Here is a 56326-nt window from a genome sequence, read left to right on the forward strand (position 1 = left end):
CGCGGAAGCCCATCTTCTTGCGGTCTTCCATGTGCGGCTCGGCAGCCCATGTCAGGAAGGCAGCCACGTCGCGGGAATACTGGTCGATGGTCTGCGGCGAACCGTCGTCATAGGTGACCTGGCCGTCGGAGAGCGGCTTGGGCATCTTCAGCGACACGCCGGACATGAAGTACGGGTTGTAGTGCGTGCCTTCGGGGATGACCATGCCGGCGGGCGGCGTCTGGTCGTAGCCGGTCAAGAGCGAATGGATGTAGTCGGGACCACCCGCATCATACTGGGTGAAGATATCGAAAACGAACTGCGGGAAGCCGCGCTCGACGCCGCGCGCCTTGGCCAGCAACGACATATCCGGCGGCGCCGCACCACCATTGGAGGCAGCGGCGGCTTCCTCATTGGCGAATGGTGCCGGGAAATGGTCGGACGGCTTGCCGGGACGGTCGAACATGTCGCCGGCATCGTTGGGGCCGTCATGGATCGTGTATTCGGCTGACAGCGTCTTGATCTGCGCGTCGCTGTAGCCGAGGTCCGAAAGCGTGCGGAACGCCACCAGGTTCATCGAATGGCAGGCCGAGCAGACTTCCTTGTAGACCTTCAGCCCGCGCTGCAGCTGCGCCTTGTCATAGGTGCCGAACGGGCCGGTGAAGCTCCAGCTCATTTCCTTCGGCTCGTTGATCGGGAAATGCGTCGGCGCCGCCGCGTTGTGCGCCTCTTCGGCCGCGAACGCCCAGGTGCCTGCAACTCCGGTGCAGGCGGCCACGAGGCCGATCAGCGCAAGCGAGGTGAGAATCTTTTTCATGCCAAATCCCCTTAGATTCTCTACCGCTCAGCCCTTGGTCTCAGGTGCTGCCGTGGCGCCCGCCGGATGCCCGCTGCCACCCTTGTTCATTTCGAGCACCGCCTCGGTGATCGAGTTCGGCAGCCTGCGGGGTGTCTCGATCAAGCCGAGCACCGGCAGCGCGATCAGGAAGAAGGCGAAGTAGAACAGCGTCGCCATCTGCGCCATGAACACATAGCTGCCTTCCGCCGGCTGCGAGCCCAGCCAGCCCAGCAGGATGGCATCGGCCACGAACAGCCAGAAAAACAGCTTGTACCAGGGCCGGTAGACCGCCGAGCGCACCTTGGAGGTGTCGAGCCACGGCACCAGGAACAGCATGACGATGGCGCCGAACATGCACAGCACGCCGCCGAGCTTGGAATTGATCGGCCCGATGTTGAAGGTGATGGCGCGCAGGATCGCGTAGAACGGCAGGAAGTACCATTCCGGGACGATATGGGCCGGCGTCTTAAGCGGGTTGGCGACCGTGTAGTTGTCCGGATGGCCGAGATAGTTCGGCAGGTAGAAGACGAAGTAGGCGAAGACGAACAGGAATACGATCATGCCGAACGCGTCCTTGATGGTCGCGTAGGGCGTGAAGGCCACGGTATCTGTCTTCGACTTGACCTCGATGCCGGTAGGGTTCGACTGGCCGACGACGTGCAGCGCCCAGACATGCAGCACGACGACGCCTGCAATCATGAACGGCAGCAGGTAATGCAGCGCGAAGAAGCGGTTCAGCGTCGGATTGTCGACGGCGAAGCCGCCGAGCAGGAGCTGCTGGATCCAGTCGCCAACCAGCGGAATGGCGCTGAAGAAGCCGGTGATGACAGTGGCGCCCCAGAAGCTCATCTGCCCCCATGGCAGCACATAGCCCATGAAACCGGTCGCCATCATCAGCAGGTAGATGATGCAGCCGAGGATCCACAGCAGCTCGCGCGGCGCCTTGTAGGAGCCGTAATAAAGACCGCGGAAGATGTGCAGGTAGACGGCGATGAAGAAGAACGAGGCGCCGTTGGCGTGCATGTAGCGCAGCAGCCATCCGGAATTCACGTCGCGCATGATCTTTTCGACCGAACCGAAGGCGAGATTGGTGTCGGCCGTATAGTGCATGGCCAGCACGATGCCGGTCAGGATCTGCGCCACCAGCATGATCGCCAGGATGCCGCCGAAGGTCCACATATAGTTCAGGTTGCGCGGCACCGGATAGGCGATGAAGCTGTCATAGACCATCCTGGGCAGCGGCATGCGGGCGTCGAACCAGCGTTCGATACCGGTCTTCGGCGTGTAGGTCGAGTGTCCCTCGCTCATCGAAATATCCCCTGCCTCAACCGATAAGGAGTTTGGTGTCGGAAATGAATTTGAATACCGGAATCGCCATGTTCTCGGGCGCCGGGCCTTTGCGGATGCGGCCGGCCGTGTCGTATTGCGAGCCGTGGCACGGGCAGAACCAGCCGCCGAAATCGCCTTCCTGGCCGAGCGGGATGCAGCCCAGATGGGTGCAGACCTGAACCATGACCATCCAGGCCTCCTTGCCGGGCGTGGTGCGGTTGGCGTCGGTCGCCGGCGCATCGGACGCCAAATTGGCGTTGCGGGCGATCGGATCCTTGAGATCGGAGAGGCTGACGGCCTCGCCGTCCTTCATTTCCTTCTCGGTGCGGTTGCGCACCACGACCGGCTTGCCGCGCCACTTGACGATCAGCGAGCTTCCAGGCGTCAGCGAGGAGACGTCGACCTCGACCGAAGCGAGCGCCAGCGTCGAGGCGTCGGGGCGCATCTGGTCGATGAACGGCCAGGCCACGGCACCGGCGCCGACCACCGCGGCCATGCCGGTGGCGACATAGAGAAAATCTCGACGATTGGGATCGTGGATGTCGGTTGCGCTCACGGGTGCCTGATCCTTTCGCCTCTTCCGCGCCGGGGGCCGAGCCTTGTTCCCCGCTCAATCACGCCAACCCGACAGCGCATGGCGAACAGGCTAGCGAATTCCTCCGGCATTTGGACTTCGGTTTATGCGTGAAGCCCGTTTTTGTCCAGACGGGTGAAGGCACAAGGGCAGATTGTCGCGGGGACAAAATCCCCTAGTATCCGGCGGGACGGCGAATGGCTGCAACAGGCGGCTAAACAACCGGGAAATATCAGCAAAATCCCAGGCTCCAGCTTGCCTCGACACAGGGCGCCGGTGTGATCTATCCTCCTTCGCATGGCGCACGTCATCGATCGCGAGCAATGGGCTGTTCGTTCCGACCACTGGAAGGGCGAACTGCAGTGCGGTGCCTACGGCTCAAACTCCTGCCTGATCTTCAATCACTTGCCCGACGTCGGCGGCGGCCCGCGGCTGCACGCCCATCCCTATGCGGAGATCTTCATCATCCGCCAGGGAACCGGCCTCTTCACGGTCGGCGACCAGGAAATCGAGGCTTCGGCGGGACAGATCCTGATCGTGCCGCCAAACACGCCGCACAAATTCACCAATCTCGGTCCGGGTCCGCTGGAAACGACCGATATTCACGAAAACGGCAGCTTCATCACCGAGTGGCTGGAGTGATTCCTAAAAACTGAATTACGCGGCGCCGAGCCTGACCAGCACGGCTTTCGGAATATTGTATTCGCGGATGACGGCGTCGTGCTTGCGAAGGCCGCACAGTTCGCGCTGGATGAAATAGGCGTGAACGGCCACGGCAGCATCCTTGAGCAGACGGTGGCGCAACTCATCGTCCCCGTTGTCGCGCAACCGGGCCAAGGTTTCTTCCACGCGCTGTCCGGCGCGGCCGAGCGCCGCCGCCTTCTCGGCCAGTATTTCATGGCCGAGTGCGTCGAAGGCCGCGTCGGCAGCCGACGTGCCGGCAAGATGGGATGGCGGACGCAAGGACATTTCAGTTCCCTTTCCCGAACACCATGCGATGGGTGACGAATTCTTCGTCCTCCACGCGCTGAAAACCAAGCCGTTCATAGAAACCGAAAGCTTCCGGCGGCGCGCGGGTGTTCAACACGGTGAAATACCGGCGGGCTCGGTCGATCACGGTCTCGACCAGCGTTCGGCCAAGGCCGGCGCGACGGTGACGCCCGCTGACGAACAGGTGGCGGACCCGGCCGTGGTCCCTGCCCTCGAAATAGGGATCGATATTCAACCCGCAGACACCGGCGAGCTCCGCGCCGTGCCATGCTCCGAACAGCGCCTCGCCCCGCTTCAGGAACTTGTTGCGGCCGCTTGCCCAGCCATCGCCCAGGCGCACCAGCATCCAGTAACCTTCCAGCCGGCTCTCGTCCTTCAGCATGTCGAAAGCCGGCGTGACTGGCCGGAGCCGCTTGATCCCATAGTCGATCTTTGCCGATCCACCCATGCGCCTACTCCGCCGGCCGCGTCTCTTCCAGCACGCTCTCTTCGTGATAGAGGAAGCCGCCGGATTGGCGCTTCCACAGCCGGGCATAGAGCCCGTCTAGCGCCACCAGTTCGTCATGCGTGCCTTGCTCGACGATGCGGCCGCCGTCGAGCACCACTAGGCGGTCAAGTGCCGCGATCGTCGACAGCCGGTGCGCTATCGCGATCACGGTCTTGTTCTCCATTAGCCGCGTCAGATTCTCCTGGATCGCCGCCTCAATGTCGGAATCGAGCGCCGACGTCGCTTCGTCGAGGATCAGGATAGGCGCGTCCTTGAGGAAGACGCGGGCGATCGCCACGCGCTGGCGCTGGCCGCCCGACAGTTTCACGCCGCGCTCGCCGACGAAGGCTTCGTAGCCCTGGCGGTCCCTATTGTCGCGCAAGGTCAAGATGAATTCGTGGGCCTCGGCTTTTTTCGCCGCCGCGATGACCTGCGCGTTGGTTGCGTCGGGCATGCCGAGCTTGATGTTGTCGCGCAGCGAACGGTGGAACAGGGCCGTGTCCTGGCTGACGACGCCGATATTGGCGCGCAGCGAATCCTGCGTTACACCTGAGACGTCCTGACCGTCGATGGTGATCTGGCCGCTTTCGAGATCGTAGAGGCGCAGGATAAGGTTGGCCAGCGTCGTCTTGCCGGCGCCCGAAGGCCCGACCAGCCCGACCTTCTCGCCCGGCTTGACGACAAGGTTGATGCCGTTCAGCACCCCAAACCCCTTGCCGTAGTGGAACTCGACATTTTTTACGTCGATGCGCCCGCCCGCCACGACCAGTTCCTTTGCGTCCGGTGCATCCGTCAGGCCGAGCGGCTGCGAGATCAGCGCCTTGGAGTTCTCCAGCACGCCGAGATTCCGCAAGATACTGTTCATCTGCATCATCAGCCGGCCGAGCAGCATGTTGAGCCGCAGCACCAGGCTGAGCGTGAAGGCGACCGCCCCGACCGTGATCGAGCCCTCGACCCACAGATAAACTGCAAAGCAGCCGATCGCCGAGATCATGATGCCCGACAGCGTCGTCAGCGCCATGCGCACGCCGGTCAGTCTTCGCGTGAAGGGCCGCAATGCGTCGAGATAGATGTCGAAGCCGTTCCTGATGTAACGATCGTCGCCGTCAGCCGCGAACAGTTTCAGCGTCTGCACGTTGGAGTAGGAATCGACAATGCGGCCATTGATCATGGAGCCCGCCTCCGCCGTCGCTTCGGCGTGCTTGCGGATTGCCGGCAAATAGAGTTTCGCCAGAAAGCCGAAGGCGGTGATCCAGACCACCACGAGTGCCGCCAGCCTGAGGTCAAGCCCGGCGACCAGCGCCAGCGTCGTCACGGTATAGACGACCATGAACCAGACGACCTCGATGAAGCTTTCCATCAGGTCGCCCGTCGCCTGCCCGGCCTGCCAGACTTTCGTCGCGATGCGGCCGGCAAAATCGTTCTGGAAGAAGGCGTAGGACTGGCGCGAGACGTGCCGGTGCGCCTGCCAGCGCACCAGATTGTAGAAGCCGGGCGTGATCGTCTGTTCGTCGACCAGCGCCGACAAGGCGACGACCACGGTGCGGATGACCAGCACCACCGCGACCATGAACACCAGTTCGGGTCCGGCGGCGGTCCACAGCGCGTGCCAGCTCCGTTCGCCGGGCAATTGGTCGAGAATATCGACCAGCCGACCGACGAAATAGAACAGGCCGGCCTCGACCAGCGGCGCGATGCCGCCGATGACCAGCATGGCGAAGAAGGCGAACTTCGCTTGCCCAACATAGTGCCAGAGGAAGCCCGTGACGCTGGCCGGTGGCCGAAGATTCGCCGGCTCCCTGAACGGGTAGACCCAGGTCTCGAACCAGCGGTAGACGGCTGTCATCATGCGGCGGCCATCATTCTGCGGCTTGCCCCTTACCTATTGCGTCATTGGCGGCTTCGACTGGGACGTCATCGAGCAGGAACCCACCCGACTGGCGCTGCCAGAGCTGCGCGTAGAGTCCGCCTCTGGCGACCAGTTCCTCGTGCGAGCCCTCCTCGATGACGCGACCCTGGTCCATCACGACGAGCCTGTCCATCGCCGCGATGGTCGACAGCCGGTGCGCGATGGCGATGACGGTCTTGCCTTGCATGAGCTTGTAGAGGTTCTCCTGGATGGCGGCTTCCGCCTCGGAATCGAGCGCCGACGTCGCCTCGTCAAGGATAAGTATGGGCGCGTCCTTCAACATAACGCGAGCAATGGCGATGCGTTGCCGTTGACCGCCGGACAGTTTGACGCCGCGGTCGCCCACATAGGCGTCGAACCCCTTGCGTCCATGATGGTCCGAAAGTCCTGATATGAAATCCATCGCCTCGGCCCGCCGCGCCGCCTCGAGCAGCATCTCGTCGGTGGCATCGGGCCGGCCATAGAGAATATTTTCGCGCACCGAACGATGCAGCAGCGAGGTATCCTGCGTGACCATCCCGATCTGCGCGCGCAGCGAATCCTGTTTCACGCCGGCGATCTCCTGGCCGTCGATCAGGATCCGGCCGCTTTCCAGGTCGTAGAAGCGCAGGAGGAGATTGACCAGCGTCGACTTGCCGGCGCCCGAACGGCCGACAATGCCGACCTTCTCGCCCGGCTTGACCACCAGCGACAGGTTTTCGATGACGCCCTTCTGCTTGCCGTAATGGAAGCGGATATCCTCGAAGCGGATATCGCCTTTGGAAACGATGATCTCCTTGGCATCCGGCCTGTCCTCGACAAGGCGCGGCAACGAAATCGAGGCAATGCCGTCCTGCACCGTGCCGATATTCTCGAACAGGCTCGACATTTCCCACATGATCCACTGCGACATGCCCCACATCCGGAGCACCAGACCGATGACCACGGCGACCGCACCGATCGTCACCACTTGCCCCATCCACAGCCACAACGAGATGGCGGTGACCGAGAACAGCAGCAGCGCGTTCAGTATGTAGAGCGAGCCGAACAGCAACGTCACCAGCCGCATCGACCGGTAGACCGTATCGAGGAAGCCCATCATGCCTTCCCTGGCGAAGGCGGCCTCGCGGCGTGAATGGGAAAACAGCTTGACCGTCTGGATGTTGGTGTAGCTGTCGACGACGCGGCCGGTCATGGTCGAGCGCGCATTCGCCTGCTCCTCCCCGACCTTGCCCAGTCGCGGGATGAAGAAGCGCAGCAACAGGATATATCCGACCATCCAGACGCCAAGCGGCGCCGCCAGCCGCCAGTCGGCCGAACCGACAATCAACAGCATCCCGAGGAAATAGACGACGACGTAGTTCAGGACGTCGATCACCTTGATGACGCATTCGCGCACGGCAAGCGCGGTCTGCATCAGCTTGGTGGCGATGCGGCCGGCGAACTCGTCCTGGTAGAAGCTCATCGATTGCTTGAGCAGGTAGCGGTGCACCTGCCAGCGGATGCGCATGGGGTAATTGCCCATCAGCGTCTGCTGGTTGAGCAGCGAATGCAGCCAAACCGTGCCGGGCAGCGCAAACAATACGATGAAGGCCATGCCGGCGAGCTTCCAGCCTTCCGTCTGCAGGAAGGTCTCGCGGTTCTGCCCCGACAGCCAGTCGACGATGCGGCCGAGGAAGCCGAACATCCACACTTCCGCGATGGCGATGGCCGCGACCAGCACCGCATCGACAAGAATATAGGGCCATGCCCCGCGCGTATAATGCAGGCAGAAGGCAACCAGCGTCCTGGGCGGCTCGACCGGTTCCGCTACCGGAAACGGATCGAGCCTTCTTTCAAACCAACTAAACAACAACATAGGTCATGCCTGTGAAATCTGTTTTCCGCTTACGCGGCTTGGCGGTGTACGAAGTCCTCGGACCGCATGGCATCGAGGGCCGACGCTCCGGAATCATCCGGAGCGTCGGCCCTGCTTCGCGCTATATAGGAGTTCGCCGGCTTTTCGCCGACAGGCATCTTTGTCGATCCTGACGACACGACGCCACCGGTCCGGTTTTTCGCGCCCGGCCGGATCAGCCGGATGATCCGGCGCACCAGCGACGGACGGCTCGGATCGGGTACCGCGCGCGAGAAATCGACGTCCGGCAGCATGCCGCGATGTGGACGCCGGCGTACTTCGGCATGAACCGCCGACGAATAGGTGTCGCCGATCAACAGCGCCCAGGTCGGCAGCCGGTGAATATGCAGGCTCCTCGATCCGGGTATTCTATAGGGATCGAACATCGGTCGGTCCTCCGTGTTGAAATAGAGATAAAAAGGATGATCGACATCGTGCCGCGGGATCGGCGGCGGATCAGTCGGAACGCGTTGGGACGGGGCCATCGGCCCCTTCGGCAGCTTGAAAAACATCGCAGGATTCCTTCGAAGACCCGGGTAAGGTTTCGGCGGAAAATCGGTGCGGAAGTGTCTAAAAGATCAGGAGAAACGTCGTACCGAAACCGCCAGGGCGCAAATAAGCCCACAGGTGGGGCGCTGGATGTACATGGCCATCATGAATTACCCCTCCATCGGTTCGGGTTGACAATGTTGTTCGTATACCCGACTTCCAAAAAAATGGCCACCCGCAGGTCCAGGAATTTCCAAAACCAGGAAGCTGCTGTGGCCGATCTGCCACTTATTAGAAGGACGCGGAAGTGAACCCTGGTCTCCGCATCGCGCTCTACCAACCTGACATTGCCGGCAATACCGGGACAATCCTGCGCTTCGCCGCTTGCCTCGGTCTCGGCGTCGACATCATCGAGCCGGCCGGCTTTCCGCTCTCCGACAAAGCGCTCAAGCGCGCGGGCATGGACTACCTCGAAATGGCTGCCCTGACCCGGCATGTCGACTGGCACGCCTTCGAGGAGTGGCGCAAGGCCCGCGCGGATCGGCTGGTGCTGCTGTCGACCAAGGCTGCGACCCCCTACACCGACTTCAGCTTCACCAGCCGCGACATCCTCCTGTTCGGCCGCGAATCCGCGGGCGTGCCGGATCCAGTCCATCAAGCGGCGGATGCGCGCCTGACCATCCCGATGCAGCCCGGCGCGCGCAGCATCAACGTCGCCCTTTCCGTGGCCATGGTGGCGGGCGAAGCCGTCCGGCAACTCCGATAGGGGATCGCCGGCAGCGCCGTCCGCGGTGATTTTTTCCCAGGCGCACATCCGCCTTCTCCTTGGTTTGCACAGTCAGGCTTTCTTGGCTACAAGCTCAACTTAACTTGAGGTCAAGCGGAAAGTTCAAAAATGCCGCCGGTAACGGAATTGACGGTCGGCCAGGTGGCCGCGCGCAGCGGCGTGGCTGTGTCGGCACTGCATTTCTACGAGGCCCGCGGTCTGATCCGCAGCCATCGCACGGCAGGCAACCAGCGGCGCTACGGCCGTGACGTGCTGCGCCGGGTGGCCATAATCCGGATTGCGCAGGAGGTCGGCATCTCGCTCGCGGAAATCGGTGCCGCGCTTGAATCATTACCTGAAGGCCGCACGCCGACGCGCGAGGATTGGAATCTGCTTTCAACGGCTTGGCGCGATAGCCTCGATCAGAAAATCAGCCAGCTAAAGAAGCTGCGCGACGGCCTGACCGACTGCATAGGCTGCGGCTGCATGTCGATCGACAAATGCCCGCTTCGCAATAAGGGGGATCGGCTGGCAAGGGAGGGAACGGGCGCGAGGCGCCTGTTGGTCGAGCGCTAATCCGCAGCCGGCAGCCGCCTTATCGTGAACTCGATCAGATCGCCCGGGCGTTCGAACCAGCTCTCGATCTCGGTCCAGTAGGCTTGCTTGGGGAAGCGCTCGAACCATTCCTTGGCCTTGAGACGGGCGTCCGAGCGCGGCAGGACGAAGGTCTCGCGCAAAAAGCCGTCGCGCGGCATGCGTGCGCGCTCGGCCCGGCTTTGATCGAGCCTTTTCTTCAGGCCATCCAGCGGCGGTCTTGCCGGGGTGCGCACGAACCAACTCCTTGCACCTGGCGCATGACCCCGAAATCGGAATCGGGTTTCAGAAAGGATCATGCGCGAAACCAAAGTGACTTGACCCTGTCCCTTAAGAGATTAGGGATCGCGCCCGGAAAAGACGAGTCTTTTGTCGACTCACCGCCCCGCAACCGGAGACGGCACTTGGAACGACCTGAAATACCGGCGGGGCTGCCCGCCGACATCGAAGAAAAGAAGATGAAGGCCCGGCTTTGGTTCGAGGCGCTGCGCGAGCGCATCTGCGGCGCTTTCGAGCATATCGAGCAGGATCTCGGCGGGCCGCTGGCTTCGTGGTCACCGGGCCGTTTCGAAAAGACTCCCTGGGAGCGCGATCACGGCAAGGGCGGCGGCGGCACCATGTCGATGATGCACGGCCGCGTCTTCGAGAAGGTCGGCGTCCACACTTCGACCGTTTATGGCGAGTTCTCACCCGAATTCAGGAAGCAGATGCCCGGCGCCGAGGAAGACCCGCGCTTCTGGGCATCGGGCATTTCACTGATCGCGCATCCATGGAACCCCAACGTTCCGGCCGTGCATATGAACACCCGCATGGTGGTGACCTCGCGCCAGTGGTTCGGCGGCGGCGCCGACCTGACGCCGGTGCTCGACCGCCGCCGCACGCAGGACGATCCCGACACGATAGCCTTCCAGCGTGCCATGCAATTCGCTTGCGAAAAGAATGCCGCCGTCGCCGACTATCCGAAATTCAAGGCCTGGTGCGACGAGTACTTCTTCCTGCCGCACCGCAACGAGCCGCGCGGCACAGGCGGCATCTTCTTCGACTACCTGCATCCGGAAGAAGAGAAGGGTGGCTGGAATGCCAATTTCAACTTCGTCCAGGATGTCGGGCGTTCTTTTCTCGTGGTCTACGGTCACCTGGTGCGCGCCAACTTCAACGAGAACTGGACCGATGGCGACCGCGACGAACAGCTCGTTCGCCGCGGCCGCTATGTCGAATTCAACCTTCTTCACGATCGCGGCACCATCTTCGGGCTCAAGACCGGCGGCAATGTCGCCTCGATCCTGTCCAGCCTGCCGCCCGAGGTGCGTTGGCCATAAAAAAATTGTGAGCGCGATGTGAGGCCGCATTGATGTCCGATTGTTCGAATCTGGGCGCGGAATGTGACACAATGAATATCTTTTTCGTCTAATATCCATCTGAAAAAACTGGGTTATTTGTCGCATTCGGGTCGGGAAGCGCCGGTGGTTTGCCTGAGGGCAATTCCAGGAAAATGCGGTTTTCCCTTCGGAATTGCGTCGGAACAGGCGAACCGCGACTCGACGCGACCGGACGGCCCGAAGACGATGCGGATCATCTTCGTCAAAGGATGGCCGCTTTCCCAGGAGTATATCAGCATGAGAAAGATCATTGTTTCCGCTGCCGCGGCTGCCCTTCTTGCTTCCGGTTCGGTGGCGTTCGCCGCCGTCAAGCACACCACCGGAACGGTCAAGAGCTTCGATGCGACGGCCAAGAGCCTGGTTCTCGACAATGGATCGTCTTTTACGCTTCCCCAAACCTTCAAGGATCCTGGCCTGAAGGTCGGCGAGAAGGTCAGAATTTCTTGGGACATGAGCGGCAAGGACAAAGTTGCCGAGGCAGTCAAGATCGTGAAGTGACGGCCTGCCCGCTGGGCTAGCGTAAGAGGGCGGAGCAGTGCTGCTCCGCCTTTTCACCGTTGACCGCAACCAATATCCCGCCATCTGTGTTATGGTTTTCACCCCGCGCATGATCGGAAAAGTTGGATCATGGGCCAAAAAAGTACCGGGGCCTCGCAGGCTCCACGGAGGAAAAGGAGAAATCCGATGAAGGAATTTCACTGCGGGTCGCTGGTTCCCGGCTGTGAGTGGCATACCCGTGCCGGTGAGGAGGCCGAAGTGATGCGCCGTGCCGTCGAGCATATGCGCGAGACACATGGCGAAACGACCATCCGCGAGACGATGATCGAGGCTATCCGCTCCCGAATTGAGAAGGCCCGCGACGCGGCGTAGGGCGCGCGCGCGGGCTGTCGATATCAGCAAAAGAACCGCGGTGGCACGCGGGTAACGCGCGTCGTACCTGGCTTATTTCGACACATGCGGCCCGCGCCTCAAAAAATCATATTTGCTTCAGCTAAATAAACTGTGCGGTAACCGAACCCGTGCGATCGTCAGATTGATATCCAGACTACAGGGGCTGCCAGAGAAGCCCGTCGCCGTCAGGCACTGGTCCGGAATCGATAGGGCGAGGTGTTTCGCGGATGCGCGAAAAGTCCGGCAATCGCGCGAGTTTGTGCGCAACGGCGCTCCTGCCGTGGGCGCTCCTCGGCGCGCCACAGGCGGTTGCCCAGGAAATGACGACATCGTTCATCGACATCCACCAAGGCTCGCCGCTCAGCGACAAGGCAAGAGGCCTGAGTGACGGCGGATATGAGTTGCAGTCCGGAAGCCGGGTATCGTTCAACCGGTGGTATCAGACAAACTGGGTCGACACGCATGTGGACCTAATGACGCAGATCACGGAGGACACCGGTATCCTTTGGGGGTTCGGCACCGGGGAACAAGGCGAGAAGTATCGGATCGAGCCCAGCCTCAAGCTTGGTTTCCTCACACAGATACATCCGAGTGCGAACAGCATACTGTCCCTGTCGTTCACCACTACTTTCGGCGGTAAGCTCACCGAAAAGCCCTGCCAGGCCGATTATGGCGATCTGGGCACCTACGGCGTCAATTGCCGGCTCGCCGCCGGCGAGATGGCGCCCGAGGAAACCTTGAAATTTCTGGTTAACGCTAAACCGGAGAGCCAGCATCTCTGGCTGAATTACCGTGTTACTTTCTGATCGCGAGGGCGAGGCACGAGATGTGGCGTTGCCTTCGGAGACTCGCGGTCGTCCATCGTAGCTTCTGTTTGAACCGGGGTAAGATCATGTCAAATGCACGTTGGAAGTTCGGTATCGCCACGGCCCTCGCCATTCTGCCGGCTTCCATGGCGGCGGCTCAAGAAGCTGGCGGTCCGGATCCGCTATCCGCGCTCTGCAGGGGCGGTCAGTCGAACGCTTCCATATGCTTGAGCGCAACCTTGCCGGCGGCCACATTGCAGACCTTGCAGAGTTGGATGAGCCCGGATGTCGGAGCCGCATGGCGTGCGGGCTACAAAGGCCAAGGCGTCACAATCACGATCGTGGACGATTTCTCCAGCACATCGAAGTTCAGCGGCAATTTCGGCATCGGCACGCAGACCCAGCGCCACGGCGAATGGACCCGCGAAGAAGCCAGCATGGTTGCGCCCTCGGCAACCATCAGATCGAAAGACTTTTCCACCAGTTCATCGGTCGCGCTGTCGCCGGGCCTGAACGTGCTCAATCTGAGCTATGGCATGTACGCCAACGCGGGTTATAGCCCCAACCAGATCGGATGGAGCGCCGAGGAAGCCTCCATCATCTCCTATGCCACCAGGGGAACGGCCGTGGTTTCGAAGGCTGCCGGCAACGACGCGGTTGCCGTGGGCGGCGTCACCAGCGGCCAGCAGGATTACCTTGACCTTGCCCTGGTCGGAAAGGCATCCGCGATTTTCGTCGGCGCGCTCAACAGCAACGGCACGCCGTCGAACAAGGCCAGCATGGCCTGGTACTCCAACGTCGCCGGCTCCAACCAGGCTGTGCAGAGCCATTTCCTGGTCGTGGGTGTCACCGGGGACAAGACCGGCCTTTACGGCACCTCTTTCGCCGCGCCGATCGTTGCCGGCTACGCTGCCATCGTGGGCAGCAAGTTCACCAAGGCAACGCCGACTCAGATCACCAACCAGTTGCTGAATACGGCCCGTACCGACACGCTGGCCAACTATAGCGCCTCCGTCTATGGCAAGGGCGAGGCAAGCCTTTCGCGTGCCCTCGCTCCGCTGTCGATCAAGTAGCGGCACGGCCCGCCGGGCAACACCGGCGACGAAGACCAGCAGTTCTGGCCTACGTTTCAAGTGCCTCCGCGGCGCGCTTGATCAGTGCGTCGCGATCGGGCGTAAAACTCGCATCGACCCATTCCGCTTCCAGGTTCTTGAGGATTTCGCCGAGCTTCGGCCCTGGCGTTGCGCCGAGCGCGGTCAGATCGGCGCCTCGCAAGGGAAATTCGGGCTTTTTCCATTTGAGCACAAAGGAAAGCAGGCGCGAAAAACCGCCAGCTTCGAGCAGCGCTTCATTGTCCTCGACGGCCCGCACCCGCGCCGCGGCAAGCGCAAGCCGCAGGCGGTCGACAAATCCTTGGCGGTCACCGCGATAGAGCCTCTTCGCCAATTCGCCCTCGGTCGTCTTCGGCTCGACTGCCGTTGCCGTCGACCAATGGCGCAGGCGATCCGCTTCAGCGGTCGAGAATTTCAGCCGCTCCGCAAGCGCCTTCATGCGGGCCGTATCCGGCGGCACCATCGCCTCCAGCCGCAGCATCGGATCCACTACCCAGCCGAGGTCCTTCTCGGCCCTGGTCAATCCGTGGATCGCATCGATGCCCCATTTCTCGCTTTCCGACAGCGCGGCGGTCAAGACACCAGCCTGCCGCATCCAGAGCAGCGCCCGCGAGGGATCGGGTGCGGACAAAAGCTTTTTCAGTTCGGACCAGATGCGCTCCGCCGAGAGTTGGGCGAGGCCTTCCTTCAGCCGGGCGCAGGCCTTCAGCCCCTCGGCGTCGGGCCGGCCTTGGCCATACCAGGCGAAGAAGCGGAAAAAGCGCAGGATGCGCAGATAATCCTCGCGGATGCGCGCCTCCGGGTCGCCGATGAAGCGCAGCCGGTGTGCCTCGATGTCGGCGATGCCGCCGACAAGGTCGACAACGCGGCCATCGGCCTCAGCATAAAGCGCGTTGATGGTGAAGTCGCGCCGCTCGGCGTCGAGCTTCCAGTCGCGCCCGAACGACACCTTGGCGCGACGGCCATCGGTCTCGACATCGGCGCGCAAGGTGGTGATTTCATAGGGTTTACCATCGGCAACCACGGTGATGGTGCCATGCTCGATACCGGTCGGCACCGCCTTGAACCCTTCCGCCTCGGCGCGGCGGATGGTTTCCCGCGGCAGGCAAGAGGTTGCTATGTCGATGTCGGTGACAGGCTGGCCCATCAGCACGTTGCGTACGGCGCCGCCGGCGATGCGCGCCTCTTCACCGCCTTCGGTGAGCGCGCCAAGCAGGCGCTGCAGATGCTTGTCGAAGAGCCAGTCCGCCCTGCCCGCGATCGAAACACTCACGCATAGAGCCTTTCATAAAGCGTACGAATGATCCCGGCGGTGACACCCCAGATGCGCTGGTCGCCATAGGGCATGTCATAGAAGAACCATTCGAGATCGTTCCACATGCGGCTGTCGCGCTTGTGGTTGGCCGCGTCCATCAGGAAGCGCAGCGGCACTTCAAAGGCGGCGTCGACCTCATCGGCGTTCAGGGTCAGCTGGAAATGTGGCCGCACGATGCCAAGCACCGGCGCGATGCGATAGCCGCTGCCGGCGACGTAATCGGGCATCCGGCCGATGATCTCGATGCGATCCTTGCCAAGGCCGATCTCCTCGAAGGTCTCGCGCAGCGCCGCCGCCTCCGGGCTTGCGTCGGTCGCATCGATCGTGCCGCCCGGGAAAGCCACTTGCCCGGAATGATTGCGGAGTTTTTCGGCTCGTTTGGTCAGCAGAACCGTCGCCTCGCCGTCATGGTCGACCACCGGAACCAGCACGGCAGCGTTGCGCAGCGGCTTGCCAGGGTTAAGGCGCGGATGGCCGGGATTGAAGCGGTGATCGCCATAGTCGCCCCCGGCATGCGCCTCCGGCTGCGCGGCAAAGCGCGCGCGAAAATCCGCCGACGAAAACGGCGCCGGAGAGACCTGGTCCATCATGCGCTCAACCGCTTCAACTGATCGGCCGGCATGATCGGAAACACGGCGTTCTTGGAGCGCACCGAAAACATCGTCCTGCCGTCGATTTCGATCTCCTCGCCATGCCCGACCAACTCGTACATGACCGGCCGCGCCACAAGCGCCTCCAGCCTGCCGCGCACCAGCACATAGGGCTTCAAACCGCCGGTCCCGTTCTCGTCGACGAAGCGCAGCGGCCGCTCCGGTCCGGCCTCGATCACGTCGCCGACATTGGTGCGGAAGGTGATGACCTGATCCTCGCCTTCGCCCGAAACATCGATCTCGACGGCGACGAAAGGCGCATCGGCGACGCGGATGCCGACTTTTTCTACCGGCGTCACCAGATAGGTCCTGCCGTCGGCGTCCTTGCGCAGCACGGAGGAGAAAAGCTGCACCAGCGGCATCCGGCCGATCGGCGTGCCCAGGTAGAACCAGGTGCCGTCGGCCTTGATTTCCATGTCGAGATCGCCGCAAAAGTCGGGATTCCAGCGCTCGACCGGCGCCGCGCCCTTGCCTGCGCGGGCCGCGCGCGAGATCAACGCCTCGAGGCCCCGAGCCTCGGTGGCCTGCGTAAGGCTTTGTTGGCGATGTTCGTGGTGTTCGCTCATCGTCACGAAATAGTCACTGTTGTTCCGCTTGTCAGCCTAAGTCTGTGATTTAAGTTCAACCATAGGCGCCCCGCGAGGCCGAATCGCGGCAGCCTATGGTATGGTGCGGGCCAGCATTTCCAAACCATGGCATTTCCAACCGAAGGGATCGATGCGGCATGAGCGTGATGGTCAAGGAAAGCCCGATCAGCGAAACGGACATGGTCGCCGAGGCCGAGAAGGCGCTTGCCGACATCTCCAGGATCCGCGACGGGGTTGGCCGGGTGATCTTTGGCCAGGAGAACGTCGTCGAGCGTACGCTGGTGGCGCTGCTGGCCGGCGGCCATGCGCTTCTGGTCGGTGTGCCGGGCCTCGCCAAGACCAAGCTGGTGGAGACGCTGGGCGTCGTGCTCGGGCTCGATTCGCGCCGCATCCAGTTCACGCCCGACCTGATGCCGTCCGACATCCTCGGCTCCGAGGTCATGGAGCAGGACGAGACCGGCAAGCGCTCGTTCCGCTTCATTTCCGGGCCGATCTTCGCCCAGCTGCTGATGGCGGACGAGATCAACCGCGCCTCGCCCCGCACGCAGTCGGCGCTGCTGCAGGCGATGCAGGAATATCATGTCACCATTGCCGGCGCGCGCTACGACCTGCCTTCCCCCTTCCATGTGCTTGCGACGCAGAACCCGCTGGAGCAGGAAGGCACCTACCCGCTGCCCGAAGCCCAGCTCGACCGCTTCCTGATGCAGGTCGACATCCTCTACCCCGAAATCGAGGCGGAGCGCCGTATCCTGCTGGAAACCACCGGCGTCGAGGACGCGAAAGCCCAGAACGTGCTGCAGCCAGCGCGGCTGAAGGAGATCCAGACGCTGATCCGCCGCATGCCGGTACCCGAAAGCGTCGTCGAGGCGATCCTTACCCTGGTGCGCTCGGCGCGTCCGGGCCAGGGCAATGCCGACACAGACAAGCATGTCGCCTGGGGCCCGGGCCCGCGCGCCAGCCAGGCCCTGATGCTGTGCACCAGGGCCCGCGCGCTCTACGACGGACGACTGGCCCCCTCGGTCGACGATGTCAGGGCGCTGGCCGAACCGGTGCTGCAGCATCGCATGGCGCTGACCTTCGCCGCCCGCGCGGAGGGCACCAGCGTGCGCGACGTGGTGGCAAAGCTTGTGAAAGGCATTTGATGGCGCCTATCGGCGAAGTCCAGGCCCCGGCAGCGACGCGCGATGCGCTCGCCCGAGGCCGGTTGCGGGCTTCGCTGGTTCCCGACCTGCTGGTCGAGGCACGCCGTATCGTCAACACCGTGATCGCCGGCTGGCATGGCCGCCGCAAGCGCGGCATCGGCGAGAATTTCTGGCAGTTCCGGCCCTATGTCGAAGGCGACGCCTCGCGCATCGACTGGCGCCGCTCGGCCCGCGACGACCACACCTATGTGCGCGACCGCGAATGGGAAGCCGCCCACACCGTCTGGCTGTGGGCCGACCCCTCGCCGTCCATGCTCTACAAATCGACGGGAGCCGGCGTTTCCAAGCAATCGCGCGCGCTGGTGCTGGCCTTGGCCATGGCCGAGCTTTTGTCACGCAGCGGCGAACGCATCGCCTGGCCTGATCTGACCGATCCATTCACCGCCCGCAACGGCGCCGAGCGCATCGCCGCCCAGCTCATGCATGCCGGCGAACTGCCGGCAAAACCCGATCTCTCCGACATCAGGCGCTTCTGCGACATCGTCATCGTCAGCGATTTCCTCGACCCTGTCGAGGAAACCATGGCCTGGCTCGACGTGCTCGCCCGCCATGGCGTGCGCGCCCATCTGATCGAAGTCGCCGACCCTGCCGAGGAAACCTTCCCCTATGCCGGCCGCACCGAGTTCACCGATCCCGAGACCGGCGACAAGCTGACCGCCGGCCGCGCCGAGATGTTGGCCGATGAATACCGCCTGCTCTATACCGCTCGCCGCCAGGAGCTGGCCGGCTGGTGCAAGCGGCTTGGCTGGAGCTTTACCGTCAACCACACCGACCGACTCGCGTCCGACGCGTTGGTGCGCCTGCACATGGCGATGACCGCCGATGGCGGGCATACCGGGATGATTGCCGGCGATCAGCCCAGGCTGATCGCCAAGGGCGATCAGCCTGGAAAGGCGGTCGCATGAGCTGGCTGCCGCTCTCCTTCGGCGCCCCCATGGTGCTGTGGGGGCTGCTGGCGCTGCCGGTGATCTGGTGGCTGCTGAGGCTCACCCCGCCAAAGCCGCGGACCGAGGTGTTCCCGCCGCTCAAGATCCTGGCCCGTGTGCTCAGGCGTGAGGAAACCCTGCGGCGCAGCCCCTGGTGGCTGACGCTGCTCAGGCTGCTGATGGCCGCCCTCGTCGTCGCGGCATTGGCCGAACCGGTGTTCAACCCGCGCGAAAAGCTGCCGGCCGAGGGTGCCGCCCTTGCCCTGGTCATCGACAATGATTGGGCAAGCGCCGCCGACTGGAACAAGCGCGTCGCCACCGCCGAGCGGCTGATCAACGACGCCGGCTCGAACGGCGTGCCTGTTGTCGTCGCCTTCACCGCCGAAAAGCCCAATGCCGAGATCGGCCCCTTCGATGCCGCCGCCGCGCTCGACCGGCTGCGCGCCGCCAAGCCGCGGCCGATCCCCACCGACCGGCCCGCCGTCTATGCCCGCGTCGCCGGCATGCTGGAAACCTTGCCCGGCGCCAGCGTCGCCGTGCTGGCCGATGGCCTAGCGGCAAAGGGCGACGAGGCCGCCTTCAACACGCTGTTGTCGAAGAATGCCGCCCGCATCGTCTGGGCGGTGGCCGACCGGCTGTCGCTGACTGGCCTGACATTAGCCGAAAACCAGGTTGATGGCTTTGGTTTGACCGCTATCCGCGCGCCCGGCGACCCCGCCCCGGCGCAGGTCACCGCCGGCGCATTCGACAACAAGGGCCGCCGCATCGCCGATGCGACCCTGACCTTCGCGCCGGGCGAAGCCACGGCCACCGGCACCATGGCGGTGCCGTTCGAATTGCGCAACGACTTCGCCTCGATCGCGCTCGATGGCGAACGGCATGCGGGTGCCGTGCGCGTGCTCGACGAAAGCTCCAAACGCCGCCGCGTCGGGCTGTTGTCGCAAGCCGAAGCCGACCAGGCGCAGCCGCTTCTGTCGCCGCTCTACTACATCAGGCGCGCGCTGCAGCCCTTCGCCGATCTGGTCGAGCCCTCCAGCGCCGATCTCGCCGACGCCATCCCGCAGATCCTCGACCAGAAGCCGGCGATGATCGTCATGGCCGATATCGGCACCATTCCCGCACAGGTCCGGCAAAGACTGGTCGACTGGGTCGACAATGGCGGCACGCTCGTGCGTTTCGCCGGCTCGCGGCTGGCCGCCGCCGGCAATGACGACGATTTGCTGCCGGTCCGCCTGCGCACCGGCGAGCGTTCGCTCGGCGGCGCGCTGTCATGGACCTCGCCGCAGCCAGTCACCGAATTTCCCAAGGCCGGCCCCTTCGCCGACCTGGCGCCGCCGACCGAGGTCACGGTGACCAGGCAGGTGCTGGCCGAACCGACACCCGACATCGTTGAGCGCACCTGGGCGGCCCTTGCCGACGGCACGCCACTGGTGACCGGGCTGAAGAAGGGCAAGGGCACGCTGGTGCTGTTCCATGTCACGCCCGAGGCGACGTGGTCGAACCTGCCGATCTCGGGCAGCTTCGTGGAGATGCTGCGCCGCATCGTGCAATTGTCGCGCAACCAGGGCGCGGCGATCGCCAATGCCGAAGCCGCCGCGACGTCGCTGGCACCCTATCGGATGATCGCGGCCGACGGCTCGCTGGTGCCGCCGACACCGGATGCAAGGCCGCTGGTGCCGGGCGCGGGACCACTGCCGGTCACCTTCGAGAACCCGCCTGGCCTCTATGGCTCGGAGACCGGCGTCTTCGCCCACAATCTGCTCGACGCCTCAAGCACCTTCGCCCCGCTGGCGCGCCCGCAAGTGACGGTGCCTGTTACCACCGTCCAGTACGCCTTCGATGAATCGCGCAACCTGAAGGGCGCGCTGGTCGCGGCGGCTCTGTTGCTGATGCTGCTCGACACGCTGGCGGTGTTGTGGATGGGCGGCCTGTTTTCGCGCCGGCCGCGCCGTGCCGGTGCGGCCGCGACCACGGCCGCCGTGCTGATCGCGCTTGGCGCATTGTTCGGCCATGCCGATATCGCGCGCGCCGATGATGCCAAGCCGGGCGATCAGGTTGCTATCGAGGCGATTTCAAAAACCCGCATCGCCTATGTGCTGACCGGCGTCCCGGGTGTCGATTCGATCAGCCGCGCCGGGCTCGAGGGTCTGACCCGCTTCCTTATCGAGAAGACGGCACTCGAACCGGGCGCACCGGCCGGCGTCGACATTTCGAAGGACGAACTGTCCTTCTATCCCCTGATCTATTGGCCGGTCGATCCGGCGGCACCGATGCCGAGCCCGGCCGCGATCGCCCGCATCGACGCCTATATGCAGCAGGGCGGCACCGTGCTGTTCGACACCCGCGACCAGTTCGCCAACGGCATCGGCGCCGATTCCACCAGCCCGGCGACCGAGCGGCTGCGCGACATCCTCGGCAACCTCAACGTGCCGCCACTGGAGCCGGTGCCGTCGGACCATGTGCTGACCAAATCCTTCTTCATCCTGCCCGAGTTTCCCGGCCGCTTCGCCGGCAGCCCGCTCTGGGTCGAGGCATCGCTCGATGCCAGCAATGCCGACAACCGGCCGGTGCGCACCGGCGACGGCGTATCGCCGATCATGATCACCGCCAATGATTTCGCCGGTGCCTGGGCGGTCGACGAGAATGGCGACCCGCTGCTGCCGACCATACCGAACGATCCGATGCAGCGGGTCTACGCGCTGCGCGCCGGCGTCAACATCATGATGTACATGCTGACCGGCAACTACAAATCCGACCAGGTGCATGTTCCCATCCTGCTCGAACGGCTGGGGCAGTAGGATGACGTTCTTGCCCCCCACGGCGGTCAACTCTCTCCACAACGGAGGGGATGAAGCATGAACTGGTCGATCTCCTTCGAACCGCTTCTATCCTGGCCGCTGCTGGCCCTGGTGCTGGTACCCTTGGCGCTGCTGGCGCTCGTCGGCCTGTGGTTTCGCCAGCGCGGCGCGGTCCTGCGCCTGGTTGCCCTGCTGGCGCTCGCCGCCGCCCTCTTCAACCCCGTATTCCTCAACGAGGAGCGCGAGCCGCTGAGAAGCGTCGTCGCGCTGGTCGTCGACCGCAGCCAGAGCCAGGACATTGGCGACCGCACCAGGCAGACCGACGAGGCCGTGGCCGGGCTGCAGCAGCGTCTTGGCCGCTTCAAGCAGTTCGACGTCCGTGTCGTCGAGGCCGGCAAATCCGACGCCGCCGAGGAGCGCACGGAAACGCGGCTGTTCGGCGCGCTGGAAGGCGCCTTCCGCGACGTGCCGCCCTCGCGCATTGGCGGCGCTATCATGATCACCGACGGCGAGGTGCATGACACGCCGTCGGGCACGCCCGAGTTCAACGCCCCGCTGCATGCCCTGATCACCGGCAACGACCATGAGAAGGACCGCCGCATACGTTTCGAGAACGCGCCGCGTTTCGGCCTTGTCGGCAAGCCGCTCGACATGAGCTATCGCGTCATCTCGACCGAAAACGAGACCGGACCGGTCGATGTGCGCGTCTCGGTCAATGGCGAGCAGGTTTCGGTCGAGCATGCCACGGTCGGCCAGGCCATGCCGCTGCAGGTGACCATCCCGGGTGCTGGGCGCAATATCGTCGAACTGGCCATCGACCGCGAACCGGGCGAACTGACCGACACCAACAACCGCGCCATCGCGCTGGTCGACGGCATCCGCGAGAACCTGCGCGTTCTGCTCGTTTCGGGCGAACCGCACGCGGGCGAGCGCACCTGGCGCAATCTGTTGAAATCCGACGCCTCGGTCGATCTCGTCCATTTCACCATCCTGCGGCCGCCGGAGAAGCAGGACGGCACGCCGATCAACGAATTGTCGCTGATTGCCTTCCCGACCCGCGAGCTGTTCGTCGAAAAGATCAAGGATTTCGACCTGATTATCTTCGACCGCTACCAGCACCGCGACGTGCTGCCGATCCTCTATTACGACTACATCTCCGAATATGTCGAAAAGGGCGGCGCGCTGCTGATCGCCGCCGGTCCCGAATATGCCGGCGAGGCTTCGATCGCACGCACGCCGCTAATGTCGGCGCTGCCGGCCATGCCGACCGGCGAGGTTGTCGACAAGGCCTTTTATCCCCGCCTCACCGAACTCGGTCAGCGTCACCCGGTGACGCGTGGCCTCGACGGTTCGGCCACCGAGCCGCCGCACTGGAGCCGCTGGTTCCGCACCATCGGCGTGCAGAATCCGCAGGGCGAAGTGGTGATGAAGGGCGCCGATAACCGGCCGCTGCTTTTGCTCGACCGCAAGGGTGAAGGCCGCGTCGGCATGCTTCTGTCCGACCAGGGCTGGCTGTGGGCGCGCGGCTTCGAGGGCGGTGGCCCGCATGTCCAGCTCTACCGGCGCATCGCCCACTGGCTGATGAAGGAGCCCGAGCTCGAAGAAGAGCGGCTGACCGCCGAAGGACGCGGCATGGTGCTGGAGATCCGCCGCCAAACCATGGCCGACGATCCGGGCCCGGCGCAGATCATCACCCCCTCCGGCAAGACGCTCACCGTCAAGCTCGACAAGTCCGAGCCCGGCGTCTTCCTCGGCAGCGTCCAGACCAGCGAGATCGGCCTCTTCCAGGTTGCCAATGGCGATCTCACCGCGCTTGCCCATGTCGGACCGGTCAACGCTCCGGAATTCGCCGACGTCGTCTCCACGCAGGAGCGGCTGAAGGCGCCGGCGGAAGCCACCGGCGGCAGCGTGCGCCGGCTGGCGTCTGCCACGGCCAGCGACGTGACGCTGCCTTCCATCGTGCCGGTGCGCTCGGCCGGCGAGGCGTCGGGCAGCGACTGGATCGGCCTGCGCACCACCGACGACAGTGTGCTCAAGGCCGTGTCGCGCGTGCCGCTGTTCGGCGGCTTCCTCGGCCTCGGCCTGTTGCTCCTAGCGATGGGTTCGATGTGGTACCGCGAGGGACGGTAGAGCGGTGCGCTCTTTCTTTCTCCCCGTATACGGGGAGAAAGACGCTGTCGCGAATGGTTCGCCAATTGTCGAAACCAAGACTATGACGAGCCCCTCCTCACTCCTCCGGTTCCGTCGTGAACAGCAGTGGGTAGCCCTTGGCCTTGCCGGCGTCGGTGGCCCGCGTCGCCTTGGTCTCGGCGACATCCCTGGTGAAGACCGCGACCACGCAGACGCCACGCTGGTGCGCGGTGATCATGACCCGGTGCGCCTGGTCCTCTGAGAGCTTGAACTCGCCTTTCAGCACCGTCACCACGAATTCGCGCGGCGTGAAATCGTCATTGACGAGAATGACCTTGTAGAGCTTCGGCCGCTCTGTCCGTGGCTTGACCTTGGTGCGCGGTTTTGTGGTGATTTCAGGCATTCGAACCGACTGTTTTCGCGATCAGCTTAAGTCCGCATTTTGCCGCAGGCGGCAGTGATCGTCCATTTACGGACCGTCGGCGGGCGGGCCCGGTCCTTCAGGATCATGTGGAGAATTATCGGTCGCGGTTCAACGGCCCTGACGGCGGAAGACGCGGCGCGTTTCGTCCGCATCGGCCCGGCGTTCCAGCCATGCCGCGATCGGCCATCCGGCAACACAGATCAGCGTCACGCCGGCGAGCACGATCAAAAGCCAGGCCTGCACCGGCGTGATGTAATCCCAGTTGCTGGAAATCGCCGGTGCGAACAGCGAAGGCTCGGTGCGCCCGCTTGCAGGGTCCGGCACGGGGCTGGCGGTGAGCAGAATCAGCACCCTGGCGGCGCCGGTGGCAACCAGGCCGCCGATCACCATGGAGCGAAAAATGGACGAAAGCCGCTTCTTCATGCGGATTGGTCCTACAGGGCCGGCATTGCAAACGGGTTAAGCACGATCGAGATACGTGGCTGGAAGCCGCCGGCGTCAGCTCATCGACCGACAGTGCCCTTGGCAGAAGGCCGCCCCAGCCGGTTTGCGGCTGGGGCGGCCTTGCTAGAACTAACCTCGAAGCTGATCAGGGCTTCTTGGCAGCAGCCTTCGCGGGGGCCGCCTTCGCGGGAGCCGCCATCGCGGGGGCCTTCTTGACCGGGCACTTGTGCTTCTTGGTCACCTTGCAGACGGTCTTCTTGGCGTCCTTCTTCGGAGCAGCCATGGCCGGAGCGGTGGTCGTCGCGGCAGCAGCCGGAGCGGTGGTCGTGGTGGCAGCGGCCGGGGCAGCGGTCGTGGTCGCGGCAGCGTTGCCGAGAACGGGCATCGAGAAGGCGAGAGCGACGGCGAGACCAAGGGCGGACAGGAGGGATTTCTTCATGGCTTCGTTTTCCTTTTTTGTACGGGTCGTTTTGAGTGTCACTGGACCGGGTCGTTCGGTGTCACTCCAAGCAGCTTCAAAGCATTGGCGAGCATCCGGATGCCCTGCGCCTGTTTCTTGGCGGCGCAGTACCGGTTACCCTTTCTCTGAAGTGCCTTTGCCGCGGTGACCTGCGTTGCCGTGGCATGGGTTTCGAGGGCTTCATCAAATTGGTGGCTGAGATTGGCGCACCGTTCGCTCCGGGTCAGCGGCGCCTTTGCATCGGATTGGCCGACAGCGGCAGTGAGCAGGCCAAGGCCCAGCAAAACTCCCAACGAACTGATCGACAATCTTGGCATCGGTTTATCCGTTAACCCGGAGACTAGCGTCGCAGCCGATGACCTGACCGCCACGGCACCGTTATGCCGGCCTACCTTTTCAGGAGTTTTTCCGGATTGTAGAATTTTGTTTCTGGATTGTGTCTGGCCAAGCCACGCCAATCTGGCCGTTGCTTCATGTGGAGAAGGCGGTATTCATTTTTCCTTGAAAAGCAAGGCACTGGCCAACATACGGCCCGAATTCTATCGTGTGGCTCACCAGCCAAGAATGGCGTGGCCGGCAAACCAGACAGGGCAGCTGTGAAATCCGAGACACACATACTCATCGTCGACGACGACAAGGGCATCCGCGACCTGCTTCAGGAGTTCTTCCAGAAGCGGGGCCTGCACACCTCGGTTGCCGCCGACGGCACCGAGATGGAAACCATCCTGCGCCGCACGCAGGTGGATCTGATCGTGCTCGACGTGATGCTGCCCGGCAGGAGCGGGCTGGAACTGTGCCGCGACATCCGCGCCCAGTATTCGACGCCGATCATCATGCTGACCGCCGTCACCGAGACGACTGACCGCGTCGTCGGGCTCGAGATGGGCGCCGACGACTATGTGCCCAAACCCTTCGACCCGCGCGAATTGCTGGCCCGCATCCGCGCCGTGCTGCGGCGCAATGGCGCCGCCGAGCCCAAGCGCGCCACCACCAAGCAGATTTACCACTTCGCCGGCTGGACGATGGACTGCTCGCGGCGGCGGCTGACCGCGCCTGACGACGTCAGGGTCGAACTGACCATGGCTGAGTTCAACCTCCTGCAGACCTTCGTCAAGAGCGCCCAGCGCGTGCTGACCCGCGATCAGCTCATTGAACTCTCCGGCGGCGACAGTGACTATTCCTTCGATCGCAGCATCGACATCCTTGTCTCCAGGCTGCGGCGCAAGATGGAAGATGATCCCAAGACGCCCAAACTGATCCTCACCGTGCGCAGCGGCGGCTATCAGTTCCTGCCCGAGACGACCTCCGAATGAGACGTTTCCTGCCGCAGACCTTGCCTGTCTGGGTGCTGCTGATCGTCATTGCCGGCCTGCTGATCAGTCAGGTCGCGACGCTGTATATCGTATCGCGCGACCGCGCCGCCGCCAATGACGTGGTCGACCTTTACCGCCTCAACGACCGCGCCTTCTCGCTCGTGCAGCTGATGCACGACGCCACGCCGGACGAGCGCAAGGCGACGGCGACCGGGCTTTTCAACTCCACCTACGCGCTCACCGTCTCGGACACGCCCGCCGTCACCTCCTCGATCGCCGGCGACGACGAACTGGCCGAACTCGAAGACATCCTCGTCGGCCGACTGTCCAAGTTCGGCATCACCGACGCGCGCGTGCGGCGCGATCCGGCGACGCGCGAAGCCGACGATGCCGGCGGCGCGGCACCGGGACCCGAGATCGGCCAGGTCGAGCGAGATCTTCTGGTGCTGGCCGCCGATTTCGCCCAGAGCGACAAGCTGACGGCTTCGCTGCGCTTCGCCGACGGCCAATGGCTGAATTTCACCGAACCGATCACGCCCGTCGGCCCGATCTTGAGCGTCGATAGCCTGCCGCTCTATTCGCTGATCGCGGGGCTGGTGGTGATCATGTCGATCTGGTCGCTGCGCCGGCTGACCGCGCCCTACCGGATGATGGAAACCGCCGTCAACCGGATCGGCAACGACCTCAAGAGCCCGCCGATCGCCGAGAGCGGCAGCCGCGAGGTGCGCGCCGCCGCCAAGGCGATCAACGCCATGCAGGGGAGGCTGCGCGAATATGTCGAGGATCGTGAGCACCTGGCGGCGGCCCTCGCGCACGACCTGCGCACGCCGATGACCAGGATGCGGCTGCGCCTGGAGCTGTTGCGCAGATCACCGGCGCGCCAGGCCCTCGCCCACGATCTCGCCGACATCGAAAGCATCGCGAGTTCGGTGATAGACTTCGCCAAATTCGAGGTCACGGAAGAGAAGGCCGAACGGATCGATTTCTGGTCGCTCGTTGAATCGGTCGCCGACAGCTACGAGACGGTGTCCTTCGACAATGACGACATCCGCCCGCGCGGCCTGATCTGCATGGCGCGGCCTGTGGCGCTCAAGCGCTGTGTCACCAATCTGGTGCAGAATGCCGTCACCTACGGCAAGCAGGCGCATCTCAGCCTCAGCCGCTTGGACGGCACGATCACGCTCGCCATCCGTGACGAGGGACCGGGCATTCCCCAGGCCCAGATCGACGCCGTCTTTGGCTCCTTCGTCCGCCTCGAACAGTCCCGCAACCGCCAGACCGGCGGCCTCGGGCTTGGGCTGACCATTGCCCGCAACATCGCGCGCGCGGCGGGCGGTGAAGTGCGCCTGTCCAACCATCCGGACGGCGGCCTGCTGACGGAGTTGCGCCTGCCGATGGCGGCTTAGGACGTAGCCGCCTAAGCGCGCCGAAACGGATCAGGCGACGCGCTTTAGTCTTTGTTTTTGTGCATGTCTTCCCAAACCGAGGTTACGGTTGGGCGACATGCATCAGCGCCGCAGCACCGCGCTCAGCACATCGCGAATGCCGATCGCGCCGACGAAGCGCGACTGGTCGTCGAACAGCGCCACGGGTGCGGTCTGCGACCGGTGCATGGCCAGCATCACGGTCTTGAGCGAGGTGCCCGGATTGGCCCAGAACACCTGCGCCAACTCCTCCGGCTGGCTCTCGACATCGGCGCAGGACACCCATACGGCCGGCTTGCCATCGCGCTCGGCCGCCGCCACCAGCCCGTGCTCGTCGATCTTGAAGCGCGTCGTCTTGCGCCGGTCGAGCCACACCCAGCCGTCCTTGCCCTGTTCGAGATCGCGGCGGTCGCGCATCACGTTCCAGGCGGTCAGCACCGAGAGCGGGTTCACATTGGCGATAAAGTCGCGGACATAGTCGTTGGCTGGGCGCAGCACGATGTCTTCCGGCGCGCCGGTCTGGACAATACGGCCGCCCTCCATGATGGTGATGTGGCTGCCGATCTTCAGCGCCTCCTCGAGGTCGTGGCTGACGAAGATGATGGTCTTCTTCAATTCCGCCTGCAGCTGCAAGAGTTCGTCCTGCAGCTTGGTGCGGATCAGCGGGTCGAGGGCCGAGAACGGCTCGTCCATCAACAGGATAGGCGCCTCGGTGGCGAAGGCACGTGCCAGGCCGACGCGCTGCTGCATGCCGCCCGACAGCTCATGAGCGTATTTGTTCGACCATTGGTCGAGATTGACCAGCTTGAGCTGGCGATGCACCCGCTCCTTGCGCTCTGCATCCGGCACCCCGGCGAGTTCGAGGCCGAGGCCGACATTCTCCTCCACCGTGCGCCATGGCAGCAGGCCGAACTGCTGGAACACCATCGCCACCTGCTTCTGCCGCAGCCGCCGCAAGGTCGGCTCGTCGCAGGTGACGACATCGACCGTGCGGTCACCGTCCTTGACCAGCACCTGGCCGCGCGACACCACGTTGAGCCGGTTGACCGCGCGAAGCAGCGTCGACTTGCCCGAACCGGACAGGCCCATCAGCACCGAGATCTCGCCTTCATGCACGGTGAGGCTGGCGCCGGCGCAGCCGAGCACATTGCCAGTCTTCTCGAGTATTTCGGCCCGGGTGGCGCCGTTGTCGATCATCGCCAGCGAGCCGGCCTGGTCGGCGCCGAAGACGATATCGACATTCCTGAAATCGACGGCGACGGTCATTTCTTGCCTCCAACGCCAATGCGGGTCATCCGGTCGAGCACGATGGCGAGCACGACGATGGCGAGACCGGCCTCAAGGCCCAGATCGATGCGGCGCGAACCGAGCGCCCGGTTGATTTCCGTGCCGAGCCCGCCGGCGCCGATCAGGGCCGCGAACACCACCATCGACAGCGACAGCATGATCGACTGCGTCAAACCCGCCATGATGGTGGGCAGCGCCGAGGGCAGCTCGACCTTCCACAACAGCTGGCTCTTGGTGGCGCCGAAGGCCTCGCCGGCCTCGATGATCGACTTCGGTACCGAGACGACGCCGAGATGGGTGAGCCGGACCGCGGTCGGGATGACGAAGATGATGGTGACGATCAGGCCGGGCGCGTTGCCAAGACCGAACAGCGTCAGCACCGGGATCAGGTAGACGAAGGTCGGCAGCGTCTGCATCAGATCGAGCACCGGCAGCATGATGCGATAGACCTTCGGCTTGTGCGCGGCCCAGATGCCGAGCGGCACGCCGATCGCCATCGCCGCCGCCGCCGCCGCGACAACCAGCACCAGCGTCTGCACCGTCTGTTTCCAAAGGTTCTGGTTGATGATGAAGATCAGCCCGAGGAAAACGCCGATGGCGAGCGGCCGCGAACGCTGCAGCAGCCAGGCGATGACGGCAATCACCAAAGCGAGCACCACCGGCGGCACCATCAGCAGAATGTTGACCAGCCCGTCGAGCAGGAAATTGAGGCCATTCGAGAAAGCCCTGAAGACCGTGTCGAAATTGTCGGTAAGGAAGCCGAAGAACGCCTTTCCCCAGGCGCCGATCGGGATCTTGTGATCGACCATGAACTTGGAAATCGGATCCATCTCACCCCTCGTTTGCCAGAGCTCTGCCTTCGGCCCCGTACTGTCGCGACGTCATCTTGTCACAGGATACGAAAAAGGGCAGCCTTTTCCACAAAGGCTGCCCTCTGTTTCGGTCACGCCGAAATCAAAAGTCGGCTCAGCTTCCGAGCGCGGTCTTGACCGCCGCCGCCGCGTCGCCGCCGTCGAAGGTGGTCACGCCGGCGATCCAGGGCTTGACCGCATCCGGGTTTTTCTTCAACCAGTCGGTTGCGACCTTGTTGGCATCGCTGCCCTTCAGGATGGCGTCCATCATCTGGCCTTCCATATCCAGATTGAACTTCAGGTTGGCGATGAACTTGCCGACATTCGGGCACTCGGTCATGTAGCCCTTGCGCACATTGGTCGAGACGGTGGCCGCGCCGAAGCCGCTGTCGCCCATGCCGTCGAGATAGGTGATCTTCATGGCGCCCATCACCGGATGCGGCGTCCAGCCGAGGAAGGCGATCCACTCATTGCTCTTCATCGACTGCTCGGCCTGCGTCAGCATGCCGGCCTCCGAGGATTCGACCAGTTCGAACCCGTCGAGGTTGTCCTTCGGGTTCTTGATCATGTCGAGGATGATGCGATTGCCGTCATTGCCGGCCTCGATGCCGTAGATCTTGCCATTGAACTTGTCCTTGAACTTGCCGAGGTCGGTCAGCGACTTGACGCCGGCATCCGCGACATAGGTCGGCACGACGATGCCGTAACCGGCGCCGGCCAGGTTCTGGCTGACGGTCTCGACCGAACCGTCGGCCGTATAGTCCTTGATGTCATTGGTCATCGACGGCATCCAGTTGCCGAGGAAGACGTCGAGGTCCTTGTTCTTCAGCGACGCATAGGTCACCGGAACAGAGAGCTGGATCACCTGCGGCTCGTAGCCGAGCGCGGTGAGCAGCACCGAGGCCAGCCCGGTGGTGGCCTGGATGTCGGTCCAGCCGACATCGGAGAGGCGAACCGCCTTGCAGCTTGCCGGATCGCCCGCGAAGGCGGCGCTCGTGGACAGGAAAGCCGCCAAGCCTAGGCCGGCGACGAAGGAATTCATACGCGACATCTGTATTCTCCCATTGCGATTCTTTGGCGAAGCGAAGTTACGTTTTTTGTGCCCGCCTTGTTTCGTCAGCCAAACACCATTCTGGAGTGGTTTCAAGCGCTAAGACAATCACGATCAACGGCGCTGGCTGGCCCATCAGCGACACCGCTGACGCTTTCCGTGCCGAGCCCAAGCCCAATCTGGCTCGGCAACGGCGGCTTTTTCAGGGGAATGCGGCGCCGGCCCCTCCCCGAGGCGTGGCAAGTCGGCTTAAAAGGGCGGCATGGCCAAGCTTTACTTCCACTACGCGACGATGAATGCCGGCAAGACGACCATGCTGTTGCAGGCGTCGTACAATTACCGCGAGCGCGGCATGACGACGATGCTGTTCGTCGCCGGCCACTACCGCAAAGGTGACACCGGCCTGATCTCGTCGCGCATCGGTCTGGAAACGGAAGCCGAGATGTTCCGCGACGGCGACGACCTGTTCGCCCGCGTCGCCGAGCATCACCAGCACACGGCGGTACATTGCGTCTTTGTCGACGAGGCGCAGTTCCTGGAGGAGGAGCAGGTCTGGCAGCTTGCCCGCATCGCCGACCGGCTCAACATCCCGGTCATGTGCTATGGCCTGCGCACCGATTTTCAGGGCAAGCTGTTTCCCGGCTCGCGCGCGCTGCTGGCGATCGCCGACGATCTGCGCGAAGTGCGCACCATCTGCCGCTGCGGCCGCAAGGCGACGATGGTCGTGCGCCTCGGTCCCGACGGCAAGGTGGCCCGGCAGGGCGAACAGGTGGCGATCGGCAAGGATGTCTACGTCTCGCTCTGCCGCCGGCATTGGGAAGAGGAAATGGGCCGCGCGGCCCCCGACGACTTCATCGGCTTTATCAGCCGCTGAAGTGGCTCGCTGGGGCGTCGGCGTCTGGTAGCCGGCTGCCACCCCTTGCAGTCGCGCCGTTCTATGGTGCCTTTGTTAAGGTCAGCGCCCTATTTTCCCGTCCTCAGTCAGAGCTTCCCGGGGTCAGCCATGCTTCGAGCCGTCTTGTCCGCCAGCCTTCTTCTGCTTGCCACCTCCGTTACCGCCCAGGCCGGGGGCGACCCTGTGCTGGGCAAACATGTTTTTAACCGATGCATGGCCTGCCATGAGGCGGCGACCGACCGCGACAAGGTCGGCCCGCATCTGATGGGTGTCGTCGGCCGCAAGGCGGGAACCGCCGAAAGCTTCCTCGGCCATTATTCGGACGCCATGAAAAGCGCGGGGGCTGCCGGTCTCGTCTGGGACGAGGCAAATCTTGCCGAATACCTCAGATCGCCAAAGCTGAAGGTGCCCGGCAACAGGATGGCCTTTGGTGGCCTCAACAATGACGACGACATCGCCAACGTCATCGCCTATCTGAAGGCCGACCCCAAGCCCTGAGCCGACGCCGTTCGTCGTCGGACGGGCGGACTTGCGCCGCCGTGTGGGGCTGCAAATGGCCAGTTGTTGTCGGGGTTAGGAGCCATTCGCTTCCGCGTGGACTGATTGCTTTGCCGGCATCAAAGTTCAAAATCAGCTGAACAAGGTTGGGCCTGCCAGTTGATCACGCCATGACCACGGCTCCATTGGCTTTCAAGGGTTCGGCCGGATATTTGTTTTCGCGTCGTGCACTGTCTTCACGTCTTTCAATCCCCGGATACCCCACATATATTCGCCGCTGTTCGCAACCAGCGAGCGGAAGCCGAAGCGGGAGGCCCCTATGGCGACATTGCAGAATTTCGATGCCGAAATTGCCAAGACCAAGCAGGTCGTCCAGGACATGCGCACCAAGATCGAGCAATCCGGAACCGTGCTCGACACGCTCGCAACCGCCGACAAGAAGATCGGCGACGCCAATTTCGACATCGAGAACGCCCGCATCGAGGATGTACTGAAACAGCAGAAGGTGATGGAAGGCAACATCGCCGACCTCATCATCGGGCTGGAGGACGCCACCAACGTCTTCGGCGCCGAGTTCGAGAGCATGAAGAACTATACCGGCTGGGAAAACTTCGTCGGCGTTTTTTCGGCGCAGCGCAAGCAGCGCATGCGCACCGATCGCGTCCGCAACATGTCGCTCGCCGGCAACCTGCAGGAGCTGCTGGCCAAGTCCGATACCATCGTCGGCATATTGAAGGCGCAGAAGGAAATTCTCGACCAGCGCTACAAGACCTCCGAGGCCAGCCTGTCGCAGGTGATCGAGCGCCGCAAGACCACCATGACCAACCTCGAAACCGTGCAGAAGCGCATCGAGGAGCTCAATCCGATGCTGCTCGACATCGAAAACAGGATCGCCGCCTCGACCAGCCAGAAGGACCGCACGCAGCTCGAGGGCGAGCGTTCCAAGCTCGCCACCGAATACAATGAAAAGCAGGCCAAGGAACAGGAACTGCTGGCCGAAAGCCAGACGCTGGAGCGCTATACCTCGATGTTCCAGACCTTCGTCGATTCGCTCAACAACCAGATCGCCGCGCAGTCGACGCTGATCAACAAGCTGACCATCGATACCGAACAGCGCATCGTGCTCTACAAGGCGCTCGAGGACTCGCTGAAGACCGCCGCCCAGCAGGACGTTGCCCACAAGATCAACACGCTGGGCAGCCAGGTCGACAACACGGCCGAGGAAACCATGGCCGGCATCGGCGCCGCCTCGCAGAAGCACATCGGCGATCTCTTGGAGATGCACGAAAAGAACATGGTCGCCAGCGCCGACATCCAGCGCCGCAAGAAGCTGGCCGACGATGCCTTTGCCCGCCGCTTCGACGAGGTGCTGAAGAAGCACAATTCGGCCAACTACGTGCAGTCATAATTGCCGCGCGCACCCGTGCGACAATCCCAGGACTGATAGCATGACCCCCGAAAACGACGCCGCGGCCCGGTATTTCTCGGCAATCACGGCCGCGCTCAGCGGCCTTGAAGTGTTCATGCGCGACGACCGCTCGCCGCTTTACCGGCACGGCATCGTCGCCAAGATCGTTGCCGAGTACATCGCTCGGCTCGACAAGTCCTTTTCCTGCTGGCGCAACCGGCTGGGCTTCATGGACACATTCCGCATTTCGCGCGCCGAGAGCGGCTACCCGGTGTTCCAGAACCTGCTTGAACTGGAAAACGACCGCCTGCAGGCCGACGCGCGGCTCGCCAACATCCCCCAGGCCGGCGAGCTGCGTGAGGAGATGGCCGACTTCATCCTGCGCCACAAGGAGTTCCCCGAGGCGCTGCAGAAATCGATGGCCGAGCGACTCTATCTCGAAGACGTCAAGAGCGAGCAGACCTTCGGTCCGTTCACGCTGGCGCAGACGGCCAAGGTGTCGGTCAATCCGAAGACGGCGCGGCCTTATTATCTCGTCCACTGGGCAACTTTCGACGGCAGCGCCAACCTGCCGCTGGTCTACATGGTGACGGTGGAGGATTCCTCGGAAAGCATGGTCCGCCAGCTTGTCGACCGGAGCGGCAAGCTCAATGAGAAGGTCGACATTCCGCTGCCCGTCGACGGCCTGCTCAACCCCGAGCTTGCCCACCGCTTCGACGATTTCACCGAGAAGAATTCGGCCTATACGTTGTCGCCGGCGACCATCGCGGTCAATCTCGACAAGGATTTCGAGCCATTGCACCCCAAGCAGCTGAGGCGGGTGGTACTTGGCCCCTTCTACTCGGCAGGCATCACCGACAACAATTCGACGGTGACGGAAGTGCTGGCCAAGGTGCGCAAGCCCGAAAATGCCTGGCTTTTGACCTGGACCATCCAGGAAGTCTATTCCAAGGGCGAGAAGCCCGGCCGCAAGGGCCTGTTCTCCAGCGAGAAGACGACGCAGGAATTCTTCATCAACACCGACGACCTGGAAGCCGCGCGCCAGGGCGTGTCGAGCTATGAAAACCACGCGCTGATCCCGCACGAAGCCTACCAGGCGCTTTACGCCGCCGGCGAAGCACAGAAGATCTTTGGCGGCTACAAGGTTCACATCCTGTCGAATGGGCAGGTCATCTCAGACGTCTGACCGTCACACCACGGAGCACCCTTCATGGACACCGGCCTGACCACCATCCCGGAAGCGGCTATCGAAAAACACCGCGCCACCGCGCAGAGCTTCATCACCCGCATCGTCGTGCTGGAGGATCCATCACGCGAATCCGGCACGGCATTGGCCGGCACCAACCGCCGCTTCGTCTCCACCGTTTCGGTCGGTTCGGTGCGCCGCACCCGCGAGGTCGAGCTGTCGAAGACGGTCGGCGCCGTTCATCCCGACGACCAGTTGCTGACCATCCCGCAGCACACGCTTTTGTTTCGCGCCAGGCGCGGCACGGCAATTGCGCTGGCGGTATCGGACGTCTTCGCCGAAGGCTCCGATCTCGAAAGCCTTCAGGCCAGGAATGTCCGCGCGCCACTTGAGGGCGATGACGCGTCCACCTTCAAGAAGCTTCTGTCGGCTTCGGCTTACATCTCGGCCTTCAGCCTGGTGTCCTATCTGTTCCAGCTCATCGACAGCGATGGCGAGGCGCCCAACGACATCCCCGAGCCGGATTTTCTCTTCGACACGCCACAGGATGCGGTGAAGTCGATCCTGGCCGGTCTCGACAAGGCGGTTACCGGCGCATCCGACGACACCGACCTAATGACCAGGTCGCGCGCCTTCGCCCGCGTCGCCATCGACGGGCTTTTGGCGCGCAAAAGCCGCTTCGACGGCATCGGCCCATTCGAGAACGCCCATATCCGCATCGACGCCGACGACTTCACCCTCGACGGCTTCGACGTCGCGCCCGGCAAGCGCTCCAAGCCGCTGGTGATGACCTTCAAGAAGCCGGAAGAGGTGGTCGGCAACCACATCGCCAAATACCAGTCGGTCAAGCTCGCCAAGATGCTGATGGCCTATGATTTCGAGCGTGAACTGAACCCGTTCGTCGAGCTCGGCGGCTTCCTGTTCACCTTCATCGGCGACGGCGCGCCCGGCACCGGCAAGACGACGCTGATCCAGATGATCGCCGGCCTCGTCAACGGCTATTGCCAGGTCGCCGGCTACCCTTTTGCCTATGAAAATTTCGGCGTCGACCAGATTTCGTCCTACCAGGGCAAGTCGGGCCAGAACTGCCGCCAGTTCATCAACAATGTCCTGAACCCGCGCGTCATCGGCTTCGGTACCATCGACGACATCGACCAGGTGGCCGCCCGCCGTTCCGACGATCGCGCCTCGGCCGGCCAGCAGGAGATCACCGGCGTGCTGATGGACGCCTTCGCCGGTGCTGCCACCGTGGTGCGCGGCAATTGCTCGTTCGGCATGTTTTCCAACTATCCCGAGAATGTCGACGATGCCCTGCGCCAGCGCGCCGCCGCCCGCTGGCTGGTCGACGGGCCGCAGACCCGCGACGACTATATCGACATTTTTGTGCTGCTCGCCGGCAAGAATCACGAAATCCCCCTGGGCAAGCACGAGCTCTACGCCGCGCAGGAGATCCAGCGCGCCGTGACCGAGGCCTATGAAGAGCATGAAAAGCCGCGGGAGGACGGACTGGTGAGGGTCTACGAGCGCTATATGAAGGAAAATGGCGCGCCCAAGACCATGGCCGACATTGGCACCTACCTGCACCTGATCAAGGATGCCGAGCCGCGCTTCACCGGCCGCGCCATCAAGAACGTCACCGACGCCATCAAGATGCGTGCCATGGACATCGAGCTTCCCGACGACTGGTTCGAAAAGCCGGAAGCCTTCATGCACAAGGGCTACGACGACAAGAAAGCGATGATCGAGGAATTGCGCGGGCCGTTCTCGATGGACATGGTCATGCAGGAGATCAACCGTTACGCCGATTCCGAGTTCCGCTATTCCGACAAGTCCGACGATGCCGCGGTGGAGAAGCTGCTGCGCGACGCAAGGCTGCGCGAACGCGCGGCGCGTGAGATGGAGGAGATGAAGAAGAAGGGTCTGTGGAATGCGTGAATTTGCTTCGTTGCCCACGGGTGCCGAAAAGTGTGGCTCCAACGTCGATGCCCCCCTCTCCCCGTCCTTCACGGGGAGAGGGGGACGTCAACGTTGGCGCTTCGCCTTGTCAGGCAAAGCCTTTCGGATTCTTTGACATGACCGTCCGCAAACCCGACCTTCTCCGTGACAACGAGCTCATCTATGGGCGGCTGCTCACGGTCGACGAGCCGCATCTCATCCAGCGCTACAACAAGGCGCTGACGGCTTTCGGTCTCAAGCCGACAAAGTTGAAGAGCTTCCAGATCGACCGCACCGGCTTTTCTCCTGAAGTTGCGGAGGAATGCGGCGACCACGATTACCTCGATCCCAACGAGGTCAACCGCCGCTTCATCATCCTGACGCCTTCGCAGATCAACCTGCCGGTGGTGCACACGGCCTTCTCGAACACCTCGCAGTTGATGTTCGAATTCATGTCCACGAACCAGCGCGCCATAGACGCGCTGACCATCAAGGACGTGATCTACGGCGAGATCGAGGATTCCGTTCCCAAGGTGAACGACATCGAGGACCTGCTGTCGATCAGCCAGGTCGAGTTCAAGGTGCTGTCGGCCGAGGACGTGTTGGGCAAGGCTGCTGAACTCGGCAAGCTCGTCGACCGGCTGAAGCAGGAGCCCGACGCCTGGCGCGACAATGCCATGCTGACCCGCATGGTGGAACTTGCCAAGATCTGCGGCGACATCAGAGAGAACGCGCTGGTGCCCGACCAGGTGATCTTCCGCCACAACGCCTACTGGACCAGCCATTTCGGCGGCCTCTACGTGTTCGTCGATCCCGACATGACGACGGTGATCAGCGATCCGGCCGCCCCCGGTTTCCGCCGCTCGCGGCCCTGGCAGGTGAGCTATCTCTCCATCAAGGACGCCGACAAGGTGTTCAAATTCCTCGCCGCCACCGGCCGCATCGAACTGCCGCGCGCCTCCTGGATCGAAACCTCGGGCTATCTCGAGCACCGCGCCGAAATGGTGGTGCGCGCGCTGATCCGCGACGCCGAGCCGAACCGCAATTTGACCGATGTCGACAAGGTCTGGCTGCAGACCTGGATCCAGAGCCATGCCGACCTGATCACCAGGGACGGCAATTTTCCCTTCCTCAACGCCGCCAAGCGCGAGATTGCCCAGCTCGGCCATCTCAAGATCGAGGACGTCTTCCCGCAACAGCGCTTCCTGGTGGTCCGCGCCAAGCCTGACCATCCCGACGCCTGGCTGACCAACCGGCTGATCTCGGATTTCGTGCCGTCGGACTTCGTGTCCCGCTATATCTTCAACAAGGACGGCTTCTACAAGGACTATGACGGCTTCAGCGACGCCTGGCGATCTCATGTTGTGGACGTTCTGAAAACCACATATTTGAAGGAAAAGGCGGCGTTTCGCACACGCCTCTACGGCCTGACCGACTAGAACGATATGAACCGTCATTCCGTTCTAACTTGTTGTTTTGGTGCATGATGTTATCCAAAAAGTCTGCAACTTTTTGGCATCGTGCCGAGGGGGTGATACAGCCATGCTCGACCCGATCGTGAACTTCTTCGTCAGGCTGTTCCAGTGGATCGGCCGCGGCATCGGCCTTCTGATCGGCGTGATCCTGTGGCCCTTCATGTGGGCCGGCCGCTGGTACACGCAACGCGGCTGGATCCTGAAGGCCGTGGTCGGGCTGGCTCTTTTGGTGCTGATCGGCCTTTACGCCAACTTCTTCTACGCCACCCAGTGGTGGAACAAGTTCAATCCGAACTATCCCGACACCTACACGTTCGAGAAGCGCAACGTTTCCGCCGGTGAGCAGGTGTCCGCCGGCGCCGGCACCGACACGGCCAAGACTTGCGGCAACTCCGGCATCGCCCAGGTGGCGGCGGACCTGACTGACTTCAACGTCAACCAGAATGCCTGGATCTCGTCGATGATCCTCTACAAGCTCGGCCTGTTCGGCATCGACTGGGACAACACCCCGTGGATGGACAACAAGGCCTCTTTCCAGCGCGGCATCAACCAGGCGGTGCGACGCACGGCGACCGAGCTTGCCGACAATCTCGGCCGCGTGCGCACCACCTCGCAGATCGATGCCGACCTGCAGGACGCGCGCGGCAATCTGCAGTTCGACGAGTATACTTGGTATTTCGGCGTGAGCCCGTTTGGACCGAAGACACCGACGCCGAGCTACTATCGCGACGCCGTGCGCAAGCTGCGTTCGTTCAATGCCCGGCTCGCCACCTGCCAGGCCACTTTCGATGCCCGCGCCGACAATCTGAAGCAGTATATCGATCGCATTGCCAGTGACATCGGCTCGACCTCCGCCATCCTCAAGGAGCGTGCCGAGAACCACAACAATGGCTGGTTCGATACTCGCGCCGACGACCGCTACTGGTTCGCCTATGGCCAGCTCTATGCCTATTACGGCCTGATGAAGGGTGCCCAGGCCGACTTCGAGGACGTCATCAAGGAAAAGCACCTGCAGAGCCTGTGGGACACGATGGACGCGCAGTTCGTGTCGGCCTTGCGCATCCAGCCCTTCATCATCGCCAATGGCCGCGAGGACGGCTGGCTGCTGCCCACCCATCTGACAACGATGGGCTTCTACGTGCTTCGGGTGCGCTCGAACATGGTCGAAATCAGCAACGTGCTGACGCAGTAGCGCTGTCCCACAGCAACACTCGCGATGGCGGATTTGCGTCGTCGCGTCTGTCGCATTCCGTGCATTGTGCGGCTGTTTTGAGACGGCGGAAGCGCCCCTGCTCTGGCTTCTATACGGCGCGGCAAGCGGAGCCATAAAGAACCGGGGATAGGTCGGCCCGCCGCAGAGGAATTTTCTCTATAGGAAACATAGTTGCATGAAAGTTGACGCCGCCGCAGCGACAGGGTTAGATGCCCCGCGCGTCCGGCTCCAGCCTTCTTGCGAGTAAGATCAACCCCGTCCCCTCCACCGTCCAATCCAGAGGAACGCCGTCATGGCCGAAGTGAAGTCCGACATCGAGATCGCGCGTGGCGCCAGGAAAAAGCAGATCCAGGAGATCGGCCAGAAGATCGGCATCCCGACCGAACATCTGCTGCCCTACGGCCACGACAAGGCCAAGATTTCGGCCGAGTTCATCAAGTCGGTGAAGGGCAACAAGGACGGCAGGCTGATCCTCGTCACCGCCATCAACCCGACTCCGGCCGGCGAGGGCAAGACCACCACCACCGTCGGCCTCGGTGACGGCCTCAACCGCATCGGCAAGAAGGCGATCGTCTGCATCCGTGAAGCTTCGCTCGGCCCGAATTTCGGCGTCAAGGGCGGTGCCGCCGGCGGCGGTTACGCGCAGGTCGTGCCGATGGAGGACATGAACCTCCACTTCACCGGCGACTTCCACGCCATCACCACGGCGCACAACCTTTTGTCGGCTCTGATCGACAACCACATCTACTGGGGCAATGAACTCGGCATCGACACCCGCCGCGTGGTGTGGCGCCGCGTCATGGACATGAACGACCGGGCGCTGCGCGAGATCATCTGCTCGCTCGGCGGCGTTGCCAACGGCTTTCCGCGCGAAGCCGGCTTCGACATCACCGTCGCCTCGGAAGTGATGGCGATCCTCTGCCTCTCCACCGACCTGAAGGATCTGGAAAAGCGCCTCGGCGACATCATCGTCGCCTATCGCCGCGACAAGTCGGCGGTCTATGCCCGCGACCTCAAGGCCGACGGCGCCATGGCCGTCCTGCTCAAGGACGCCATGCAGCCCAATCTGGTGCAGACGCTGGAGAACAACCCGGCCTTCGTGCATGGCGGCCCGTTCGCCAACATCGCGCATGGCTGCAATTCGGTCGTCGCCACCACGACGGCGCTCAAGCTTGCCGACTACGTCGTCACCGAAGCCGGTTTTGGTGCTGATCTGGGTGCCGAAAAGTTCTTCGACATCAAGTGCCGCAAGGCCGGACTGAAGCCGGCCGCCACCGTCATCGTGGCCACCGTGCGCGCCATGAAGATGAATGGTGGCGTCAAGAAGGAAGACCTTGGCAAGGAGAATGTCGAAGCCGTCAGGAAGGGCTGCCCGAACCTTGGGCGCCACATCGAGAACATCAGGCAGTTCGGCGTCCCGGCGGTCGTTGCCATCAATCACTTCTATTCCGACACCGATGCCGAGATCCAGGCTCTCAAGGACTATGTCGCCTCGATGGGCGAGGAAGCGATCCTGTGCAAGCACTGGGCCAACGGCTCCGCCGGCATCGAGGAGCTTGCCAAGAAGGTGGTGGCGCTCGCCGAATCCGGCGCCTCGCAGTTCGCGCCGCTCTATCCCGACTCCATGCCGCTGTTCGAGAAAATCAACACTATCGTTCAGCGCATCTATCGCGGCTCGGAAGCCATCGCCGACAAATCGGTGCGCGACCAGTTGAAGGCCTGGGAGGATGCCGGTTACGGTAACCTTCCGGTCTGCATGGCCAAGACACAGTACTCGTTCTCGACCGACCCGAACCTGCGCGGTGCGCCGACCGGCCACACCGTGCCGGTGCGCGAGGTCAGGCTGTCCGCCGGCGCCGGCTTCGTCGTCATCATCTGCGGCGAGGTCATGACCATGCCTGGCTTGCCGAGCAAGCCGTCGTCGGAAAAGATCTTCCTCAACGAGGCCGGCCAGATCGAAGGCCTGTTCTGATCTTTTATCTCGACAAAACAAGAAGGGCGCCGCACCGCTGCGGCGCCCTTTGCGCGGATCGTGCTACGCGGCGCTGCGCGACAGCGCCCGCTGGTTGGACGCATGGATCGTGTCGCGTTCCGGCAGCGCGCCGGTCTTCAGGCAGTCGATCCATTCGGCGGTCTTGAGCACCGCGGCGAAGCGCGACTGCAGGATAATGCTCACCACGCGATGGATCTCCTCCGCGGAGGCGTAGCCGGCGCTGTTGGCATAAGGCACCGAACCGGTCGCGTCGGACAGGAACTCGACCGCGAAGCCCATGTGCACGGCATGGATGATGGTCGACAGGTCGCAATTATGCGTCATGTAGCCGACGACCGCGATCGTATCGATGGCGTTGGCGCGCAACCAGTCCTCGAGGTCGGTGCCGGTGAACGCGCTCGGCAAATTCTTCTCGACATAATGGTTGCGGCCACGCCTGGCGATCTCGGGATGCAGTTCGCCTCCATGGCTGCCCAGGGCGAAGATCGGCGACATCTCGGGCGCCATCTGCTTGACGACCACGACCTTGATGCCTGCTGCCGATGCGGCATCCATGGCGCGCGTCACGTTGACGACGCTGTCGCGGAACGGCGGATGCTGGATGGCCAGGTTACCGCCGTCATAGTCATTCTGGACGTCGACGACGATCAGCGCGCGGCGTGCCGCGGTGTTGGCTGGGGCAGACATGATGTTTCCTTTCAGGCTTGAAAGCGATGGGCCGAAAATAGCTTGCTGGCCTAGGCGCCGACAGTGGCCCGATTGACATCATCCGAAAGAATTGGGACAATCCTCTTACACACTGGAAACGCCTCATGACCGCCCCCATCATCGCCGTCCTCGCCTTCGACGGCATCAGCCCGTTCCATCTCTCCGTCCCGTGCCTGGTGTTCGGCGCCGACCGCACCAGGCTCGGCCTGCCGCGCTTCGACTTCCGAGTCTGCGGGCTGGAAGAAGGGTTGATCCAGACCGACGCCGGATTGAGCGTCCTGGTCCCGCATGGGCTTGCCGCGCTCCAAGACGCCGATATCGTCATCATCCCGAGTTGGAAGGATCTCGGAGCGCCTCTTGCCAAACCGCTCGAGGATGCGCTCGGCCGAGCCCACCGGCGCGGCGCGCTGATCGTGGGGCTCTGCCTCGGCACCTTTGCCATCGCCGCCGCCGGCCTGCTTTCGGGACGGAAGGCGACCACGCATTGGGCCTATACGGATCAGCTACAGGCTCTCCATCCCGACATTTCGGTCGATGCGGACGTGCTCTACGTCGACGGCGGCGACATCATCACCTCCGCCGGCGTCGCCGCGGGGCTCGACTGCTGCCTGCACATCGTGCGCGCCCGCTATGGCGCCGAGGCGGCACTGCGGCTCGCCCGGCACATTGTGCTTTCACCGCACCGGCAGGGCGGGCAGGCGCAGTTCATCGAGCGCCCGGTGGCGCCGAGCCCGGCCGCCGACCGCTTTACCCAGGCTCTCGATAAGGTGCGCGCGACCCTCGACGAACCGCACGGTCTCGATAGCGTCGCTGACGCAGCCGGTCTCACCCGCCGTACCTTTACCCGCCGTTTCCAGAAGACGACAGGTACCAGCTTCGGCGACTGGCTGGCCGACCAGCGCATCACGCTGGCGCAGAGGCTGCTGGAGACGACGGACAAGCCGGTGGACATGGTCGCCTTCGAGGCCGGCTTCGGCAGCGCAACATCCTTGCGCCAACATTTCGCCGCGAGGCTAAGGACATCGCCGGTGCAATACAGGCGCGAGTTTTCCAGGCTGGCCGGTGTCGGCGAGCGCAGGGCGCGCCTGCCGGCTGAATCGATTGGGCACGCAAGCGCGCTCAGCCCCGGCTGACCACCCGCGCCGGATTGCCGACCACGGTCGTGTGTGCCGCCACGTCGTGCGTCACCACCGCCCCGGCGCCGACGATGGCGCCCTCGCCGATGCTGACGCCGCCAAGGATGACCGCGCTGCCGCCGATCCAGGCATTGTCGCCGATCGTGACCGGCCTGGCGATCTCCAGTCCCGCCTGCCGCCCTGCCGCCTCCTTATGGTGCTCGGCGCAATAGATCTGCACATTGGGGCCAAGCAGCGTCCCCTTGCCGAGGCGCACCGGTGCGGTGTCAAGAATGATGCAGCCGGCATTGAGGAAGGTGCCGGGGCCGAGAAAGATGTTGAAGCCGTAGGCGCAATGGAACGGCGCCTCGATGCGGGCACCCTCGCCCACGCCGCCCAGCAGCGCCCGCAGGGCCGGCCCGAGGTTCCCGCGTTGACGAGGCGGCAGCGTATTGTGCTCGAACACCGCATCCGCTGCCACGCCGCGCAACGCGCCAAGATCGTCGTCCAGGCACGCATACCATTCACCATCAGCCATTTTAGCGCGTTCGCTTTGAACCATGGCAGTGCCTTCGTTTTTTACATCATTGCGAACAGCGCCAAGGCGAGGACTAACGTCAAATCCATAAACCAGGATACGCGGCCTTGCTGATTGGCGGCCATTCGCGATCTGCTCCAGCAATGAAAATAGTTCAAGACCGATGTCGATTTCCGGGAAGCTCATTCGTCCTCGGTAGGAAGCTGAAAGAAATTCGCCCACGCAAGGAACAAATGCGATGACAATCACCATCACGGCATTTGAACGATCGCCCGATGGCGGCAAGGGACTGGCCCGCGATACGCGTGTTCGCTGGGCGCTGGAAGAAGTGGGGCAGCCTTACGCGGTCCGTTTTGTTTCCTTCGCCGGCATGAAGGCGCCTGACCATCTGGCCATCCATCCTTTCGGCCAGATCCCCACCTATGAGGACGGTTCTCTCTCGCTGTTCGAGACCGGCTCGATCGTCTTTCACCTTGCCGAGCAGCATGCGGGCCTGCTGCCGAAGGAGCGCGACGCCCGCGCGCGAGCGATCACGTGGATGTTTGCCGCGCTGAACACGATCGAGCCGCCGATCCTCGAACTGACCACGGCAAGAATTTTCGAAGCCGACAAGCCCTGGAGCGAGGCGCGCTTGCCGTTGGTAAAGGATCGTGTTCGCGCCCGGCTCGACCGCCTCTCGGCTCATTTGGGCGTCGCGGATTGGCTCGATGATGCGTTCAGCGCCGGCGATCTGTTGATGTTGTCAGTGCTGCTGCGACTGAGAATGTCAGGCATTCTGGACGAATACAGAAACCTGGCCGCCTACGTGGCGCGCGGAGAAGCTCGGCCCGCTTATATCAGGGCTTTCGCCGCGCAATTCGCGATCAACGCTCCATCAGCCAACTGACTCGCCTCGATCCGCTGTGGCTGTGCGCTTGTGAGTCTGCGGCCTAGCCAAATATCCGGCCTATGGTAGCTTGCCGTTTCAAGGCTGTACCGGCCTTCGAGGGGGATCGACCATGCTCTACGTTCTTGCACTTCTGATCGGCGTCATTGCCGGACTGCGCGCCATGACGGCACCTGCCGCCGTTGCCTGGGGCGCCTATCTCGGCTGGCTGCCGGTTGCTGGCACCTGGGCGAGCTTCATGAGCCATTGGGCGGCTGTCGGCATCTTCACCATCCTGGCCATCGTCGAACTGGTCACCGACCAGCTGCCGTCGACGCCAAGCCGCAAAGTGCCGCAGCAGTTCGGCGCCCGGATCCTGCTCGGCGCCTTCAGCGGCGCGGTGATCGGCGCGACCAGCGGCGCCACCATCGTGTGCCTGATCGCCGGAGCGATCGGCGCCGTCATCGGCACGCTGGGTGGTGCCGAAGCGCGAGGCCGGCTGGCGGCCGTTTTCGGTAAGGATCCGCCCGCGGCCTTCATCGAGGATGCGGTGGCGATCATCGGCGGCTTGCTGATCGTGGCGGCGGTCGTATGACGGCCCAGACCTTAAACGCAAAGACCTTAAGCGCAAAGACCTTCGACGCCATCATCATCGGCGCTGGCCAGGCGGGATCGCCCCTGGCGGGCCGCCTGACCGCCGCCGGCATGAGCGTGGCGCTGATCGAGCGCAAGCTGGTCGGCGGCACCTGCGTCAACACCGGCTGCATGCCGACCAAGACCATGGTCGCCAGCGCCTATGCCGCGCATCTGGCGCGGCGCGCCGCCGACTATGGCGTGACGTTCCCGGGCCCCGTCGGGGTCGATTATAGCAGGATCAAGGCACGCAAGGACAAGGTCACCGACGACGCCCGTGGCAATCTGGAGGCCTGGATCGCCGGAATGGAGCGCTGCACGCTCTATCGAGGACATGCGCGCTTCGAATCCGCCAACACGGTGCGTGTCGGCGACGACCTGTTGAGCGCCGAAAAGATCTTCCTCAACACCGGCGGCCGCGCTTCGGTGCCGGACCTGCCCGGCATCCACGACATCGACTATCTGACCAATTCGTCGATGATGGATCTTGACGTTTTACCGCGCCACCTGATCGTCGTCGGCGGCAGCTACATCTCGCTCGAGTTCGCGCAGATGTTCCGCCGCTTCGGCTCGGAAGTCACCGTCATCGAAAAGAGCCCGCGCCTGACCGGCCGCGAGGACGAGGACGTCTCGGCCGCCATCCTCTCGATCCTGGAAAATGAAGGGATCGCCGTTCATGTCGGCGCCGATGATATCGGCTTCGCCAAGCAGGGTGGGGACATTGCCGTGAGTTTCTCCGCGGGCCAGCCGCCCGCGGTCGGCTCGCATGTGCTGCTGGCGCTGGGCCGAACGCTCAATACCGACGATCTCGGTCTCGACAAGGCGGGCGTCGAGGTCGACGGGCGCGGCGCGGTTGTCGTCGATGACCAGCTGCGCACCAGCGTGCCAGGCATCTGGGCGATGGGCGACTGCAACGGCAAGGGCGCCTTCACCCACACCTCCTACAACGACTATGAGATCGTCGCCGCCAATCTGCTCGACAAGGATACGCGCAGGATCAGCGACCGCATCGAGGCGTACGCGCTCTACATCGATCCGCCGCTCGGCCGCTGCGGCATGACCGAGACGGCGGTGAGGAAATCCGGACGTCGCGCCCTGGTCGGCCAGCGGCCGATGACCCGTGTCGGCCGCGCCATCGAGAAGGGCGAGACGCAGGGATTCATGAAGATCCTCGTCGATGCCGACACCAGGGAGATCCTCGGCTGCTCGGTGCTCGGTCCCGGCGGTGACGAGGCGGTGCATTGCGTGCTCGACCTGATGTACGCCAAGGCGCCGGTCGACACACTGGCGCGCGCCGTGCACATCCATCCCACCGTCTCGGAGCTTCTGCCCACCATCGCCCAGGAGTTGAAGCCGCTGGCGTGAGACTGTCAGCCGACTTCCTGCTCTTCAGTCCTCGCCTATGCCTGCCGAAGGCACCGTGATTTCACGGTCGTCATCACGCGATTATCGCTGGGGCCTCGGCCGGCTTCAAGATATCGTGTCGGCAGCAAACGGAACTGAGACGAAGCGACATCGTTTCAGCCCTTGAAGGATCGGCCTGCGTCGGGCTGGTGTAAGAGGAGAAGAGCACGATGAAGAAGAACTGGACGAAGCCAACAATGTGCCAGGTCGCCGCGAGCTTCGAGATTTCGCGCTATCTGCCGGCTGAAATTACGCGCAAGAAGTAGTTCCCGAAGGTGCATGCCCTTGGCGACACCGGCATGCACCTTTGTCGATCAGGTGAAAGCCAGGGCCAAGCGTATGCCGCGTGGCTCGTTGTGAAGCGCCTTTGGAGCAGAAATCGCATGCGCTTGAAGATCATCGGATCGGCGGCGGGCGGCGGTTTTCCGCAGTGGAACTGCAATTATCGACTGAGCAGCGCCGCGCGGACAGGATCAAGCGGTCTGCGACCTCGGACCCAGTCGAGCCTCGCGGTCTCGTCGGATGGGGTGGGTTGGATCCTTTTCAACGCTTCGCCTGACATTCGCCAGCAGATCGCGCAGACACCGGAGCTACAGCCACCGCCGGATGGACCCGTGCGCTGCACCCCTATCCGCGCCGTGGTGCTGACGAACGCCGATGTCGACCACATTGCGGGCTTGCTCAGCCTGCGCGAGCGACAGCCCTTTGCCCTCTATGCGACCAAGGAGGCATTGGCGACGCTGGAGGCGAATTCGGTTTTCAACGTTCTGGATCCCGAGATCGTGCCGCGACGGACACTGCCTCTAGCAGGCGAAACGGAGATTTGCGACGCGCAGGGGCGAGAGGCCGGCGTGACAGTGGAGAATTTCCCAGTCCCCGGCAAAGTGGCACTGTACCTCGAGGACAAAAGCCGTCCGGAGGCCAATTTCGGCTCCGACAGAGGAGACACGATCGGCGTTCGCATCAGTGGGGCGACAGGCAAGTCGGTTTTCTACATCCCCGGTTGCGCACGGATCGATGCGCTGCTGCGCGCTCGTGTCGAGGGCGCCGACTGCCTCTTGTTCGACGGCACCGTCTACACCGATGACGAGATGATCGCCGCCGGCGTCGGTGAAAAGACCGGGGCGCGCATGGGTCATCTGGCGATGACCGGGGATGCGGGCTCGATCGCCGGCCTGGCGAACGCGAACATTGCCCGCCGCGTCTTCGTTCACATCAACAACACCAACCCGGTTCTTGACGAGAACTCGGCTGAACACGCTGAGGTCAGGGCAGCCGGTTGGGAAGTTGCCCATGACGGCATGGAGTTGGAACTTTGAGCACCTTCCGCGATGCGGCCAAGGACGGCCTCTCCAAAGGCGATCTGGAAGCGGTATTGCGACAGGTCGGCGTGGAGCGCTACCATCACCTGCATCCCTATCACCACAGGATGGTCGAAGGGGCATTGTCGAAGACGGAAATGCAGGCGTGGGCGCTGAACCGCTATTGCTACCAGGCGATGGTGCCGCGCAAGGACGCCATGATCCTGGCGCGTGCAACCGACCCGGCGTTTCGCGCCGCGTGGCGAATGCGCATCGAGGACCATGACGGCGACGATGGCTGGAGCGGCGGCATTGCGCGCTGGCTGCACCTGGCAACGTCGCTCGGCCTCGATACGGACAGTGTGAAGAGCGAAAGGCTGGCGCTGCCAGCCACGCGTTTTGCCGTCGGTGCGTATCTCACCTTCTGTACCGACAAGACCTTGCTGGAAGCGGTCGCGTCCTCTCTGACCGAAATGTTCTCGCCCGCCATCATCGGCGAGCGCATGTCCGCGATGCTGGCCAGATACGATTACGTCACCGAAGACACGCTGGCCTACTTCAAGCATCGCCCGAAACAAGCGTCGCGCGATGCCGATTTCGCCCTCGCCTATGTGCTCGACCAGGCCGACACGGCTGAGCGACAGCAGGCTGCCATCGACGCGCTGGTGTTCAAGTGCGACATCCTGTGGACGATGCTCGACGTGCTTCAGCATGCCTATGGCGAGGATGGCAACATACCGCCCGGCGCTTTCCGGCCGGAGCACGTGCAATGACGGCGTTGCGCGAAAGGACGATCGTCTCGCCGCATTCGGTGCCTTCGCTGCCGAAGCACGTTCGCATCCAGTACGATCCCGTACGCCAGGCCTTTGCGGTGCTTTCTCCCGAAAAGATCTTCTGGCCAAACGAAATCAGTCTCGACATCTTGCGGCACTGCGACGGAAACTCGACGGTCGCCCAGATCATCGCCGGCCTCTCCGCCGAATATGATGCTGGTCCCGAGGCTATTGCCGGCGACGTCGTCTCCTTCCTGCAGGAATGGTCCGACAGGCTGCTGGTGAGGTCATGACCGTGCCGCATCTTCCACCGATCGGCATCCTGGCGGAACTCACCCATCGCTGCCCGCTGCAATGCCCCTATTGCTCCAACCCGCTCGCATTGCTGAAAGCCAATCGTGAGCTCGACACCCGGGCTTGGCTCGACCTGTTTGGTCAAGCCGCGGATCTTGGCGTGTTGCAGGTGCATTTGTCCGGCGGCGAGCCGACATTGCGCCGCGATCTCGAACAGCTGATTGCCGGACTGGCGGATCGCAATGTCTACACTAACCTGATCACGGCCGGCGTCGGCATCGCGGACGGCCGCATCGAGGCTTTCGCCGAAGCAGGGCTCGACCATCTGCAGCTGAGCTTTCAGGGCGCGCGAGCGGCGACCACGGAACTCATCGGCCATCACCGCGGCAGCCATGAACAGAAACTGGAAACGGCAAGACGCGCCCGGGCGGCAGGGCTACCGCTGACCATCAACGCGCCGATCCATCGCCACAACATCGCGGAGGTTCCGGAACTCATCGAGCTGGCACTTTCGCTGGGCGCGGAGCGGCTGGAAATTGCCAACGTACAATATGGCGGCTGGGCGTTGGCCAACCGGGACATGCTGATGCCCGACCGGTCGGCGGTCGACCGGCAGGCCGACATCGTCGAGGCGGCAAGCCAACGGCTGAAGGGAATCATGAACATCGATTTCGTCACGCCAGACTATTTCGCCCACTATCCGAAGCCGTGCATGGGCGGGTGGGCGCGTGACGCCTTCATGGTGGCGCCCGATGGCGCGGTCCTGCCGTGCCACGCCGCGCAGACAATTTCCTCTCTCCGTTTCGAGCGGTTCGGCGAGCGCTCGCTTTCGGAAATCTGGACAGATTCGCCGTCATTCAATGCGTTCCGTGGCACGGACTGGATGCAGGAACCTTGCCGCGGCTGTGACCGGCGCGAGATCGACTGGGGCGGTTGCCGCTGCCAGGCCATGGCGATCGCGGGAGATGCCGCCGCCACGGACCCCGCATGCGCGAAGTCGCCGGTTCATGATCGTATGGCGGCACTCATCGATGAGGCTCGCCACGCTGCCGCCTCTCCCGGTGGAGGAAACGCCTTCCTCTACCGCCGCATGGGTACCCCGCCAAAACCCGTCTGATGGCTGGTTCGACCGGCGGCCCCATCCGCGGCGGCCGTCATTGCTCCGCCTCTTGGCGTCCGCTCCACGCTTTCTGCATTGCTGCATTGCGGCAATGTCTGTTGCCCCCGGCAGGGGTCCTCGCGCAGTCTGGAATTGAACCGATTCAGTCTGGACCTCCCATGCCTTTGCCGATCCTTGCGCTTGCCATTGCGTCCTTCTGCATCGGCACCACCGAATTCTTCATCATGGGCCTGCTGCCCGAGGTCGCCGCCGATCTCGGCGTGACGATCCCCGCCGCCGGCCTGCTGGTCACCGGCTATGCGCTGGGGGTCGTCTTCGGCGCGCCTGTCGTGGCCATGGCCACCGCGCATCTGCCGCGCAAGCCCGTGCTCGTGGGACTTGCGGCCCTGTTCGTCGTCGGCAACCTCTTCTGTGCCATCGCGCCCAATTACTGGCTGCTGATGGCCGCGCGCGTCTTCACCGCTTTCGGCCATGGCGCCTTCTTCGGCATCGGCTCGGTCGTCGCGGCAAGCCTTGTGCCGCGCAACAAGCGCGCCAGCGCCATCGCGCTGATGTTCGCGGGCCTGACGCTCGCCAACATCCTCGGGGTTCCCGCAGGCACCGCACTCGGCGAAGCCTTCGGCTGGCGCGCCACCTTTCTGGCAGTGGTCGGCATCGGCCTGATCTCGGTCGCGGCCATCGCGTGGCTGGTGCCGTCCGACGTCACGGAACCGAGCGGCGGCGGTCTGCGCGCCGAAGTCCGCGTGCTCGGCAATCTGCAGGTATGGCTGGCGATGCTGATCGCGGCGCTGACCTCGGCCAGCCTGTTCGCCGTTTTCACATACATAAAGCCATACCTCACCGACGTGTCGGGTCTGTCGAGCGCGGCCGTCACCTGGGTGCTTTTGCTGTTCGGCGCCGGCATGACCATCGGCAACATCATCGGCGGCAGGCTTGCCGACTGGAAACTGATGCCGACAGTGATCGCCACCTTGCTGCTGATGGCCCTGCTGTTCGTCGGCTTCATGCAGTTCGGGGCGATCGCCAGCATTGCCATCGGCATCGTCTTTCTCTGGGGCCTGCTCATCTTCGTCGTCGTGGCACCTCTGCAGATCCGGGTCGTCGAGGCGGCTTCCGAGGGACCGAACCTTGCAGCCACGCTCAATCAGGGCGCCTTCAATGTCGGCAATGCCGGCGGCGCATGGATCGGCGGCGTGGCGCTGTCATCAGGCGTTTCCTACGCCGATTTGCCGCTCGTCGGCGCCGTGCTAGCCCTGGTGGCGGTCGCCGTTGCGGTACTGTCGGCGGCGCTGGACAGGCGCGCGCCTGTCCCGCTTCACGCTGCCGCGGAATAGGCCCTTGCGCCCATAGCGCGGCGGGCTGGACCAATCGACATCGGCACCTTCCAATGGGCATGTCTTCTCGCATTCATGGAGAATGTCATGCAGAAATCGATCGAACGCATCGCCGGCGACAGCGACGGCGTTTCCTACGAATTCCCGGTGCTCCGCTTGGCCGGCGCCGACAAGACAGCGCCTTCGGCCTACCTGCAGGCGGCGCTCCATGCCGGCGAATTGCCTGGCGTCGTCGCCATCGATGCATTGATGCCGATGCTGAACAAGGCCGAGGCCGAGGGTCGCATCAGGGGCAACATCACCATCGTGCCCTGGGCCAACCCGATCGGCCGCGCGCAATACCATTTCGGCGAGCACCAGGGTCGCTTTCATCTGGGCACCCGCACCAACTTCAACCGCGGCATTCCGCTGCTGGCCGCGCCCGACGCCAAGCTCTTGCCGGACGCCACCTTTGGTGGCGCCGACCAGCGGCTGAAGTCGCGCCTGGTGCAGCTTTCGCTCGGCCATGACATCGTGCTCGACCTGCACTGCGACGATGAGGGCCTTGCCTATCTCTACGTCCATACCAGCCTGTGGCCTGAGATGGCTGATTGCGCCGCCGCCATGGGCGTCGAGGCCGTGGTGCTGTGGAGCGAGGACACCGACGGCACCTTCGAGGGCGCTTCGATCATGCCTTACCAGAACGCATCGGCCGATGTGGCGAAGTTCGACAGGCGCGTTGCCACCACTGTCGAATATCGCGGCATTCTCGATGTCGACGGCGCGCTGGCCAAGTCCGACGCCGAAGGCCTTTACCGGCTGCTGGCGGCGCGCGGCGTGATATCCGACACCGACCTGCCCGCGCCCGGCCCCTTCAAGGGCGTCGCGGCACCTCTGGAAAATATCGACATGATGCCGGCCCCCCGTGGCGGTGCGGTCCTCTACGACGTCAAGCCCGGTGACCGCGTCACCAGGGGCGCGCGGCTCGCTACCATCGTCCACTCGCCAGGCGAAGTTGATGGCCGCACGGAAGTGTTCGCGCCGCAGGACGGCATCATCCTGACCCGTCGCTCGCGCCGCATCATCCGCTCCGGCGAAGACCTGTTGAAACTGGTCGGCGACAGCAAGAGCGCCGATGCAAGGTCGGGTACGCTGGAGGATTGAGCCTGCGTCGAATCCAGTTGCGCGGCCGCCCAATCGCCGCTAAGGGAATCGCCATGAACATGCGTTCGATCAAGACCATTTGGTGGTGGGCCTGCTGACAGCGGCCTGTTCGAACGCGTGCGCGTGAAAATAGAGGGTGGCCGCAACGGAATGTCCGGGCGGCCATTTGTTTTTTAAGGCCATTCCCGGGTCCGTTGCCCAAGTAGCTGATGGAGACGGCAATGACGTTGAAGGTTCTGGAAAACGGCGCTGAAAGCTTCGTGACGGCGGGTGGCATCACCATCACCCGCGAGCGCCACGACCGCCCCTATGAAGGCGCGATCGACGCTTATGTCGAGGGGCTGAACTCGCGCCGGGGCGCGGTATTTTCCTCGAACTACGAATATCCTGGCCGCTACACGCGCTGGGATACGGCCATCATCGATCCGCCGCTGGTCATCTCGGCACGCGGCCGCGCCATGCGTATCGAGGCGCTGAACAGCCGTGGCGAGGCGCTGTTGCCGGTCATCGGCAGGACATTGGGCGGCCTCACGGAGGTCACGATCGCCGAGACCTCGAAAAAGCTGATCCGTCTCGACGTCGCCCAGCCTGGAAGGGTCTTCACCGAGGAGGAACGCAGCCGCGTTCCCTCCGTCTTCACCGTGCTGCGCGCTATCACCGCCCTGTTCAAGACGGCCGAAGACGCCAATCTGGGCCTCTACGGCGCCTTCGGCTACGACCTTGCCTTCCAGTTCGACCCGGTCGACCACACGCTCGTGCGCAAGCAAAGCCAGCGCGACCTGGTGTTGTTCCTGCCCGACGAGATCCTGGTCGTCGACCACTACTCGGCCAAGGCCTGGACCGACCGCTACGACTATGCGGGCGAAGGTTTTTCGACCGAAGGCCTGCCACGCGACCAAATCGCCGAACCGTTCAAGACCGCCGACCGCATCCCGCCACGCGGTGACCATGAGCCCGGCGAATATGCCAATCTGGTGCGCCGCGCGATGGACTCGTTCAAGCGTGGCGACCTGTTCGAGGTCGTCCCCGGCCAGATGTTCTACGAGCGTTGCGAGACCCAGCCCTCCGAGATTTCGCGCAAGCTGAAGTCCATCAACCCGTCGCCCTATTCCTTCTTCATCAACCTGGGCGAGAACGAATACCTGATCGGTGCGTCACCGGAGATGTTCGTGCGCGTCAACGGCCGCCGCGTCGAGACCTGTCCGATCTCCGGCACCATCAAACGCGGCGACGACGCCATCTCCGATAGCGAGCAGATCCTGAAGCTGCTCAATTCGAAGAAGGACGAATCCGAGCTCACAATGTGCTCGGACGTCGATCGCAACGACAAGTCCAGGGTCTGCGAGCCGGGCTCCGTACGCGTCATCGGCCGCCGCCAGATCGAGATGTATTCGCGCCTGATCCACACCGTCGACCACATCGAGGGCCGCTTGCGTGAAGGCATGGACGCTTTCGACGCGTTTCTCTCGCACGCCTGGGCGGTCACCGTAACCGGCGCGCCGAAACTGTGGGCCATGCGCTTCATCGAGCAGAACGAGAAAAGTCCGCGCGCCTGGTATGGCGGCGCGATCGGCATGGTCAACTTCAACGGCGACATGAATACCGGCCTTACCTTGCGCACCATCCGCATCAAGGACGGCATCGCCGAGGTACGTGCCGGCGCTACATTGCTCTTCGACAGCATTCCAGAGGAAGAAGAAGCTGAAACCGAACTGAAGGCATCCGCCATGCTCTCCGCGATCCGCGACGCCAAGACGGGCAATTCGACCAGCACCGAGCGCACCACGGCGCGCGTCGGCGACGGCGTCAACATCCTTTTGGTCGACCACGAGGATTCCTTCGTCCACACGCTGGCCAACTACTTCCGCCAGACCGGCGCCAATGTCTCGACCGTGCGCTCGCCGGTGCCGGAGGAAGTCTTCGACCGGCTGAAGCCCGACCTCGTCGTGCTGTCACCCGGACCCGGCACGCCGAAGGACTTCGACTGCGCGGCGACCATCAAAAAGGCTCGCGCGCGCGACCTGCCGATCTTCGGCGTGTGCCTCGGCCTGCAGGCACTGGCGGAAGCCTATGGCGGAGAACTCAGGCAGTTGCACATTCCCATGCACGGCAAGCCGTCGCGTATCCGCGTCTCGAAGCCGGGCATCATCTTCTCCGGCCTGCCCAAGGAAGTCACCGTCGGCCGCTACCACTCGATCTTCGCCGATCCGGTACGCCTGCCCGACGATTTCATGGTTACGGCCGAGACGGAAGACGGCGTCATCATGGCCTTCGAGCACCGCAAGGAGCCGATCGCAGCGGTGCAGTTCCACCCGGAATCGATCATGACGCTCGGCCACAATGCCGGCATGCGCATCATCGAGAATATCGTCGCGCATTTGCCGCGAAAGGCCAAGGAAAAGGCAGCCTGACGCCAATGGCCGAAGCCGAGAACACGATGGCGATCGCAGCCAGGGCGGCCGCGAAGCGCAAGGTCGCCAACCTTGCCTTCTGGTCGATCGTGGTCGCTTTTGTCGTGCTCGCGCTGAAAGCCGCCGCCTGGTACGTGACCGGTTCCGTCGCGCTTTATTCGGACGCGCTGGAATCGATCGTCAACGTCATCGCCTCGATTGCCGCTTTCTGGGCGATCCAAGTCAGCCACAAGCCGGCCGACCAGGATCACCCCTTCGGCCATCACAAGGCCGAGTATTTCTCCGCCGTGCTGGAAGGCGTGCTGATCGTGCTCGCCGCGCTTTTGATTCTCAACGAAGTCTGGCGCTCCTGGCAGGCCCCGGCGCCGCTCGAACAGCCTTGGAAAGGCCTTGCCGTCAACGGCGTCGCCACCGCCATCAACGCCTTCTGGGCCTGGATGCTGATCCGCACGGGCCGGGCCGAGAAATCGCCGGCGCTGGTCGCCGACGGCAATCACATCATGACCGATGTGGTGACCTCGATCGGCGTCTTCGGCGGCTTGGTCGGAGCAATCCTGACCGGCTGGCAGATCCTCGACCCGGCATTGGCTGTCATCGTCGCGCTCAACATCCTGTGGCAGGGCTGGCATGTGATCGGCTCGTCGATGAACGGCCTGATGGACCGGGCCGTCGACACGGCGGAGCACATGCGCATCCGCGACATCATCTCGGCCAATTGCAAGGGCGCCATGGAGGTGCACGATCTCAAGACCCGCATCGCCGGCCGCGCCACCTTCATCGAGTTCCATCTGGTCGTCGACGCCGACATGTCGGTCGGTGCCAGCCATGTCATCTGCGATCGCATCGAAGACGCGCTGAAGGCCGAACTCCCCTCGGTCCGGGTGACCATCCATGTCGAGCCCGACGACGAAGCTAAGCTGCCCAAGGGCACGACCGCGGTGCCGTTCGCCTGAGGCGGGTCACTGTCGCGACCTTGGAGAGCAACTCCAGGAAAAGCGTGAGCGTTTTTCCGTCCGGAAGTGCGTAAGACAAAGAGCTAACCGGAGTTTCTCGACTTCGTCATCCTTGGGCGAAGCAGGAGCGCAGCTCCGTAGCGGAGACCCAAGGATCGCCATGAAGTGTGGCGGAGCAGAACTTTGCACCGTCGCAGCGCCTCGAAGTCACGGCATGGATCCCATGGTCCGCGCTGCGTCGCTTCGCTCC

The 56326-nt window shown here is 63.4% G+C and carries 55 protein-coding genes (1 of these 55 only partly in view); 34 read left to right on the top strand and 21 right to left on the bottom strand.

Annotated elements, in window-relative coordinates; all coding sequences use genetic code 11:
- The 3 genes in view from ACVWWD_RS01145 to petA are tightly spaced (at most 27 nt apart) and all read right to left on the bottom strand, a layout consistent with a single transcriptional unit that may run on beyond the window.
- Positions 1–796, bottom strand: partial view of a cytochrome c1 gene (locus ACVWWD_RS01145; protein WP_023781423.1) — the 5' portion only. It extends 77 nt beyond the left edge of the window; 796 of the gene's 873 nt are visible here — the first part of the coding sequence; its start codon is at positions 794–796; its stop codon lies beyond the left edge, outside the window.
- Between the two features lie 27 nt (positions 797–823).
- The gene (locus ACVWWD_RS01150; RefSeq protein ID WP_352553501.1) at positions 824–2125 is read right to left on the bottom strand and encodes a cytochrome b; all 1302 of its coding nucleotides are present in this window, start codon (positions 2123–2125) and stop codon (positions 824–826) included.
- A 16-nt stretch (positions 2126–2141) separates the two neighbouring features.
- On the bottom strand, positions 2142–2702 hold the full coding sequence (petA, locus tag ACVWWD_RS01155) for a ubiquinol-cytochrome c reductase iron-sulfur subunit (protein ID WP_023770291.1): 561 nt from the start codon (positions 2700–2702) through the stop codon (positions 2142–2144).
- Positions 2703–3017: 315 nt separating this feature from the next.
- Here petA and ACVWWD_RS01160 point away from each other — a divergent pair, with 315 nt between their 5' ends.
- Positions 3018–3362, top strand: a complete 345-nt coding sequence (locus ACVWWD_RS01160) for a cupin domain-containing protein (protein WP_140617686.1) — start codon at positions 3018–3020, stop codon at positions 3360–3362.
- Between the two features lie 15 nt (positions 3363–3377).
- Here ACVWWD_RS01160 and ACVWWD_RS01165 read toward each other — a convergent pair whose 3' ends face one another.
- The 5 genes from ACVWWD_RS01165 to ACVWWD_RS01185 are packed head-to-tail and all read right to left on the bottom strand — an operon-like array spanning position 3378 to position 8494.
- Positions 3378–3689: a DUF6665 family protein gene (locus ACVWWD_RS01165; RefSeq protein ID WP_352553498.1), complete on the bottom strand. Its 312-nt coding sequence runs from the start codon at positions 3687–3689 to the stop codon at positions 3378–3380.
- Position 3690: 1 nt separating this feature from the next.
- Positions 3691–4158 carry a GNAT family N-acetyltransferase gene (locus tag ACVWWD_RS01170; RefSeq protein WP_023770294.1) on the bottom strand — a complete coding sequence of 156 codons (468 nt, stop codon included), beginning with the start codon at positions 4156–4158 and terminating at the stop codon, positions 3691–3693.
- Between the two features lie 4 nt (positions 4159–4162).
- Entirely contained in the window at positions 4163–6046 is a 1884-nt protein-coding gene (locus ACVWWD_RS01175; protein WP_352573878.1) for an ABC transporter ATP-binding protein, read from the bottom strand.
- Between the two features lie 10 nt (positions 6047–6056).
- Complete coding sequence (locus ACVWWD_RS01180; RefSeq protein WP_352553494.1) at positions 6057–7943, bottom strand: ABC transporter ATP-binding protein; 1887 nt, start codon at positions 7941–7943, stop codon at positions 6057–6059.
- A 29-nt stretch (positions 7944–7972) separates the two neighbouring features.
- Positions 7973–8494, bottom strand: coding sequence for a hypothetical protein (locus ACVWWD_RS01185; protein ID WP_457102868.1), 522 nt, complete (start codon positions 8492–8494; stop codon positions 7973–7975).
- Between the two features lie 284 nt (positions 8495–8778).
- On the opposite strand from ACVWWD_RS01185, the gene ACVWWD_RS01190 reads away from it, so the two are divergent.
- Together ACVWWD_RS01190 and soxR are read left to right on the top strand one after the other, a co-directional pair.
- Positions 8779–9237, top strand: a complete 459-nt coding sequence (locus tag ACVWWD_RS01190; protein ID WP_352551847.1) for a tRNA (cytidine(34)-2'-O)-methyltransferase — start codon at positions 8779–8781, stop codon at positions 9235–9237.
- Between the two features lie 129 nt (positions 9238–9366).
- A complete protein-coding gene (soxR, locus tag ACVWWD_RS01195; RefSeq protein WP_023770298.1) occupies positions 9367–9813 on the top strand; it encodes a redox-sensitive transcriptional activator SoxR in 447 nt (148 codons plus the stop codon).
- On the opposite strand, the gene ACVWWD_RS01200 is transcribed toward soxR, so the two are convergent.
- A complete protein-coding gene (locus tag ACVWWD_RS01200; RefSeq protein WP_023770299.1) occupies positions 9810–10067 on the bottom strand; it encodes a hypothetical protein in 258 nt (85 codons plus the stop codon). The two genes, soxR and ACVWWD_RS01200, sit on opposite strands and share 4 nt — an antisense overlap.
- Positions 10068–10235: 168 nt before the next feature.
- Between ACVWWD_RS01200 and hemF the strand changes: the two genes are divergently transcribed.
- From hemF to ACVWWD_RS01225, 5 genes are all read left to right on the top strand, one after another.
- Positions 10236–11150, top strand: coding sequence for an oxygen-dependent coproporphyrinogen oxidase (gene hemF, locus ACVWWD_RS01205; RefSeq protein WP_352551850.1), 915 nt, complete (start codon positions 10236–10238; stop codon positions 11148–11150).
- A 297-nt stretch (positions 11151–11447) separates the two neighbouring features.
- Positions 11448–11708, top strand: coding sequence for a DUF1344 domain-containing protein (locus ACVWWD_RS01210; protein ID WP_023770301.1), 261 nt, complete (start codon positions 11448–11450; stop codon positions 11706–11708).
- A 186-nt stretch (positions 11709–11894) separates the two neighbouring features.
- Positions 11895–12080: a DUF1059 domain-containing protein gene (locus ACVWWD_RS01215; protein WP_023770302.1), complete on the top strand. Its 186-nt coding sequence runs from the start codon at positions 11895–11897 to the stop codon at positions 12078–12080.
- A 248-nt stretch (positions 12081–12328) separates the two neighbouring features.
- Positions 12329–12907 carry a hypothetical protein gene (locus tag ACVWWD_RS01220; RefSeq protein WP_031247653.1) on the top strand — a complete coding sequence of 193 codons (579 nt, stop codon included), beginning with the start codon at positions 12329–12331 and terminating at the stop codon, positions 12905–12907.
- Positions 12908–12993: 86 nt separating this feature from the next.
- A complete protein-coding gene (locus ACVWWD_RS01225; protein WP_352551852.1) occupies positions 12994–13980 on the top strand; it encodes a S8 family serine peptidase in 987 nt (328 codons plus the stop codon).
- A 49-nt stretch (positions 13981–14029) separates the two neighbouring features.
- Here the strand turns inward: ACVWWD_RS01225 and ACVWWD_RS01230 are convergent, their stop codons facing one another.
- Genes ACVWWD_RS01230 through ACVWWD_RS01240 form a run of 3 tightly spaced genes read right to left on the bottom strand, consistent with a single transcriptional unit; the run spans position 14030 to position 16550 of the window.
- Positions 14030–15292, bottom strand: coding sequence for a CCA tRNA nucleotidyltransferase (locus ACVWWD_RS01230; protein ID WP_352551854.1), 1263 nt, complete (start codon positions 15290–15292; stop codon positions 14030–14032).
- Complete coding sequence (locus ACVWWD_RS01235; RefSeq protein WP_352551878.1) at positions 15289–15921, bottom strand: CoA pyrophosphatase; 633 nt, start codon at positions 15919–15921, stop codon at positions 15289–15291. The genes ACVWWD_RS01230 and ACVWWD_RS01235 overlap by 4 nt, the downstream gene beginning before the upstream one ends.
- Positions 15921–16550: a DUF1285 domain-containing protein gene (locus tag ACVWWD_RS01240; protein WP_023770307.1), complete on the bottom strand. Its 630-nt coding sequence runs from the start codon at positions 16548–16550 to the stop codon at positions 15921–15923. The genes ACVWWD_RS01235 and ACVWWD_RS01240 overlap by 1 nt, the downstream gene beginning before the upstream one ends.
- Before the next feature lie 158 nt (positions 16551–16708).
- On the opposite strand from ACVWWD_RS01240, the gene ACVWWD_RS01245 reads away from it, so the two are divergent.
- The 4 genes from ACVWWD_RS01245 to ACVWWD_RS01260 are packed head-to-tail and all read left to right on the top strand — an operon-like array spanning position 16709 to position 23627.
- Positions 16709–17713, top strand: coding sequence for an AAA family ATPase (locus ACVWWD_RS01245; RefSeq protein ID WP_023770308.1), 1005 nt, complete (start codon positions 16709–16711; stop codon positions 17711–17713).
- On the top strand, positions 17713–18678 hold the full coding sequence (locus ACVWWD_RS01250) for a DUF58 domain-containing protein (RefSeq protein ID WP_352551856.1): 966 nt from the start codon (positions 17713–17715) through the stop codon (positions 18676–18678). Before ACVWWD_RS01245 ends, ACVWWD_RS01250 begins: the two co-directional genes overlap by 1 nt.
- A complete protein-coding gene (locus ACVWWD_RS01255) occupies positions 18675–21497 on the top strand; it encodes a DUF4159 domain-containing protein (protein ID WP_352551858.1) in 2823 nt (940 codons plus the stop codon). The genes ACVWWD_RS01250 and ACVWWD_RS01255 overlap by 4 nt, the downstream gene beginning before the upstream one ends.
- A 57-nt stretch (positions 21498–21554) precedes the next feature.
- Positions 21555–23627, top strand: coding sequence for a membrane protein (locus tag ACVWWD_RS01260; protein WP_023781412.1), 2073 nt, complete (start codon positions 21555–21557; stop codon positions 23625–23627).
- 97 nt (positions 23628–23724) lie between these two features.
- Here ACVWWD_RS01260 and clpS read toward each other — a convergent pair whose 3' ends face one another.
- The 4 genes from clpS to ACVWWD_RS01280 all read right to left on the bottom strand — a co-directional run bounded on the left by clpS (position 23725) and on the right by ACVWWD_RS01280 (position 25272).
- Positions 23725–24030 carry an ATP-dependent Clp protease adapter ClpS gene (clpS, locus tag ACVWWD_RS01265; RefSeq protein ID WP_023770312.1) on the bottom strand — a complete coding sequence of 102 codons (306 nt, stop codon included), beginning with the start codon at positions 24028–24030 and terminating at the stop codon, positions 23725–23727.
- A 129-nt stretch (positions 24031–24159) separates the two neighbouring features.
- Positions 24160–24474, bottom strand: coding sequence for a hypothetical protein (locus ACVWWD_RS01270; RefSeq protein ID WP_023781411.1), 315 nt, complete (start codon positions 24472–24474; stop codon positions 24160–24162).
- A 166-nt stretch (positions 24475–24640) separates the two neighbouring features.
- Positions 24641–24934: a hypothetical protein gene (locus tag ACVWWD_RS01275; RefSeq protein ID WP_352551864.1), complete on the bottom strand. Its 294-nt coding sequence runs from the start codon at positions 24932–24934 to the stop codon at positions 24641–24643.
- Positions 24935–24972: 38 nt separating this feature from the next.
- A complete protein-coding gene (locus ACVWWD_RS01280) occupies positions 24973–25272 on the bottom strand; it encodes a hypothetical protein (protein ID WP_023781409.1) in 300 nt (99 codons plus the stop codon).
- 279 nt (positions 25273–25551) lie between these two features.
- Here ACVWWD_RS01280 and ACVWWD_RS01285 point away from each other — a divergent pair, with 279 nt between their 5' ends.
- Together ACVWWD_RS01285 and ACVWWD_RS01290 are read left to right on the top strand one after the other, a co-directional pair.
- Positions 25552–26268 (top strand): response regulator, encoded by a 717-nt coding sequence (locus ACVWWD_RS01285; RefSeq protein ID WP_023770316.1) that lies wholly within the window; start codon positions 25552–25554, stop codon positions 26266–26268.
- Positions 26265–27674: an ATP-binding protein gene (locus ACVWWD_RS01290; protein WP_023781408.1), complete on the top strand. Its 1410-nt coding sequence runs from the start codon at positions 26265–26267 to the stop codon at positions 27672–27674. The genes ACVWWD_RS01285 and ACVWWD_RS01290 overlap by 4 nt, the downstream gene beginning before the upstream one ends.
- Positions 27675–27776: 102 nt before the next feature.
- Here ACVWWD_RS01290 and choV read toward each other — a convergent pair whose 3' ends face one another.
- From choV to ACVWWD_RS01305, 3 genes are all read right to left on the bottom strand, one after another.
- Complete coding sequence (gene choV / locus ACVWWD_RS01295) at positions 27777–28958, bottom strand: choline ABC transporter ATP-binding protein (protein WP_023770318.1); 1182 nt, start codon at positions 28956–28958, stop codon at positions 27777–27779.
- Positions 28955–29809: a choline ABC transporter permease subunit gene (choW, locus tag ACVWWD_RS01300; RefSeq protein ID WP_023770319.1), complete on the bottom strand. Its 855-nt coding sequence runs from the start codon at positions 29807–29809 to the stop codon at positions 28955–28957. The genes choV and choW overlap by 4 nt, the downstream gene beginning before the upstream one ends.
- 136 nt (positions 29810–29945) lie before the next feature.
- Positions 29946–30881 carry a choline ABC transporter substrate-binding protein gene (locus tag ACVWWD_RS01305; protein ID WP_023781406.1) on the bottom strand — a complete coding sequence of 312 codons (936 nt, stop codon included), beginning with the start codon at positions 30879–30881 and terminating at the stop codon, positions 29946–29948.
- A 262-nt stretch (positions 30882–31143) separates the two neighbouring features.
- Here ACVWWD_RS01305 and ACVWWD_RS01310 point away from each other — a divergent pair, with 262 nt between their 5' ends.
- The 8 genes from ACVWWD_RS01310 to ACVWWD_RS01345 all read left to right on the top strand — a co-directional run bounded on the left by ACVWWD_RS01310 (position 31144) and on the right by ACVWWD_RS01345 (position 41463).
- Positions 31144–31755 carry a thymidine kinase gene (locus ACVWWD_RS01310; protein WP_140665126.1) on the top strand — a complete coding sequence of 204 codons (612 nt, stop codon included), beginning with the start codon at positions 31144–31146 and terminating at the stop codon, positions 31753–31755.
- A gap of 129 nt (positions 31756–31884) precedes the next feature.
- Positions 31885–32274 (top strand): c-type cytochrome, encoded by a 390-nt coding sequence (locus ACVWWD_RS01315; protein ID WP_023770321.1) that lies wholly within the window; start codon positions 31885–31887, stop codon positions 32272–32274.
- 319 nt (positions 32275–32593) lie between these two features.
- Positions 32594–33682 carry a hypothetical protein gene (locus ACVWWD_RS01320; protein ID WP_023781403.1) on the top strand — a complete coding sequence of 363 codons (1089 nt, stop codon included), beginning with the start codon at positions 32594–32596 and terminating at the stop codon, positions 33680–33682.
- 40 nt (positions 33683–33722) lie between these two features.
- A complete protein-coding gene (locus tag ACVWWD_RS01325; protein WP_352551869.1) occupies positions 33723–34868 on the top strand; it encodes a hypothetical protein in 1146 nt (381 codons plus the stop codon).
- Positions 34869–34892: 24 nt separating this feature from the next.
- Positions 34893–36803: an ATP-binding protein gene (locus ACVWWD_RS01330; RefSeq protein ID WP_457102869.1), complete on the top strand. Its 1911-nt coding sequence runs from the start codon at positions 34893–34895 to the stop codon at positions 36801–36803.
- 137 nt (positions 36804–36940) lie between these two features.
- Entirely contained in the window at positions 36941–38242 is a 1302-nt protein-coding gene (locus ACVWWD_RS01335) for a DUF6638 family protein (protein WP_023781401.1), read from the top strand.
- A gap of 103 nt (positions 38243–38345) precedes the next feature.
- Entirely contained in the window at positions 38346–39470 is a 1125-nt protein-coding gene (locus ACVWWD_RS01340; RefSeq protein WP_023770324.1) for a DUF2333 family protein, read from the top strand.
- 313 nt (positions 39471–39783) lie between these two features.
- On the top strand, positions 39784–41463 hold the full coding sequence (locus ACVWWD_RS01345; protein ID WP_352551871.1) for a formate--tetrahydrofolate ligase: 1680 nt from the start codon (positions 39784–39786) through the stop codon (positions 41461–41463).
- Positions 41464–41526: 63 nt separating this feature from the next.
- Here the strand turns inward: ACVWWD_RS01345 and ACVWWD_RS01350 are convergent, their stop codons facing one another.
- Complete coding sequence (locus ACVWWD_RS01350) at positions 41527–42171, bottom strand: cysteine hydrolase family protein (RefSeq protein WP_023770326.1); 645 nt, start codon at positions 42169–42171, stop codon at positions 41527–41529.
- A gap of 125 nt (positions 42172–42296) precedes the next feature.
- Here ACVWWD_RS01350 and ACVWWD_RS01355 point away from each other — a divergent pair, with 125 nt between their 5' ends.
- Positions 42297–43325 (top strand): GlxA family transcriptional regulator, encoded by a 1029-nt coding sequence (locus tag ACVWWD_RS01355; RefSeq protein ID WP_352551873.1) that lies wholly within the window; start codon positions 42297–42299, stop codon positions 43323–43325.
- On the opposite strand, the gene ACVWWD_RS01360 is transcribed toward ACVWWD_RS01355, so the two are convergent.
- Entirely contained in the window at positions 43312–43869 is a 558-nt protein-coding gene (locus tag ACVWWD_RS01360; protein ID WP_023781399.1) for a sugar O-acetyltransferase, read from the bottom strand. The genes ACVWWD_RS01355 and ACVWWD_RS01360 overlap by 14 nt on opposite strands.
- Before the next feature lie 214 nt (positions 43870–44083).
- Between ACVWWD_RS01360 and ACVWWD_RS01365 the strand changes: the two genes are divergently transcribed.
- From ACVWWD_RS01365 to ACVWWD_RS01415, 11 genes are all read left to right on the top strand, one after another.
- A complete protein-coding gene (locus ACVWWD_RS01365; protein ID WP_352551874.1) occupies positions 44084–44731 on the top strand; it encodes a glutathione S-transferase family protein in 648 nt (215 codons plus the stop codon).
- A 112-nt stretch (positions 44732–44843) separates the two neighbouring features.
- Positions 44844–45305, top strand: coding sequence for a membrane protein (locus tag ACVWWD_RS01370; protein WP_023794059.1), 462 nt, complete (start codon positions 44844–44846; stop codon positions 45303–45305).
- Positions 45302–46708, top strand: coding sequence for an FAD-containing oxidoreductase (locus tag ACVWWD_RS01375; protein ID WP_457102870.1), 1407 nt, complete (start codon positions 45302–45304; stop codon positions 46706–46708). The genes ACVWWD_RS01370 and ACVWWD_RS01375 overlap by 4 nt, the downstream gene beginning before the upstream one ends.
- A 422-nt stretch (positions 46709–47130) precedes the next feature.
- Complete coding sequence (gene pqqB / locus ACVWWD_RS01380; protein ID WP_352552937.1) at positions 47131–48066, top strand: pyrroloquinoline quinone biosynthesis protein PqqB; 936 nt, start codon at positions 47131–47133, stop codon at positions 48064–48066.
- A complete protein-coding gene (gene pqqC, locus ACVWWD_RS01385; protein ID WP_352552935.1) occupies positions 48063–48821 on the top strand; it encodes a pyrroloquinoline-quinone synthase PqqC in 759 nt (252 codons plus the stop codon). The genes pqqB and pqqC overlap by 4 nt, the downstream gene beginning before the upstream one ends.
- Complete coding sequence (gene pqqD, locus ACVWWD_RS01390; RefSeq protein WP_023770335.1) at positions 48818–49114, top strand: pyrroloquinoline quinone biosynthesis peptide chaperone PqqD; 297 nt, start codon at positions 48818–48820, stop codon at positions 49112–49114. Before pqqC ends, pqqD begins: the two co-directional genes overlap by 4 nt.
- Entirely contained in the window at positions 49111–50232 is a 1122-nt protein-coding gene (gene pqqE, locus ACVWWD_RS01395; RefSeq protein ID WP_457102871.1) for a pyrroloquinoline quinone biosynthesis protein PqqE, read from the top strand. The genes pqqD and pqqE overlap by 4 nt, the downstream gene beginning before the upstream one ends.
- 161 nt (positions 50233–50393) lie before the next feature.
- A complete protein-coding gene (locus ACVWWD_RS01400; protein ID WP_457102872.1) occupies positions 50394–51569 on the top strand; it encodes an MFS transporter in 1176 nt (391 codons plus the stop codon).
- An 87-nt stretch (positions 51570–51656) separates the two neighbouring features.
- Entirely contained in the window at positions 51657–52712 is a 1056-nt protein-coding gene (locus tag ACVWWD_RS01405) for a succinylglutamate desuccinylase/aspartoacylase family protein (RefSeq protein ID WP_352552930.1), read from the top strand.
- 221 nt (positions 52713–52933) lie between these two features.
- Positions 52934–55123: an anthranilate synthase gene (locus ACVWWD_RS01410; protein WP_023770339.1), complete on the top strand. Its 2190-nt coding sequence runs from the start codon at positions 52934–52936 to the stop codon at positions 55121–55123.
- Positions 55124–55128: 5 nt separating this feature from the next.
- Positions 55129–56076: a cation diffusion facilitator family transporter gene (locus tag ACVWWD_RS01415; protein WP_023781390.1), complete on the top strand. Its 948-nt coding sequence runs from the start codon at positions 55129–55131 to the stop codon at positions 56074–56076.
- Positions 56077–56326: the final 250 nt, after the last annotated feature.

This window comes from Mesorhizobium sp. URHB0026 (genome assembly GCF_054059755.1).

Excerpts from the sequence above, each read along its gene's own strand:
- ACVWWD_RS01150 (WP_352553501.1), bottom strand. The coding sequence starts at position 2,125 with ATGAGCGAGGGACACTCGACCTACACGCCGAAGACCGGTATCGAACGC.
- ACVWWD_RS01160 (WP_140617686.1), top strand. The coding sequence starts at position 3,018 with ATGGCGCACGTCATCGATCGCGAGCAATGGGCTGTTCGTTCCGACCAC.
- ACVWWD_RS01165 (WP_352553498.1), bottom strand. The coding sequence starts at position 3,689 with ATGTCCTTGCGTCCGCCATCCCATCTTGCCGGCACGTCGGCTGCCGAC.
- ACVWWD_RS01170 (WP_023770294.1), bottom strand. The coding sequence starts at position 4,158 with ATGGGTGGATCGGCAAAGATCGACTATGGGATCAAGCGGCTCCGGCCA.
- ACVWWD_RS01175 (WP_352573878.1), bottom strand. The coding sequence starts at position 6,046 with ATGATGACAGCCGTCTACCGCTGGTTCGAGACCTGGGTCTACCCGTTC.
- ACVWWD_RS01180 (WP_352553494.1), bottom strand. The coding sequence starts at position 7,943 with ATGTTGTTGTTTAGTTGGTTTGAAAGAAGGCTCGATCCGTTTCCGGTA.
- ACVWWD_RS01185 (WP_457102868.1), bottom strand. The coding sequence starts at position 8,494 with ATGTTTTTCAAGCTGCCGAAGGGGCCGATGGCCCCGTCCCAACGCGTT.
- soxR (WP_023770298.1), top strand. The coding sequence starts at position 9,367 with ATGCCGCCGGTAACGGAATTGACGGTCGGCCAGGTGGCCGCGCGCAGC.
- ACVWWD_RS01210 (WP_023770301.1), top strand. The coding sequence starts at position 11,448 with ATGAGAAAGATCATTGTTTCCGCTGCCGCGGCTGCCCTTCTTGCTTCC.
- ACVWWD_RS01215 (WP_023770302.1), top strand. The coding sequence starts at position 11,895 with ATGAAGGAATTTCACTGCGGGTCGCTGGTTCCCGGCTGTGAGTGGCAT.
- ACVWWD_RS01220 (WP_031247653.1), top strand. The coding sequence starts at position 12,329 with ATGCGCGAAAAGTCCGGCAATCGCGCGAGTTTGTGCGCAACGGCGCTC.
- ACVWWD_RS01225 (WP_352551852.1), top strand. The coding sequence starts at position 12,994 with ATGTCAAATGCACGTTGGAAGTTCGGTATCGCCACGGCCCTCGCCATT.
- ACVWWD_RS01235 (WP_352551878.1), bottom strand. The coding sequence starts at position 15,921 with ATGGACCAGGTCTCTCCGGCGCCGTTTTCGTCGGCGGATTTTCGCGCG.
- ACVWWD_RS01240 (WP_023770307.1), bottom strand. The coding sequence starts at position 16,550 with ATGAGCGAACACCACGAACATCGCCAACAAAGCCTTACGCAGGCCACC.
- ACVWWD_RS01245 (WP_023770308.1), top strand. The coding sequence starts at position 16,709 with ATGAGCGTGATGGTCAAGGAAAGCCCGATCAGCGAAACGGACATGGTC.
- ACVWWD_RS01250 (WP_352551856.1), top strand. The coding sequence starts at position 17,713 with ATGGCGCCTATCGGCGAAGTCCAGGCCCCGGCAGCGACGCGCGATGCG.
- ACVWWD_RS01255 (WP_352551858.1), top strand. The coding sequence starts at position 18,675 with ATGAGCTGGCTGCCGCTCTCCTTCGGCGCCCCCATGGTGCTGTGGGGG.
- ACVWWD_RS01260 (WP_023781412.1), top strand. The coding sequence starts at position 21,555 with ATGAACTGGTCGATCTCCTTCGAACCGCTTCTATCCTGGCCGCTGCTG.
- clpS (WP_023770312.1), bottom strand. The coding sequence starts at position 24,030 with ATGCCTGAAATCACCACAAAACCGCGCACCAAGGTCAAGCCACGGACA.
- ACVWWD_RS01270 (WP_023781411.1), bottom strand. The coding sequence starts at position 24,474 with ATGAAGAAGCGGCTTTCGTCCATTTTTCGCTCCATGGTGATCGGCGGC.
- ACVWWD_RS01275 (WP_352551864.1), bottom strand. The coding sequence starts at position 24,934 with ATGAAGAAATCCCTCCTGTCCGCCCTTGGTCTCGCCGTCGCTCTCGCC.
- ACVWWD_RS01280 (WP_023781409.1), bottom strand. The coding sequence starts at position 25,272 with ATGCCAAGATTGTCGATCAGTTCGTTGGGAGTTTTGCTGGGCCTTGGC.
- ACVWWD_RS01290 (WP_023781408.1), top strand. The coding sequence starts at position 26,265 with ATGAGACGTTTCCTGCCGCAGACCTTGCCTGTCTGGGTGCTGCTGATC.
- choV (WP_023770318.1), bottom strand. The coding sequence starts at position 28,958 with ATGACCGTCGCCGTCGATTTCAGGAATGTCGATATCGTCTTCGGCGCC.
- choW (WP_023770319.1), bottom strand. The coding sequence starts at position 29,809 with ATGGATCCGATTTCCAAGTTCATGGTCGATCACAAGATCCCGATCGGC.
- ACVWWD_RS01305 (WP_023781406.1), bottom strand. The coding sequence starts at position 30,881 with ATGTCGCGTATGAATTCCTTCGTCGCCGGCCTAGGCTTGGCGGCTTTC.
- ACVWWD_RS01310 (WP_140665126.1), top strand. The coding sequence starts at position 31,144 with ATGGCCAAGCTTTACTTCCACTACGCGACGATGAATGCCGGCAAGACG.
- ACVWWD_RS01315 (WP_023770321.1), top strand. The coding sequence starts at position 31,885 with ATGCTTCGAGCCGTCTTGTCCGCCAGCCTTCTTCTGCTTGCCACCTCC.
- ACVWWD_RS01320 (WP_023781403.1), top strand. The coding sequence starts at position 32,594 with ATGGCGACATTGCAGAATTTCGATGCCGAAATTGCCAAGACCAAGCAG.
- ACVWWD_RS01325 (WP_352551869.1), top strand. The coding sequence starts at position 33,723 with ATGACCCCCGAAAACGACGCCGCGGCCCGGTATTTCTCGGCAATCACG.
- ACVWWD_RS01330 (WP_457102869.1), top strand. The coding sequence starts at position 34,893 with ATGGACACCGGCCTGACCACCATCCCGGAAGCGGCTATCGAAAAACAC.
- ACVWWD_RS01335 (WP_023781401.1), top strand. The coding sequence starts at position 36,941 with ATGACCGTCCGCAAACCCGACCTTCTCCGTGACAACGAGCTCATCTAT.
- ACVWWD_RS01340 (WP_023770324.1), top strand. The coding sequence starts at position 38,346 with ATGCTCGACCCGATCGTGAACTTCTTCGTCAGGCTGTTCCAGTGGATC.
- ACVWWD_RS01345 (WP_352551871.1), top strand. The coding sequence starts at position 39,784 with ATGGCCGAAGTGAAGTCCGACATCGAGATCGCGCGTGGCGCCAGGAAA.
- ACVWWD_RS01350 (WP_023770326.1), bottom strand. The coding sequence starts at position 42,171 with ATGTCTGCCCCAGCCAACACCGCGGCACGCCGCGCGCTGATCGTCGTC.
- ACVWWD_RS01355 (WP_352551873.1), top strand. The coding sequence starts at position 42,297 with ATGACCGCCCCCATCATCGCCGTCCTCGCCTTCGACGGCATCAGCCCG.
- ACVWWD_RS01360 (WP_023781399.1), bottom strand. The coding sequence starts at position 43,869 with ATGGTTCAAAGCGAACGCGCTAAAATGGCTGATGGTGAATGGTATGCG.
- ACVWWD_RS01365 (WP_352551874.1), top strand. The coding sequence starts at position 44,084 with ATGACAATCACCATCACGGCATTTGAACGATCGCCCGATGGCGGCAAG.
- ACVWWD_RS01370 (WP_023794059.1), top strand. The coding sequence starts at position 44,844 with ATGCTCTACGTTCTTGCACTTCTGATCGGCGTCATTGCCGGACTGCGC.
- ACVWWD_RS01375 (WP_457102870.1), top strand. The coding sequence starts at position 45,302 with ATGACGGCCCAGACCTTAAACGCAAAGACCTTAAGCGCAAAGACCTTC.
- pqqB (WP_352552937.1), top strand. The coding sequence starts at position 47,131 with ATGCGCTTGAAGATCATCGGATCGGCGGCGGGCGGCGGTTTTCCGCAG.
- pqqD (WP_023770335.1), top strand. The coding sequence starts at position 48,818 with ATGACGGCGTTGCGCGAAAGGACGATCGTCTCGCCGCATTCGGTGCCT.
- pqqE (WP_457102871.1), top strand. The coding sequence starts at position 49,111 with ATGACCGTGCCGCATCTTCCACCGATCGGCATCCTGGCGGAACTCACC.
- ACVWWD_RS01400 (WP_457102872.1), top strand. The coding sequence starts at position 50,394 with ATGCCTTTGCCGATCCTTGCGCTTGCCATTGCGTCCTTCTGCATCGGC.
- ACVWWD_RS01405 (WP_352552930.1), top strand. The coding sequence starts at position 51,657 with ATGCAGAAATCGATCGAACGCATCGCCGGCGACAGCGACGGCGTTTCC.
- ACVWWD_RS01410 (WP_023770339.1), top strand. The coding sequence starts at position 52,934 with ATGACGTTGAAGGTTCTGGAAAACGGCGCTGAAAGCTTCGTGACGGCG.
- ACVWWD_RS01415 (WP_023781390.1), top strand. The coding sequence starts at position 55,129 with ATGGCCGAAGCCGAGAACACGATGGCGATCGCAGCCAGGGCGGCCGCG.